Source organism: Peptacetobacter hominis (assembly GCF_006861675.1).
Classification (GTDB): Bacteria; Bacillota; Clostridia; order Peptostreptococcales; family Peptostreptococcaceae; genus Peptacetobacter; species Peptacetobacter hominis.
In genome coordinates this window covers 1-54,034 of sequence record NZ_SGJB01000020.1, presented here as the reverse complement: position 1 = coordinate 54,034, position 54,034 = coordinate 1, and the positions used below count along the sequence as shown (strand labels likewise).

The 54,034-nt window shown below is 29.5% G+C and carries 44 protein-coding genes, 3 pseudogenes and 1 other annotated feature; of the genes and pseudogenes, 19 read left to right on the top strand and 28 right to left on the bottom strand.

The window, feature by feature from the left end:
• Nucleotides 1-496: 496 nt before the first annotated feature.
• Complete coding sequence (gene nrdD / locus EXD82_RS09505; RefSeq protein ID WP_142536684.1) at nucleotides 497-2,617, top strand: anaerobic ribonucleoside-triphosphate reductase; 2,121 nt, start codon at nucleotides 497-499, stop codon at nucleotides 2,615-2,617.
• Nucleotides 2,618-2,632: 15 nt separating this feature from the next.
• Nucleotides 2,633-3,145, top strand: coding sequence for an anaerobic ribonucleoside-triphosphate reductase activating protein (nrdG, locus tag EXD82_RS09500; RefSeq protein WP_142536683.1), 513 nt, complete (start codon nucleotides 2,633-2,635; stop codon nucleotides 3,143-3,145).
• A 49-nt stretch (nucleotides 3,146-3,194) separates the two neighbouring features.
• Here nrdG and EXD82_RS09495 read toward each other — a convergent pair whose 3' ends face one another.
• Nucleotides 3,195-4,964, bottom strand: a complete 1,770-nt coding sequence (locus tag EXD82_RS09495) for an ABC transporter ATP-binding protein (RefSeq protein ID WP_142536682.1) — start codon at nucleotides 4,962-4,964, stop codon at nucleotides 3,195-3,197.
• Nucleotides 4,954-6,684 carry an ABC transporter ATP-binding protein gene (locus EXD82_RS09490; protein ID WP_142536681.1) on the bottom strand — a complete coding sequence of 577 codons (1,731 nt, stop codon included), beginning with the start codon at nucleotides 6,682-6,684 and terminating at the stop codon, nucleotides 4,954-4,956. The genes EXD82_RS09495 and EXD82_RS09490 overlap by 11 nt, the downstream gene beginning before the upstream one ends.
• Nucleotides 6,685-6,849: 165 nt before the next feature.
• Between EXD82_RS09490 and EXD82_RS09485 the strand changes: the two genes are divergently transcribed.
• The 5 genes from EXD82_RS09485 to lexA all read left to right on the top strand — a co-directional run bounded on the left by EXD82_RS09485 (nucleotide 6,850) and on the right by lexA (nucleotide 12,671).
• Nucleotides 6,850-7,677 (top strand): MerR family transcriptional regulator, encoded by an 828-nt coding sequence (locus EXD82_RS09485; protein WP_174919222.1) that lies wholly within the window; start codon nucleotides 6,850-6,852, stop codon nucleotides 7,675-7,677.
• Between the two features lie 320 nt (nucleotides 7,678-7,997).
• Nucleotides 7,998-8,561, top strand: coding sequence for a tyrosine-type recombinase/integrase (locus EXD82_RS09480; RefSeq protein WP_142536679.1), 564 nt, complete (start codon nucleotides 7,998-8,000; stop codon nucleotides 8,559-8,561).
• A 115-nt stretch (nucleotides 8,562-8,676) separates the two neighbouring features.
• On the top strand, nucleotides 8,677-9,867 hold the full coding sequence (locus tag EXD82_RS09475) for a metallophosphoesterase (RefSeq protein ID WP_142536678.1): 1,191 nt from the start codon (nucleotides 8,677-8,679) through the stop codon (nucleotides 9,865-9,867).
• A 943-nt stretch (nucleotides 9,868-10,810) separates the two neighbouring features.
• On the top strand, nucleotides 10,811-11,953 hold the full coding sequence (locus tag EXD82_RS09470) for a tyrosine-type recombinase/integrase (RefSeq protein WP_142536677.1): 1,143 nt from the start codon (nucleotides 10,811-10,813) through the stop codon (nucleotides 11,951-11,953).
• Between the two features lie 73 nt (nucleotides 11,954-12,026).
• The gene (gene lexA, locus EXD82_RS09465; protein WP_142536676.1) at nucleotides 12,027-12,671 is read left to right on the top strand and encodes a transcriptional repressor LexA; all 645 of its coding nucleotides are present in this window, start codon (nucleotides 12,027-12,029) and stop codon (nucleotides 12,669-12,671) included.
• A gap of 40 nt (nucleotides 12,672-12,711) precedes the next feature.
• On the opposite strand, the gene EXD82_RS09460 is transcribed toward lexA, so the two are convergent.
• Complete coding sequence (locus EXD82_RS09460) at nucleotides 12,712-13,812, bottom strand: ComEC/Rec2 family competence protein (RefSeq protein WP_142536675.1); 1,101 nt, start codon at nucleotides 13,810-13,812, stop codon at nucleotides 12,712-12,714.
• Nucleotides 13,813-14,006: 194 nt separating this feature from the next.
• Between EXD82_RS09460 and EXD82_RS09455 the strand changes: the two genes are divergently transcribed.
• Complete coding sequence (locus EXD82_RS09455; RefSeq protein WP_142536674.1) at nucleotides 14,007-14,873, top strand: YitT family protein; 867 nt, start codon at nucleotides 14,007-14,009, stop codon at nucleotides 14,871-14,873.
• A 77-nt stretch (nucleotides 14,874-14,950) separates the two neighbouring features.
• Here the strand turns inward: EXD82_RS09455 and EXD82_RS09450 are convergent, their stop codons facing one another.
• The 6 genes from EXD82_RS09450 to EXD82_RS09425 form a co-directional block, all read right to left on the bottom strand.
• Nucleotides 14,951-16,141, bottom strand: coding sequence for an iron-containing alcohol dehydrogenase (locus EXD82_RS09450; RefSeq protein WP_142536673.1), 1,191 nt, complete (start codon nucleotides 16,139-16,141; stop codon nucleotides 14,951-14,953).
• Nucleotides 16,142-16,379: 238 nt separating this feature from the next.
• Complete coding sequence (locus tag EXD82_RS09445; protein WP_142536672.1) at nucleotides 16,380-17,618, bottom strand: metal-dependent hydrolase family protein; 1,239 nt, start codon at nucleotides 17,616-17,618, stop codon at nucleotides 16,380-16,382.
• A gap of 186 nt (nucleotides 17,619-17,804) precedes the next feature.
• Nucleotides 17,805-19,124, bottom strand: coding sequence for a sarcosine reductase complex component B subunit beta (gene grdF / locus EXD82_RS09440; protein ID WP_142536671.1), 1,320 nt, complete (start codon nucleotides 19,122-19,124; stop codon nucleotides 17,805-17,807).
• Between the two features lie 18 nt (nucleotides 19,125-19,142).
• Nucleotides 19,143-20,432, bottom strand: a complete 1,290-nt coding sequence (gene grdG / locus EXD82_RS09435; RefSeq protein WP_142536670.1) for a sarcosine reductase complex component B subunit alpha — start codon at nucleotides 20,430-20,432, stop codon at nucleotides 19,143-19,145.
• A gap of 285 nt (nucleotides 20,433-20,717) precedes the next feature.
• Nucleotides 20,718-21,107 (bottom strand): GrdX family protein, encoded by a 390-nt coding sequence (locus EXD82_RS09430; RefSeq protein ID WP_142536669.1) that lies wholly within the window; start codon nucleotides 21,105-21,107, stop codon nucleotides 20,718-20,720.
• A 63-nt stretch (nucleotides 21,108-21,170) separates the two neighbouring features.
• On the bottom strand, nucleotides 21,171-21,896 hold the full coding sequence (locus EXD82_RS09425) for a TetR/AcrR family transcriptional regulator (RefSeq protein ID WP_142536668.1): 726 nt from the start codon (nucleotides 21,894-21,896) through the stop codon (nucleotides 21,171-21,173).
• 595 nt (nucleotides 21,897-22,491) lie between these two features.
• Between EXD82_RS09425 and EXD82_RS10340 the strand changes: the two genes are divergently transcribed.
• The 4 genes and pseudogenes from EXD82_RS10340 (at nucleotide 22,492) to EXD82_RS09410 (ending at nucleotide 25,434) form a co-directional block, all read left to right on the top strand.
• The gene (locus EXD82_RS10340) at nucleotides 22,492-23,361 is read left to right on the top strand and encodes a sensor histidine kinase (RefSeq protein WP_246082047.1); all 870 of its coding nucleotides are present in this window, start codon (nucleotides 22,492-22,494) and stop codon (nucleotides 23,359-23,361) included.
• 106 nt (nucleotides 23,362-23,467) lie between these two features.
• Nucleotides 23,468-23,683 (top strand): annotated as a pseudogene (locus EXD82_RS10540) (response regulator); the annotation flags it as partial.
• Entirely contained in the window at nucleotides 23,663-24,202 is a 540-nt protein-coding gene (locus EXD82_RS10535; RefSeq protein WP_330573804.1) for a DNA-binding domain-containing protein, read from the top strand. The pseudogene EXD82_RS10540 and the gene EXD82_RS10535, both read left to right, overlap by 21 nt.
• A 188-nt stretch (nucleotides 24,203-24,390) precedes the next feature.
• Nucleotides 24,391-25,434 (top strand): PTS sugar transporter subunit IIC, encoded by a 1,044-nt coding sequence (locus EXD82_RS09410; RefSeq protein WP_142536666.1) that lies wholly within the window; start codon nucleotides 24,391-24,393, stop codon nucleotides 25,432-25,434.
• Nucleotides 25,435-25,545: 111 nt separating this feature from the next.
• On the opposite strand, the gene EXD82_RS09405 is transcribed toward EXD82_RS09410, so the two are convergent.
• The 17 genes and pseudogenes from EXD82_RS09405 to EXD82_RS10445 all read right to left on the bottom strand — a co-directional run.
• Entirely contained in the window at nucleotides 25,546-26,895 is a 1,350-nt protein-coding gene (locus tag EXD82_RS09405) for an MATE family efflux transporter (protein ID WP_142536665.1), read from the bottom strand.
• A 76-nt stretch (nucleotides 26,896-26,971) separates the two neighbouring features.
• The gene (locus tag EXD82_RS09400) at nucleotides 26,972-27,784 is read right to left on the bottom strand and encodes a MerR family transcriptional regulator (RefSeq protein ID WP_142536664.1); all 813 of its coding nucleotides are present in this window, start codon (nucleotides 27,782-27,784) and stop codon (nucleotides 26,972-26,974) included.
• Nucleotides 27,785-27,804: 20 nt separating this feature from the next.
• Nucleotides 27,805-28,860, bottom strand: a complete 1,056-nt coding sequence (locus EXD82_RS09395) for an ABC transporter permease family protein (RefSeq protein ID WP_174919221.1) — start codon at nucleotides 28,858-28,860, stop codon at nucleotides 27,805-27,807.
• Nucleotides 28,861-28,927: 67 nt separating this feature from the next.
• Nucleotides 28,928-29,779 carry an FtsX-like permease family protein gene (locus EXD82_RS09390; protein WP_142536662.1) on the bottom strand — a complete coding sequence of 284 codons (852 nt, stop codon included), beginning with the start codon at nucleotides 29,777-29,779 and terminating at the stop codon, nucleotides 28,928-28,930.
• Nucleotides 29,776-30,465: an ABC transporter ATP-binding protein gene (locus EXD82_RS09385; protein ID WP_142536661.1), complete on the bottom strand. Its 690-nt coding sequence runs from the start codon at nucleotides 30,463-30,465 to the stop codon at nucleotides 29,776-29,778. Before EXD82_RS09385 ends, EXD82_RS09390 begins: the two co-directional genes overlap by 4 nt.
• 5 nt (nucleotides 30,466-30,470) lie before the next feature.
• Complete coding sequence (locus EXD82_RS09380; protein ID WP_174919220.1) at nucleotides 30,471-31,775, bottom strand: sensor histidine kinase; 1,305 nt, start codon at nucleotides 31,773-31,775, stop codon at nucleotides 30,471-30,473.
• Nucleotides 31,772-32,482 carry a response regulator transcription factor gene (locus EXD82_RS09375; RefSeq protein WP_142536659.1) on the bottom strand — a complete coding sequence of 237 codons (711 nt, stop codon included), beginning with the start codon at nucleotides 32,480-32,482 and terminating at the stop codon, nucleotides 31,772-31,774. Before EXD82_RS09375 ends, EXD82_RS09380 begins: the two co-directional genes overlap by 4 nt.
• A gap of 90 nt (nucleotides 32,483-32,572) precedes the next feature.
• Nucleotides 32,573-34,672 carry an FtsX-like permease family protein gene (locus EXD82_RS09370; protein WP_142536658.1) on the bottom strand — a complete coding sequence of 700 codons (2,100 nt, stop codon included), beginning with the start codon at nucleotides 34,670-34,672 and terminating at the stop codon, nucleotides 32,573-32,575.
• Complete coding sequence (locus EXD82_RS09365; protein ID WP_142536657.1) at nucleotides 34,659-35,414, bottom strand: ABC transporter ATP-binding protein; 756 nt, start codon at nucleotides 35,412-35,414, stop codon at nucleotides 34,659-34,661. Before EXD82_RS09365 ends, EXD82_RS09370 begins: the two co-directional genes overlap by 14 nt.
• Nucleotides 35,415-35,558: 144 nt before the next feature.
• Nucleotides 35,559-36,281: an ABC transporter ATP-binding protein gene (locus EXD82_RS09360; protein WP_142536656.1), complete on the bottom strand. Its 723-nt coding sequence runs from the start codon at nucleotides 36,279-36,281 to the stop codon at nucleotides 35,559-35,561.
• Nucleotides 36,282-36,291: 10 nt separating this feature from the next.
• Nucleotides 36,292-37,293, bottom strand: a complete 1,002-nt coding sequence (locus EXD82_RS09355; protein ID WP_142536655.1) for an ABC transporter substrate-binding protein — start codon at nucleotides 37,291-37,293, stop codon at nucleotides 36,292-36,294.
• A gap of 67 nt (nucleotides 37,294-37,360) precedes the next feature.
• Entirely contained in the window at nucleotides 37,361-38,626 is a 1,266-nt protein-coding gene (locus EXD82_RS09350) for a sensor histidine kinase (protein ID WP_142536654.1), read from the bottom strand.
• Nucleotides 38,610-39,278 carry a response regulator transcription factor gene (locus EXD82_RS09345; protein WP_142536653.1) on the bottom strand — a complete coding sequence of 223 codons (669 nt, stop codon included), beginning with the start codon at nucleotides 39,276-39,278 and terminating at the stop codon, nucleotides 38,610-38,612. The genes EXD82_RS09350 and EXD82_RS09345 overlap by 17 nt, the downstream gene beginning before the upstream one ends.
• Before the next feature lie 189 nt (nucleotides 39,279-39,467).
• Nucleotides 39,468-39,851: a rhodanese-like domain-containing protein gene (locus EXD82_RS09340; protein WP_142536652.1), complete on the bottom strand. Its 384-nt coding sequence runs from the start codon at nucleotides 39,849-39,851 to the stop codon at nucleotides 39,468-39,470.
• A gap of 77 nt (nucleotides 39,852-39,928) precedes the next feature.
• Nucleotides 39,929-41,755 (bottom strand): copper-translocating P-type ATPase, encoded by a 1,827-nt coding sequence (locus EXD82_RS09335; RefSeq protein ID WP_281282232.1) that lies wholly within the window; start codon nucleotides 41,753-41,755, stop codon nucleotides 39,929-39,931.
• 258 nt (nucleotides 41,756-42,013) lie between these two features.
• A pseudogene (locus tag EXD82_RS10615) lies at nucleotides 42,014-42,454 on the bottom strand (cation transporter); the annotation flags it as partial.
• A gap of 12 nt (nucleotides 42,455-42,466) precedes the next feature.
• Nucleotides 42,467-42,673 (bottom strand): annotated as a pseudogene (locus tag EXD82_RS10445) (heavy-metal-associated domain-containing protein); the annotation flags it as partial.
• Nucleotides 42,674-42,870: 197 nt separating this feature from the next.
• Between EXD82_RS10445 and EXD82_RS09330 the strand changes: the two are divergent.
• The 5 genes from EXD82_RS09330 to EXD82_RS09310 all read left to right on the top strand — a co-directional run bounded on the left by EXD82_RS09330 (nucleotide 42,871) and on the right by EXD82_RS09310 (nucleotide 49,985).
• A complete protein-coding gene (locus EXD82_RS09330) occupies nucleotides 42,871-43,665 on the top strand; it encodes a Cof-type HAD-IIB family hydrolase (RefSeq protein ID WP_142536651.1) in 795 nt (264 codons plus the stop codon).
• A gap of 121 nt (nucleotides 43,666-43,786) precedes the next feature.
• Nucleotides 43,787-45,628 (top strand): translational GTPase TypA, encoded by a 1,842-nt coding sequence (gene typA / locus EXD82_RS09325; protein WP_142536650.1) that lies wholly within the window; start codon nucleotides 43,787-43,789, stop codon nucleotides 45,626-45,628.
• Nucleotides 45,629-46,167: 539 nt separating this feature from the next.
• Nucleotides 46,168-46,391, top strand: a binding site (T-box leader).
• Between the two features lie 43 nt (nucleotides 46,392-46,434).
• Nucleotides 46,435-47,934, top strand: coding sequence for a threonine synthase (thrC, locus tag EXD82_RS09320; RefSeq protein WP_142536649.1), 1,500 nt, complete (start codon nucleotides 46,435-46,437; stop codon nucleotides 47,932-47,934).
• The gene (gene thrB / locus EXD82_RS09315) at nucleotides 47,931-48,830 is read left to right on the top strand and encodes a homoserine kinase (RefSeq protein ID WP_142536648.1); all 900 of its coding nucleotides are present in this window, start codon (nucleotides 47,931-47,933) and stop codon (nucleotides 48,828-48,830) included. The genes thrC and thrB overlap by 4 nt, the downstream gene beginning before the upstream one ends.
• A 96-nt stretch (nucleotides 48,831-48,926) precedes the next feature.
• The gene (locus tag EXD82_RS09310; protein WP_334295909.1) at nucleotides 48,927-49,985 is read left to right on the top strand and encodes an NAD(P)H-dependent flavin oxidoreductase; all 1,059 of its coding nucleotides are present in this window, start codon (nucleotides 48,927-48,929) and stop codon (nucleotides 49,983-49,985) included.
• A gap of 101 nt (nucleotides 49,986-50,086) precedes the next feature.
• On the opposite strand, the gene EXD82_RS09305 is transcribed toward EXD82_RS09310, so the two are convergent.
• Nucleotides 50,087-50,320: a thioredoxin family protein gene (locus EXD82_RS09305; RefSeq protein WP_142536647.1), complete on the bottom strand. Its 234-nt coding sequence runs from the start codon at nucleotides 50,318-50,320 to the stop codon at nucleotides 50,087-50,089.
• Between the two features lie 13 nt (nucleotides 50,321-50,333).
• Entirely contained in the window at nucleotides 50,334-51,275 is a 942-nt protein-coding gene (locus EXD82_RS09300) for a CobW family GTP-binding protein (RefSeq protein WP_142536646.1), read from the bottom strand.
• A 377-nt stretch (nucleotides 51,276-51,652) separates the two neighbouring features.
• Between EXD82_RS09300 and EXD82_RS09295 the strand changes: the two genes are divergently transcribed.
• On the top strand, nucleotides 51,653-53,032 hold the full coding sequence (locus EXD82_RS09295) for an MATE family efflux transporter (RefSeq protein ID WP_142536645.1): 1,380 nt from the start codon (nucleotides 51,653-51,655) through the stop codon (nucleotides 53,030-53,032).
• A gap of 134 nt (nucleotides 53,033-53,166) precedes the next feature.
• Entirely contained in the window at nucleotides 53,167-53,949 is a 783-nt protein-coding gene (locus EXD82_RS09290; protein ID WP_142536644.1) for a TraX family protein, read from the top strand.
• Nucleotides 53,950-54,034 lie beyond the last annotated feature (85 nt).

The following is a 54,034-nucleotide window of genomic DNA, read 5'->3' as shown; positions in this document are numbered from 1 at the left end:
CAATTTTTTAGAATAGATGCTTCTATATTATATTTTTTAGAAAGAATTCTATATCCAATGTTAGAGTTAATATATTCTTCAACTATTTTTAATTTTAATTCTTTACTATATTTACTCATAAAAAATCCCCCTTTGTTTAAACTTATGTCTAACAAAAGGGGTTAACTACATTTTACTGGGGGGTTCCTTTTTTGTATATAGCCTCACAGTTTTAATGTGAGGATTTTTAAAAAAATATAAAAAAATTTTTTTAAAAATTATTTTGGGCATATGTTGAAAATACAAACTTCTAGAAGTAATATAGTAAATATATACTTTTGTACGATGATTAACAGATATTTATTCGGGTATTAGTTATATTAAATCCTTGTATGTGTATTTTATATTATTATTTGATAAGTGCAATAATAAAATTTCATAACATCTCTAAACGTATTTTTGTTATAATAGTAGATGTACGCCAAAAAGGATTATTAAATGAACCGGAGGGAATAGAATGGATATTATTAAAAGAGACGGTAGTGTAGTACCTTTTGATAAAACAAAAATAGAAATTGCCATTTTAAAAGCTATGAAAAATGGTAGTGGAATATATAAACCAGATATAGCTTTAAAGATATCAGATGATGCTACTGATTATTTTAGAAAACAGGATAAAACGCCTACAATACATCAAATTGAGGTTTATGTATATAATAGGCTTATACATTATGATCAGAGCGAAACTGCAAGAGCTTATGAAGGATATAGAGCAGTACAGTCATTTAAAAGACAGACGAATACAACTGATGATAATATACTTGGACTTATCGCCAAAACAAATGAGGATATTCTTAAAGAGAATTCAAATAAAAACTCTATTATAGCTTCTACTCAGAGAGATCTTATTGCCGGGGAAGTGTCAAGGGATATTGCAAGGAGAAAACTTATACCACCACATATTGTTCAGGCACATGATGAAGGTATTATCCATTGGCATGATATGGACTATACTCTTCAATCTATATTTAACTGCTGCTTGATAAATATACAGGATATGCTTGATAATGGTACAGTTATAAATGAAAAAATGGTCGAATCACCAAAATCATTTTCTACTGCGTGTACTGTAACAACTCAGATAATGGCTCAGGTAGCAAGTAATCAGTATGGTGGTCAGAGTATAACTATAAAACATCTGGCTCCATATCTTAGAAGAACTTATAATAAATTTTATAATATGTACATTGAGAAATATAAAAATGAAGAACTTGCAAAAGATATTGCAAATGACATGATGCTTAAAGATCTTAAAGACGGTGTTCAAACAATAAGATATCAGCTTTCTACTCTAATGACAACAAACGGACAGGCACCTTTTGCTACTATTTACCTTGAGATAGAAGAGGGTAGTGAATACGAAAAGGAAATGGCTCTTATATGCGAAGAAATGATAAAACAGAGACTTGAAGGTATGAAAAACTATAAAGGTCAGCCTATTGGTGAAGCATTTCCTAAACTGGTATATCTTCTTGATGAACACAACTGCCTTGAAGGCGGAAAATATGATTATATAACAAAACTTGCAGCTGAGTGTACAGCAAAAAGACTAGTTCCAGATTATCAGAGTGCTAAAATAATGAGAAGCAACTATGAGGGAAATACATTTCCTCCTATGGGATGCAGAAGTCATCTTTCTCCATATAAAGATGAAAATGGAAATTATAAATGGTATGGAAGATTTAATCAGGGAGTTATATCTCTTAATCTTCCTCAGATAGGGATAATTGCTAAAAAAGATATGGATCTTTTCTGGCACATTCTTGATCAGAGACTTGATCTCTGCAAGGAAGCTCTACTTGTAAGACACAATATGCTTAAAGGAACATTATCAGATGTTTCACCAATACATTGGCAGCATGGTGCGATAGCAAGACTTGGAAAAGGTGAAACTATAGATAAACTACTTGAAAATGGATATTCATCTTTAAGCCTTGGATATGTTGGTATATATGAAATGGTTCAGGCTATGATGGGTGTTAGCCATACAACTCCTGAAGGAGAAAAATTTGCACTTGATGTAATGAAACATATGAGAGATAAGTGTGAAGAATGGAAAGCTGAAACTGGACTTGGATTCAGTTTATATGGGACTCCAGCTGAAAATCTAGTATATAGATTCTGCAGACTTGATAAACAGAAATTTGGAGAAATACCAAATGTTACTGATAAACTTTATTATACAAACAGTTATCATGTTAATGTCTGTGAAGAAATAGATGCTTTTAGTAAGCTTAAATTTGAATCACAGTTCCATGGAATAAGTCTTGGTGGATGTATATCATATATAGAGGTTCCTGATATGTCCAGAAACCTTGAAGCTGTTGAACAGGTTATAAATTATATATATCATAACATACAGTACGCTGAGATAAATACAAAACCTGATGTCTGTTATAAATGTGGATATACAGGAGAAATTAAACTTGATGAAAATCTTGAATGGTACTGTCCATCTTGCGGAAATAGAGATGAATCTGATATGCAGGTAATGAGAAGAACTTGTGGGTACATAGGTACAAATTTCTGGAATAAAGGTCGTACTCAGGAAATAGGAGACAGAGTTCTTCATCTTTAATATGGATGTGATTTTATGAGATATGAAAAAATAAGAAAATTCGATGTTTCAAATGCTCCTGGAGTAAGAACCACTATATTTGTAACAGGATGTACGCACAACTGCAAAGGATGTTTTAATAAAGAACTTCAGGATTTTAATGCCGGTAAAATATGGACAAAATCTGATGAGGATATGTTTATAGAATATACTAAAAATGAAAATGTCGTTGGAGTTAATATTCTTGGTGGAGAACCAATGCAGCAGACAATGGATAGAGCTCTTTTAAATCTACTTAGAAGAATAAATACTGAAACAGGAAAAAATATATGGCTTTGGTCTGGTTATACATTTGAAGAAATTATAAAAGATAAAGACAGGAAGGAACTCCTTGAATGTGTTGACGTTCTTGTAGATGGACGTTTTAATATTGAAAAGAGAAATATAAATCTTAAATATCGCGGTTCTGAAAATCAGAGAGTTATAGATGTTAAAGAAACTTTAAAAAATAATTCTATTATATTATATGAGTTTGAAGAAAATATATAAATAAAAAATCACCTAGGATAGAATCCCTAGGTGATTTTTTATTTTATCATTACAGAGATGAAAACTGTGCGTTGTATAAATCCGCATAAAACCCTTTTTTATCTAATAGTTCATCATGATTACCAGATTCTATAATATTTCCATCTTTTAAGACAATTATTTTATCAGCATTTTTTATCGTAGAAAGTCTGTGAGCTATTATGAAACTTGTTCTTCCATTCATAAGATGATCCATTGCACCTTGTATATTTTTTTCAGTCTTTGTATCAATTGAGCTTGTTGCTTCATCCAATATAAGAATATCCGGATTTTTTAATATAGCTCTTGCTATTGTAAGAAGCTGTTTTTCTCCCTGTGATATATTATCAGCTTCTTCATCAATTTTTGTATCATATCCATGTGGAAGAGAAGATATGAACTCTTCTAGATTGGCAAGCTTACATGCCTTTTTTAACTCTGTTTCTGATGCGTTTGGATTTGAAAACAATATATTATCTTTTATACTACCTGAGAATAGCCATGTATCCTGTAATACCATACCAAATCTCTCTCTTAATTTTTCCCTATTTATACTTTTTATATCTATACCATCTATTTCAATTTTCCCCTTTTGAGAATCATAGAATCTCATAAGCAAATTCACTATTGTAGTTTTTCCAGATCCTGTTGCTCCTACTATAGCAACAGTCTCTCCTTTATTTACTTCAAAAGAAATTCCCTTTAATACTTTTTTATCACCGTATCCAAATTCAACATTTTCAAAAGATATGCATCTATTTATAGATATATCTCTCTTTTCTACATCATATTCATTATTATATTCTAAAAATTCATGTATTCTGCTCATTGCGGAAAGAGATGATTGTATCTGTGATGAAAGTTGAGATACCTGTGAAAGAGGTTCATTTACCTGCCATATAAATCTTATAAAAGCCTGCAGCTGACCTACACTTATTGTCCCGTTTATACAGTAAAAACCCCCTATTACAGAAATCAGTCCTATAGATATATATGTTATAAAAGAAAGAGCAGGCGACATAAAATATGATAAAAATTGCGCCTTAAATGCTGTTAATTTGAGCTCACTGTTTATTTTTTCAAACTTTTTTTCATATTCGTCTTGCTTACCATATAATATGATTTCATTATATCCTGTAAAACTTTCTGTTATATTTGCACTTAGATCTCCAAGAGATTTTTGTTGCATATCGAAACTTTTTTGGGATATAGATGCTATTTTTCTTATTATAAAATATGAAATAGGTATAAATAATATAACGCATAATGTCATCAATAGATTTACTCTAAACATCATTATAAAAGCAAATGTAACAGTCATAATACCGCTTATAATATTTACAAATGTCTGCTGCATGGCTGTTGATATAGTATCAACATCATTTGTTATTCTACTTAATATATCTCCTTTTGGATGAGAATCTATTGTTTTCACTGAAAGAGAATTTATTTTTTTTATACAATCATTTCTTAAATCTCTCATAGTGTTTTGTATAGATTCGGTTATAAAAAACATTCCAAACATTTGAGAGAATGTTTTTATAATATATATTATTAGAAGAAAAGAGATTATACTAATAATTTTTTCTATTTGAATATGCGCTCCTGGTATAGAAGAAGCTATATTTTTTAAGTCTTTTATAATTGCATTGGTAACCATTCCCTCTATGTTAGGAGCTAGGACCATTGCAAAATTTGAAATAATTATCATTAATATAGATGCAAAGAATGTTTTCTTATATGGAGATATGTATTTGAATAATGTTTTTAGTGAATATGGAATTTTTATTTTATTCTTCATATAACATTTCCTCCAATCCTATTTGTGAATCTACTATGTCTTTATAAATTTTACAGTTATCTAATAATTCATTATGTTTTCCTGAAGATATTATTTCTCCATGATTCATGACAAGTATTTTATCAGCATCTTTTATTGTAGAAATTCTCTGTGCTACTATGAATGTAATTGCATTACCTGTTATGGATTTTAAAGCAGCTCTTACCTTTGCATCTGTTTTAAAGTCAAGAGCGGAAAATGCATCGTCAAAAATATAAATATCAGGTTTTCTTACAATAGCTCTTGCAATCGAAAGTCTTTGCTTTTGTCCTCCAGATAGATTTGCTGCGTTTTCTTCAATTTCGTCGTTAAAACCAGATTTCCTTGTAGATATAAAATCCATCGCCTGTGCTATTTCTGCAGCTTCTATTATATCCTTTTCAGCAGCATTTGCATTTCCGAAACATATATTATCTCTTATACTTCCTTTAAATAAAAATGCCTTTTGTGCCACAAAACCTATTTTATTTCTCCAATTATTTATATCAATATATTTTATATTTTTATCATTAAATCTTATCTCTCCTTCAGAAGGATCTGATAATCTTGGTATAAGTCTTACAAGACTACTTTTACCTGAACCAGTAGCTCCTACTATTGCAATTGTTTCACCTTTTTTAGCAGTAAAATTTATATTATTAAGTATAGTTTTTCCATCTTTGATATATTTTACATTTCTAAATTCAATAAAACTATTTTCTTCATCTTCTAACTTTTCGGTTGAAAGGTTTTTTATTGATATATCGCTGTCAAAAACTTCCTGTATTCTTTTTGCACTTACATTTGCTCTTGGGTACATCATAAATATCATACAAAATAACATCATAGATATCATAGCGTGGAATAGGTAGTCAAGAAAAGCAACAAGTTTACCTATTTCTAGGGAACCATCACTTATAAGAATCGCTCCAACATAATAAATCCGACATACAGCAATATTCATAAGCAGAAAGAATATAGGCTGTGTTGACTGCATTATTTTAAACATAAGTTTTGAATTATGAGCAAATTCTTCATTGGTTTTAGAAAATCTTATTTCTTCAGACTTTTGTCTATTAAAAGATCTTATTACTCTGAGTCCAGTAAGATTTTCTCTTGATATTCTATTTATATCGTCTAATCCTCTTTGCTGCTTTTCAGATATTGGGCCTGTAACTTTTGCAACAATTATAACTCCCAAAATTATAAAAGGTATCGTTGCAAATATTACCCAGAATAAATCAGAACTTGATCTGTATGTAAGGATAAGACTACCTATGAGCATTACTGGTGTTAAAACAGCCATTCTAAGTATTGTATTTACAAATAACTGTATTTGAAAAGCATCATTATTAGTTCTTGTAATAAGTCCGGCAATCTTAAATTCACTGAATTCATTATGTGAAAATTTCTGTATTTTTTTATATAAATCCAATCTTATATCATGTGTTATTCCTGTTGATATTTTTGCACAACAATAACCCATAATAATGGTACCCATAACCCCAACAACTGATACAAATAGAATTTTTAATCCCCCATTTATTATATATGTTCTATTATTTCCCGAAATACCATAGTCTATTATATCAGCTACTATTGTAGGTATACCTAATTCTACAAGTGCGAATCCTAATGCTGAAACAGCATTTAAAATAAATAATAGTTTATATCTTTTCAGATATTTTATTATAAGTTTCATATATAGGTTTCTCCTTTCTATTCTATTCTCAATAATATGTTAAAGTATAATGTTACTTTATAGTCAATACTTATATTTTAATATTTCTATTTATTTATAAAATTCATAAGTATTTACATATATGATATAATTCTTTTGTAAACTTATATATTTATGGAGGATTATATGACGAAGAAAAAACTTCTTTCTACAGGAGAATTTGCTAAGCTTTGCAATATACCCAAACATGTTTTAATTTATTATGATGAAATAGGACTCTTTAAACCTGATAAATATGGTAAAAATGGATATAGATATTATTCATACTTTCAATATGATACATTTGTCATGATCTCAGCGCTAAAAAAATTAGGAATGTCGCTTGATAATATCAAAGAATATATGAATAATAGAAACCCAAAAATCTTCCTTGATTTATTATCAGAAAAAGAGAGCGAACTTGATAAAAGTATTGAGCAATTAAAACAAATAAAAAGATATATATCTCATTTAAAAGAATCTACAAAAGAAGGTATGATTTATGATAAAAGCTGTGTATTTGAAACAAATATACAAAATGATGAGTATCTGCTTTTAAGTGATGATTTTGATAAAAACAAAGCTGCAGAAATTCTTACTGATAATTTTATAGAAAAATATTCTGATTTTATAAACAATAACAGGCTTGATTCTCTTGAAAAAATTGGCCTTATGATAAGAACTGATAGAATAGATGTATATACCGATACTTTTATGGATTATGACTATTTTTTTATTCCTACAGATAAAGCATACAGTTCTAATATATATGTCAGAAAAAAAGGAATGTATCTAATAGGTATACATGTTGGAGATTATGAACGTATCTCTGAAACATATAAACAGATGATGATATATTCAGAAAAAAAATCCATGATACTTGGAGAATATGCTTTCGAAGAATACATATTAAATGATCTTACTCAAGGTAATAGTAAAACATACGTTACAAAAATACTTATACCTATAATTTAATATTTTTATATGTAGTCACCTTTTCAGGTGACTTTTTAAATTTATACATTTTTATTTGACCCTCTATTTTCGTCTATAAGCATATATAAGGTACTAATACACCAATATAATTTTTAAACGCCTTAAAATCGATTTTACTAGGTGTGTAAAAACTGCGTATAATCTATAAAATGCGCAGTTAAATATATAAGCATTGGAATTACTGGGTTTTAGGATTTATATAATTATCCCTTAAAATAAATACGCAGTTTATTTTAATAAAATACGCAGTTATGTTATAATATAATATGCATAAAATTATACGATTTAGAGGTGATATTATGAGACCACTTGAGGTTTATGAATATAGTCAAATAATGGATCTTTTAGATACCGGTTTTCAATATAGAGATATTGGAAATAAAAAAAGAATTTTTAGGCCTAACTCAAAAGTAAAAATGGCTCTTTTCCTGGAAGCAAATCTTGGTCTTAGAATTTCTGATATAAAAAGACTTAAAATAAAAAATTTTAAAGGAAGTAAACTTGAAATAACTGAAAAAAAGACAGGAAAACTTCAATACAGAGAAATAAATCCAGAAATAGTAGATATAGTGAAAGATTATGCAATAGAAAATGGACTTAGGCTCAATGATTATCTTCTTGATATCGGAATAAGAAATGTTCAGCAGCAGCTTAAAATAATAACAAATTATTTAGGATTGGAAAATATAAGTACACATAGTTTCAGAAAATTATATGCTACACTTCAGTACGAGAAAAGTAACGGGAATATAGAACTCATAAAAGAGTTGTTGAATCATACAAGCATCGCTACTACACAAAAGTATATAAGAGTTAGCCAACAGGAAATAGATAAAGCCAGCAGAGAATTTTTATTAAAATAGCATTATTGCACTTCATACCGTTTTTAATACCATTCAGTCAATCTTTATTGAAATAGAGTAAAATAAATGATATCTTTGGGTTAGAATCATATATATCATAAAAGGAGTGATTTTTATGAAAAGAAAGAGGATTATAGTAATATCTGTGCTTGCATGTGCAGCAGCTATTACTACTGCCGGCATATTTTATAATAGCAGAACAACTGATATAAATATTCTGGCAACTACCGATATACACGGTTCTACTTCGAGATCTATGGTATCGTATGTAAAAAATTATAAAAAAGAAGGAAAAGCAGATTTAGTTGTGGATTCAGGAGATTTCTGGGGAAGTGGTACAAATGAAATGCTAGAATGGATTAGTGGAAAGAAACCATTGTTTGATGAAAGCGGAAGAGTTGAATTCTATGGAGAGGATACGGATGGAGACGGATTTCCTGACAAAAACGGAGATATTGATGGAGATGGTGTTGGACCAGACATGAAATATGAAAAAGTAAGAGAGCCTTGGAGTGGAGAAGCTCCTATTTTAAGAGATATGAAAAAAATGGAAGTAGATTCTGTAACTTTAGGAAATCATGAATTTGTAGAATCAGATATAAATAATCTTAACAATATTATTTCTATGTTTGATAAAGCTGGCATATCTGTTCTATCAGCTAATATTTATAACTCTTCTGATGACAAAAACTTTGTAAAACCATATATAATAAAAGAAATAGAAAAAGAAAATAGTTCTATAAAAGTTGCAGTTTTAGGGCTTACTCTTCCCGAAATAGCTGAACCATATGAATTGAATAAATCGACTGGAGAATATGAATATAGTGGTAACTATAATATATCATCATTAGAACAGTATGAAAATAAATTATATTTGAATGACCTTGTTGAAGAGGCTACTAAATGGAGTAAATATATTGAGAAACATGAAAAACCAGATATAGTTGTACTTACAGTTCATTCCGGAGAAGAGCCTAAAAAACCTAAACATCCTGGGAATAGAGTAAAAGAGATTGCTCATAAAGTTCCTGGAATAGATATTATTGTTGCAGGGCATACACACGCAACAATTCAGGAACATAATTACAAAAATAATGTAACAGGAGACAATGTTCTTGTTACACAACCTTCATCAAATGGAAGAGGTATTTCTAATATAAATATCAAATTAAAAAAAGAAAATAATAACTGGAAAATAATAGATATAAGTTCTAAAGTAGATAAATTGAATATAGTAGATATGTCAAAATTCGATTACAGCAAATATACTGCTGAAGAAGCCTATAATATAGGTTATAGATTGTAAATATAATAACAGCCTGACTTTCATAACTCAAACAGAGTAGAGAAGTCAGGCTATTTTCGATTTAAGTATTCCATTTTTTCTTCCTTTTCTTTTTATGTTATAGTTTTAATAATTATACAGCTTTTGCCATTAAATATATAGCTGGGAATATTATTAAAGCAGAGCATATAACCTGTGCAACATTTATTATCATATCTTTCACCTCTTTTTATAATCCTTATTTCTTAATACAATATAAGTATATCATTTATTATTATATTTTGCAAGATTTATATATTGTTTTTTCATTTATTATTATATTTGCAAATATTCATATTTTTATAGTTTATTTGTTATTTACAATTTTTATATGGCAAGTTCCTTTATTTTCAATGGTTACAGCTGTATAACATATGATTAGCCCTAAAAATATACATTTGTATACATAATACGTTATTTTCTTTAATAATATGATTTATGAAAGATTATTAATAATGTGCATTAAAAATTTCTATTAAGCCAAATATCATCCATGATTTTGTAAAATGTCTATATTTGAATAAAATTTATAACTCCTTGCATAAAACTAAAACGTCTGATTTATATTATGTATGATCTAATTATGTATGATCTAAATTCAAGTTGGAGTTTAGGTTCATAAATAAAATTGTTATTTTATTTGTGGAATAAAGATAAATAGTAACAATCAAATATACGATAAAAATCATGTATAAATTACAGAAAAGAGAATTCGATATAACTATTCGTTAAATGTATATTTTCGGAATAGTTATTAAAAACTATAAATAATAGTAACAATTATACGTATTTTAACATATAATCATATAATAATAACATCTTTAAATTTTATTTATGTTTCATTAATATATTTATTTACCTCTGTTTTATTTTTATAATTTGATATATAATTATTTTATTATTTGTATATTTTATGGAGGTAATTATGTCAGATAATATAAAAATACATAACAAGTCATCAAGACCTGATAATATTGTAATTAGAGATAATCATAAAATAGAAAAATGTATAGAAATACAAAATAAACTCCCTTCTTTTATGAAGGATTATTTTATATATCTTAAAGGATCTGTTTCTGTATCCAGTAGACTTGCTTATCTTGAAGATATATTATTCTTTTGTCAATATCTTGTAGAAACACATGAACACACAAATGTAAATGATACCTCTGAAATCACACTTTCAGACTTTTCATCTATCAAAGCTAGAGATATTAACTTATTTTTAGGAGAATATTGCAGCAGATACTATAAAAAAATAGGAAATAATACGATGATTTTTGAAAATAATAATAGAGCCCTTGCCAGAAAAAAATCCTCCTTATCTACTCTATTTAAATTTCTATATCGCAATGAACAGCTACATGAAAATATAACAGACGGATTTAACCCTATTAAATTGCCAAAACCGCAACCTGATGCTATAAAAAGACTTGATATAGATGAGGTTGCTATAATGCTTGATGCTGTAGAAAGCGGAAATGGACTTACCGAAAGAGAAAAAATATACTGGAAAAAAACAAAGTTAAGAGACAAGGCTATTCTTGCATTATTTGTAACATACGGATTAAGATTAAATGAACTTAGGGAATTAAATATTTCATCATTCAACTTCTCTAGAGGAGAATTTACCATATTCAGAAAAAGAGGTAAGGAGGTTTTAATGCCTATAAATAAAACTTGTGAATATGTTGTAAAAGATTATATAGAAAACGAAAGACCAAATAGCGAGGAAATTCCAGAAGAACATAGAGATGCATTATTTTTATCTCTTCAGAAAAAAAGAATTACAGAAAGGGCCATAACATCTCTTGTAAAAAAATACTCGTCTATTTCAATGTGTACATCCAGAGATAAAGGATACAGTCCTCACAAGCTTAGAGCTACAGCAGCTACATCACTTATTCAAAATGGCTTTACCATTTATGATGTACAAAATCTGTTGGATCATGATAATGTAACAACTACACAGCTTTATGCTGCACACAAAAAAAATGTAAAAAGAGATATAGTAAAAAATTTCGAGTGGCTTGCTGAAAAAAATACAGATGATGATTCTATCGAATAAATGTTTGTATGATATATATAAATATGTTATCATATAATTAAATTAATATTAGATATGAAATGAGGGGATAAATATGTATCCGGATCTTAGCGATAGACAGTCAGCAGTTTTAGACTTTATAAAATCAGAAATAGCTTCAAAAGGATATCCACCTGCTGTTAGAGAAATATGTAAAGCTGTTGGTGTAAGTTCAACATCTACAGTTCATTCGCACCTTAATAAACTTGAAAAACTTGGGTATATAAGAAGAGACCCTACTAAACCAAGAGCAATTCTTGTTACTGATAAATCTAAAGATAAAGATGAAGCTATTGGATTAAATCAGGAAATCATTAATCTTCCTCTTGTTGGGGAAATAACTGCTGGACAACCTATTTTAGCTGAACAAAATATACAGGAATATATACCGCTGCCTTCATCATTTGTGAAGGGTAAAAATACTTTTATGCTTAAAGTAAAAGGAGAAAGTATGATAAATGCAGGAATTCTTGACGGAGATTATGTAATAATAGATAAACAGGAAACTGCAGAAAATAATCAGATTATTGCTGCTCTTGTTGACTCAGATACAGCTACAGTAAAAAGATTCTTTAAAGAAACTGATAGAATAAGGCTACAGCCTGAAAATGAATTTATGGAACCTATGTATTTCGAATTAAATCAAGTTAAAATTATAGGTGTTGTTACAGGAGTCTTTAGAGTTTATAGAAACATTTAATATTCTTAAATAAAAAAGAGATGGTATTACCATCTCTTTTTTATTTATTTTTCTCACATATTTTGCATAGCCTTTCTTTTCCACTATCTTCTATTGTTCCAGAATTTATAGACTTACTATTCTTAAGTCCATCACAATTTTTGTTACTGTGATATACTTTTCCATTCTTAGTCCAATAAACGATAGAGCCAGAATTGCTTGTATTACTTTCAGTTTCATCTTTATTACCTGTTAAGTAATCTCCTGGAATCGAATCTGTTTGTATACCATCTTCATTTATATAAAAAACTATATTTCCACACTCATCTGTTCTGTATGGTTTTAAATTTCGTTTTTTTAATTTTTCTATCGTCTCTTTATGTGGATGCCCATAATCGTTATTTTTGCCGCATAAAATTACAGTGTATTCAGGATTCACCTTATCCAAAAATGCTTCTGTTGTACTTGTTGAAGATCCATGATGTCCTAATTTTAATATATCAACATCAGGCATTTTATTTATTATTTCATATTCAACCTCTTTTTCAGCATCTCCCATCAAAAGTGTTTTACTATTTCCACATGTATAAAGTATTACCAAAGATTCATTATTCGTATCACTTCCACCATTAGTATTGAATACCTCAAAGTATGATTTCCCAAGGTAAAATTTTTTATTTTCAAGAGGTACTGACGGATCAAGATTTTTTTCTGCCATAGCATTTACAAAATCTCTGTATGTTTTTGTTTCTGAATCACCATTTGATATGAAAACTCGATCTACTTTTATATTTTCAATAACGGAATCAAGACCTCCGATATGATCTGCATGTGCATGCGTAGCTATTACATACTTAAGCTCTTCTACACCATTATTATTGAGATAATCTACTATACGATCCTCATCATCATTATCTCCTGCATCAATAAGCATTGCATCGCTCCCCTCTTTTATAAGGATTGCATCACTGTTGCCTGTATCAATAAAGTGAATTTCTGCTTTGCCTGTTTCTGAATCATTAATTTTATCTGAAGTAGTACTATATGAACTATCCAATTTATCATAATCTGATAAATCTTCCTTATCAGAAGAGCATCCTGATAAGAGCAAAGTAATTGATAATAAACTTGTTAATAATATTTTTATAGAATTTTTAATCATTTTTTCCTCCTTATGAATATCATCTCTACATTATATCATAGATAATTTTAATATCATAATTTTTTTAAAATATAAATTTATTTTGTACTGTTGAATAACTCTTATCTTGAGTATATAATATAAAATAGTGATTTTAATGTAACTTATATTAGACATTATTATTTTTAAACTAAAACTTAATACGGAGGTATATAATGAAAGAAAATTTATCAAAAAATATACTTTTTAATATTGTAGCTATCCTTTTCGGTAATGCTCTTTATGCACTGGCTGTTGTACTGTTTATTGTACCTAATGGACTTATTACTGGTGGTACAACCGGTCTTTCTCTTCTATTTTTTAACCAGTTTGGTTTTCCGATAGCTATATTTAATTATCTATTTAATACAGCGATGTTTATAATAGGCTTTATTGTACTTGGTAAAAGATTCGCTCTTACAACACTTATAAGTACTTTCTTTTATCCTACAGCATTTGCTTTTTTCGAAAAAACTATTGGATATGCAGGTATGACAGAAAACACTCTTCTTGCTGTTATATGTGCGGGTATAATGATAGGTGTTGCTATCGGAATAGTAATAAAGTGTGGTGCTTCTACAGGAGGAATGGATATACCCCCACTTGTTCTTAATAAGAAATTTGGTATTCCTGTTGCTGTAGCAATGTATGGATTTGATTTTATGATACTTTTATCTCAGATGATTTTTTCAAATAAGGAAATGGTTCTTTATGGGCTTTTACTTGTCCTTACGTACACTACTGTACTAAATAATGTATTAATGTTTGGAAAATCTCAGACACAGGTAAAAATTGTGTCAAAAGAATATGAAAAGATAAATAATATGGTTATCACAGAGTTAGATAGAGGAACTACTCTTATAAAGGCAGAAACAGGATATCTAAAAAATGAATATCCTATGGTTCTGACTGTTGTTTCAAACAGAGAACTTGCTGCATTAAATCAAAAGGTTCTGGATATAGATTCCAATGCATTTATGATTATCAGTAAAGTCAATGAAGTTCATGGAAGAGGATTTACACTAAAAAAAGAATTTCTTTAATATAATAAAAATACAGCAGGGAAAATATAATCCCTGCTGTATTTATTTATAGAAGATTATTGTGAAAAAGCTATTTATTAAAAATCAACCTCTTCATCATAGAAACATGCTTTTAATAATTTTGCCATCTGTTCAGGATTTATTTCTCTTGGGTTTGATCCTGTACATGCGTCACCAACTGCAAGTTCAGCTACCTGTGGAAGTTTATCCATGAATTCTTTTTCATCTATTATTCCACCTTCATAATCTTTTATACATGTAGCTATATTAAGTTCTTTGTTCATTTCTTTTATTCTATTTATTAAAGCTTCTGTAAGTTCTTCTGCTGTATTTCCTTCTAATTTAAGATGTCTTGCTATCTGTGCATATCTTTCAGCAGCTTCTTCATTTTTGGCATTAAATTTTATAACTTTTGGAAGATACATTGCATTTGCAGCACCATGAACTATATGTCCTCCTGAATAAGCAGCTCCTGTTTTATGGGCCATAGAATGAACTATTCCTAAAAGTGCATTAGAGAATGCCATTCCAGCAAGACACTGAGCATCATGCATTATAGCTCTTGCTTTCATATCTCCATTATAAGAAGATACAAGATTTTCACTTATAAGTTTTATAGCATGTAGTGCTAATGGATCAGTATATTCACAATGTAATGTAGAAACATATGCTTCTATAGCATGAGTCATTGCGTCCATACCAGTATTTGCTGTTAATTTTGGAGGCATTTTTTCTGCTATTTCTGGGTCTACAATAGCAATATCTGGAGTAATATTAAAATCTGCAAGAGGATATTTGATTCCTTTTTCATAGTCAGTTATTACTGAAAATGCAGTAACTTCTGTTGCTGTACCTGATGTAGATGGTATTGCACAGAAATGAGCTTTTGTTCTTAATGTAGGGAAGTTAAAAGGAACACATAAATCCTCAAAAGTAACATCTGGGTATTCATAGAATGCCCACATTGCTTTTGCAGCATCTATAGGAGATCCTCCACCTATTGAAACTATCCAATCTGGTTCAAATTCCTGCATAACTGCAGCACCTTTCATTACTGTTTCCACAGATGGATCCGGTTCAACACCTTCAAATAATTTTACTTCTAATCCTGCTTCTTCAAGGTAAGAAACAACTTTATCAAGGAATCCGAATCTTTTCATAGATCCTCCCCCGACAACTACTACTGCTTTTTTACCTTTTATTGTCTTAAGTGCTTCTAAAGCGCCTTCTCCATGATATAAGTCACGTGGTAAAGTAAATCTGTACATATTAAATGTCATCTCCTTAAAAATACTATTTAAATTATGTTAATTATCTAACAATATTATATTAACACTTATTTTTATTTTTTGCAATAGATACAACTAAGTTTTATAATTAAATATTTCTATTTTTAAATAGTAATTATAAAAGGAATTCTATGTATTTATTATTTATAATATTTTAATATATATTGATATTAATTTATCATATTTTTCTATGAATATTCACGCATATATATTTATTTTACATATTCATATTTTTAGTACCTACATATCTTACTCCATTCTCAAATACCTTTTTACCACCAAGCATTACATATTTTACATTATTTAAACATTTTATGTCTTCACTAAGATTTCCTTCTACAACTAATATATCTGCATCAAGTCCATCTTTTATAAGTCCTCTTTCATTTTCAACTCCAAGAACCTTTGCTGGATTTGAAGTTGCAGTCTGTATAGCCTGTACAGGTGTTATACCATATTCTACCATATATTGAAGTTCTCTATTTATTGGCATGAATGGTGAATTATACATTACCATATCAGTTCCTGCTATAACAGTTACTCCTGTATCATAAAACTTTTTAAAGTTATCTCTATATGCTTTATACGCAGGTTCAAAATATTCATAATCTTTCATTTCCTTCTGCATTACAGGATCATTTACAGGAGCCCCCGCATTCTTTTCAATATTTTCTTTACATATATCATATAACAGTGTATATGCCATAATTGTAGGTGTCCATGCTATGCCTTTTTCAGCCATTTGTTTTGCATGATCTTCTGTCATAAATGTAGCATGCTCTATTGTATCGAAACCTGCATTTATACACATTTGAATATTTGGATTTGTTCCCGCATGAACTGCACATTTGATTCCTCTTCTGTGACATTCATCTACTGCTGCATTAAGTTCCTCCTGTGTAAATTCAGGTGTATGAGTTCTATGACTTGTAAGAACTTTTACCCACTCTGCACCATCCCTTACCTGCTTTCTTATCTCTTTTCTTACTTCCCATGGTCCATCAACCTGCTCAACTTCTTCCCATGCATGTCCACCTGTCATACATATACCTGTATCAGTATGAGTAAGTCTTGGAATAGTTATGAATCCCTTTTCTGCTGCTAATTTAAGATTCTTGCATACACCATGGGCAGAAGAAAGGTCTCTTATAGATGTTATACCTCTTTCAAATGCTGCCTGAGCATGCTGAAGAGCGTATAACATTATCAGCTGTTCTCCATAGTTAAAACTATCTGGCTGAGAATACCAATAACCAAGATGTACATGCATATCAAAAAGTCCTGGTAGTATTGTAGATTCTCCAAAATCCTTTACTTCTTCATCAGGAAATTCTTTTGAGACATTTTCTAAACTGCCAACCATTTTTATCTTTCCGTATTCATCCAATACAACTGCATTATTTTTCAAAACGGTTTTCCCATCACCAGTAATGATATATTTTGCTTTTAAAATCATTAAAATCACCTCTAAATAATATTTTCACATTATTATACTCTTTTAAATTTATATTTACTACAATTCATCAATCGTTTATTGTTTCATCTGTCATATTAGATTATAGATTTTTTCTAGAAAAAAGAGCCTATGTATTATATAGGCTCTTTTTTAATATTATTAAATATTTATTTTCAAGAAAATTTATTAAAAATTATCATCTTCAAATACAGTCTGACCATCAACTGGTGTCTGAAGAACTCTTAATGCTCTTTTAACCATATTTCTTCTTATTTTTTTAGAATCTGCCTCACCCTGAGTAGGATCACCTATTGGATAAGGAATACCTACACCTGGTATAATTCTGTTAGCTCCTATTGTAAGTGAAATTGGAACTACTGTAGCCATATGAACTACTGGTATACCATATTTTTCTATACCTTTTACCATTGTTGCACCGCAACGAGTACAAGTACCTCATGTAGAAACAAGTATAACACCATCTACACCATCTGCTATAAGTTTTTTACCTATCTCATCACCAAATTTTGCAGCACTTCCTGTTGCTGTACCAGTTCCTGTAGTTGTAAAGAAAGAGTTATAAAGTTTTCCAAATTCACCTTCTGATTCAAGTTCTCTAAGTACATCAAGAGGAACTACAAGGTTTGGATTTTCCATAACAAACTGTCTGTCATATCCACCATGTATTGTTGTAAATTCTTCAGCAAGCATTTTTTCTTTACCTGCTATGCTGTATTCCCCAAATTTAGTTGCATTTGAAGATTCAATATGATCAGGATTTCCTGTAGGAACAATTCCGCCAGAAGTAACTATTGCTATAGTAGCATTTTTTATATCTTTTATAGGTTCAGCTGGCTCTACTCTATCAAATACAGGCATTTCATATTCTGTCTGATATTCTTCACCATTAAGTTTTTTAAGTAGCATATCTATAGCTCTTTCAGAACCTCTTTTTTCTGCAAAGTAATTTACTCTTATTCCTCTTTCTATATAACCTTCTTCTTTAGGTCCTAATATTTCCTCTTCTTCAGCTAGTTTTTTAACTATTTTAGCCATTTTAGGAAGAACTTTTCTCATTCCTACTGCTGAGTCTGGAGTTTCTACTATTATAAGATCTTTTCTGAACATATCTACACCTGGATTTTCCACATACATACCTGTAACTGTAGGTATATTTAATCTTTCTTCTACAGCTTTGCATACAGTACCACATGCAACCCCATATCTACCAGCGTTAAATGCAGGACCAGCAACTACAACATCCGGAGCAAATTTTTCTACCATTCCTATAACTGTATCTGTTGCTTCATCAAGATTCTCACCAAAATAGTTATCACCACATATTATTGTTGCAACAACTTCATAATCTTCTCCTAGAGTCTCCTGTAGTTTTGCACCAGGGCCCACTGCACCTTCTCTAAGCTCAGGTTTGTAATCTGCCATATCTTCTCCACCTATACCGGCAAAGAACTGATTTATATAATGAACTATCTTATATTTTGCCATAATAAATGCATCCCCTTTCTAATAACCTTTTGCTGCTAACTTATTGAATCCATTTGCTATTGTTGAAGCTATTATTATCTGAAGCTCAGCATCGAAGCTTCCATCAGGATTCATACATCCAGCCCATCCACCTATCTGGCTTTCTATGTAATCTGTCATACCGATTACTTTATCCATAGCTGGGAAATGAAGAACTGCGTTACCCTGTCCACAAGATACCATTGCATCTGCTTCTTCGCATGTATCAGCAAGAGACTGAGACTTACCATCTTTACCAGGGAATTCATCAGTTATTATTGCCACTTTTACTCCTTTGTTGGCTACTTTTTTACAGTTCATCATAAGGTCTGTATCAGGATTTCCGTATCCCTCTTCAGTTATTAGAAGTCCATCTAATCCCATCCACTCTGCAAGTTTTGCAACCATATCAGAGTGTCTTTCTTTATCTGCAAGGAATACATTTTCGTTAGTAAGGATAACACCCATGAAGTTTAAATCTTTTCCATGACGTTTGAATAAATCTTCTATTACCGGGTTATGGAAATGATGATATGTAGTAACCTTGTCACAAGGAGCAACACAGTTACCAGATACTATTGCTCCATCCATTATTTCCTCAGGATACATAAATGTAGGAACAATCTGTTTAGCGTCCACTCCATAGTAGAATGTATCATGAAGAAGTCCCTGAGACTGAAGCATATGTACATATCCTACTTTTGGAAGGTCCGGATATTCTTTCGCCTGCTCAAATATAGGTTTTGTTTCAAAAGTTTCCACTGTGTCAGGTTCTACATCTTTTCCTGCTTTTCCAAGATATGAAGCAACTTTAAGACCAGCTAGTCTTGCTGCTTTTTCATAAACATGAGTTTCTATATTCTCTTTAGGTTCTACTATTACACATAAGTTATTTGTCTTTGAAAAAGGAGTATAATCAGCTGCAGGTCCACTCATGTCTATTACACCTTCCTGGAAACCTACAATTTTACCTACAGTAACAACACATGCTCCTTCAAGCGCATGAGTTCTACCGCTTCCTACTGGAGGAGTTACTTTTCCTATTACACCTGGGAATATTTCTCCACCACCGCTAACTTTTACTCTAGGCTCTATTACATCTTTTACCGGTGTTATTCTTACTGATTCTCCCGGTTTTGCTATATCAACCTTGCAATCGATAAGTTTGTCATCTTCAAGTACAAGATCGATTACTTCCTGTTTGTTGACATAAAGAGTATGGTCTTTTACAACTGTTTCATCACCAAACTGAATGTCATCAATAAATATTTTGCCTAATTCTAGTTTCATGTAGCTACCCCCTTTAAAATAGTTATCGTGATAACATAAAGTTAAAATTTAAATTTGCCCTATTTTACTTTTATAAAATCAGACAAATTTTAAAATAGATTTGCTATAGATTATTTCTATATCTTGATAATATCATATAAGAAAACGATTGTCTACCATTTAACTATTAAATTTTAACCATTTAACTAAAAATAGATTCCTCTAAATATATAATTAGAGGAATCTATTTTTATCTGATTTAAAATTGGTTAAATTCAAAAGATGTTTATTCGTATTAAATGATTGTTAGACTATTCTTGAAATAACATTATCTATAATTGATAAATCGATTTTTTTATAATCATTCTGTATATTTTCAGGATATTCAGGGGTAACTCTTATTTCATTAAACTTATTAAACGTATCAATTGCCTTTTCTATAAGCATAACAGAATCGACATTTTCCTTATTATCAGAAGTAGGATATAATATTACACTTCTATACGGAGTTTGATTGGGCTTTAAACTTCCGGCTTGTGGATGAGTTAATAATTTATGCTTATTATAAATATAATCCCTTGCCTGTATAAGAACATCTTTATAGCTTTTCACATACTCAATCTTCATTAAGCTAGAATACTTATCAACTACAAGAGTATTATTTGTCATAATAATACAGTCTTCTATTTTAAACATATTATTATACCTCCAATACAATTGAATATTATTTATGTTTATAATAATACATTATTATATTTTTTACAAACGTTCTTTTTCAGATGATCCAAATAATTTTTCCGTATATTTAAAATCATCTGCATACATTTCTGCAATATCTTTTACATCTTCGACAAAACATTTTACCCTGTTTTCTATATCACATTCTTTTATTCCATTTAATAATATATCTTTTAAATATCCCATATATAGAGTACATTCCATATGATTCATTCTTTTTGCATTATATTCACTTATTTTTCCAGCTTTTACACATTGAATACACATTTCATAGTCTCTTTCATAAAAATCCGGATTTTCAAGCATGATTCTTAGATGATTATTAAATACACTTATATTTTCTGGAAACATATTATAATATTCCTTTACCGCAGTTCCAAGTTTTTTACTATTTTCATGAAAAAACAACATATCAAAGGCTTCCGGATATTTAAACGCTGCTCTCGTATAACATTCCCAGACACCTAAATGTTGATCCCAGACATTCTTCCATGTTTTTTCTGCTCTATTCAAATCTATAAGATAACTATTCAAAAAACCCATATTTGCATAAAAAAGAAGTTCATCCAAATTTTTAAAATATCTATATAGACATGTTGAGCTACAACCCATTTCCTTTGCAAGCCTTCTTATAGATATTCCCTTCGTTCCCTCATCTTTAATTATTTCAAATGCCTTTTGTATATAATCCCTTCTATTTAAATCTTTAAAGTATCTATTTTCTATATTTGTTGTATTATCAGTCATAAAATCACCCCGAAATTATATTTATAAAATAATTATATCACAATTAAACATAATATTTACTTTACAAATCTTTTAATAGTAGGTAATGCATGTTAAAATATTATTGATATATTGAATTAATATATACCATTATATATTTTTCCTATATAATTATTTATAAAAATGAAAGGAATTGCTTATGAGAAAAAATATCAACTCCGATATATTTACTCGATTAAAGACAATAATTATATTTAGTCTTATTGTTATATTCTTGGCTCAGTTTAGTATGAACCTGTTTATGAGTAGTTTCAAAATATCAATTGGTATAATAATTTTGCCGGTATTTATATTTCTACTTAATGATTTTCCGCTTTTACCTGTCTCTTTTTGTTCAGGAATTGGTGTATTTATAAGTCGTTTTTTATCAGATTGGCTAAAATACGGCGTTAAGGAAAACATTATTTCTAACTATATGCCGGAAATGTTCTTTTATATAATGTATGGACTATTGCTGAATATATATATTACCAAGAGAAAGAGTATATTTAAAAATGACTACGATATATTATATTTTGTAATGATGGACTATGCTGCAAACCTCACAGAGATTCTTTTGAGATTTGATATTGCTTCTTTATCTGCAACAACTCAAATCAGTCTGATAATTGTAGCTGTTTTTAGATCATTTGTTATTTGGGCAATTATAACAGTTCTAAAAAAATATCATTTATCTTTTATGAAAGAAGAACATTCAAATAGATATAAAAGACTTATGATTCTGATATCTAAATTAAATGATGAAATCATATGGATGAAAAAAAATACCTTTCTCATTGAAGAAACTATGAATTCATCATATAAATTATTTAATGATTTAAGAAAAAATAATGCGGATGAGCTTCTTTCAAAAGATGCCTTAAAAGTTGCAAATGATATACATGAAATAAAAAAAGAATACCAGATTATTTTAAGAGGTATATCTGAAGCTATGCAGCTTAACTTAGATAATGACGGTATGTATTTAGAAGATATTATAAAGGTAACTGAATCAGCTATAAAATATGATGCAAGTCTGGTTAACAAGGAAATTATATTCAAAAGTGAGCATCCTTCCGGAATATATACTGATAAGCACTATTTTATTATGTCTATTTTCAGAAATATATTTACAAATTCATTGGAAGCAAGTAATACAAAAGATGTTTGTATATATCTCAAAGTATATAATGAAAACAATTCTTATATATTTTCAATAATGGATGATGGCCCAGGTATATCTGAAGAAAACATACATGAAATTTTCGAGCCTGGTTTTTCCACAAAAATAAATTATGATACTGGAGAAATAAACAGAGGACTAGGACTTAATCTTGTAAAAGATATTGTTGAAAAACAGTTCAACGGAAGTATTTGCGTTGAATCTGTTTCTGGAAGTACAACTTTTTTTATAAAAATACCAGAAGAGGAGTTAAGGGTGAAATAATATGAAATTTTATTTAATAGACGACGATAGAAACATAAGAAAAATATTAAAACTTATAATAACAGATAGAAAATTAGGCGAAGTATGAGGTTCCTGTGGAAATGCAGAGGATGCATTGGAGGATTTAAAACTTGTAAAACCGGATATTATATTAGTTGATCTTCTTATGCCAGAGATGGATGGTATAACCTTCATTAAAAAATCAAAAGAAATAGATCCTGATTTTCATTTTGTCATGATTTCTCAAGTGTCATCTAAAGATATGATCTCTGAAGCATACGAGTGTGGTGTTGAGTTTTATATTCAAAAACCTATAAATAGTATAGAAGTTGAGTCTGTTCTTAAAAATATCAGTCAATCACTGATTCTTAAAAGAACAGTAGAAAAAGTACAGTCTCTATTCAATACAAATCTATCTTTTAATTCTTCACCTGTACAGGATGAAAAATACTGGCTTCCTAAATTAAAAACAATTCTACAAAAGTTAGGAATAATCGGAGAAATTGGAAGTAAAGATATTATAACTATTATAAACTATATGATGGAAAATGGAGAAACACTTGAAAATTCTACTCTTAACGAATTGTGCTCCAAATTTACTGACAACCCAAAATCTATGGAACAAAGAATGAGAAGAGCTGCAAATACAGGTATGATAAATCTTGCAAACCTTGGTCTTGAAGACTATTCCAATGATGTATTTACAGAATATTCTACCAATCTATATAATTTCGAACAGGTAAGAAAAGAAATGGATTATATAAGAGGAAAAAGCTGCAAACATGGAAATGTTAAAATCAAAAACTTTTTGAACTCTATAATGTTATATATACAGGATTAAAAAGATAAAAAATATTTGTTCTACATAAATATTTTTATGGTCATAAATTTCGCACAAAAAATTTGTTAAATTTTATGCAGCTTTTTTTGAAACTTTCTGAAACTTTTTAAAACCTATATTATATATTAATATCAACGATAAGAAAGCCTTTTCTTATCAGTTTAATCTATAGTATGAGGTGGAAGCGTATGATGACAATTTTATCTGGAATCGGTCTGCTATTACTTACTTTAGCAGGATTCTCTCTATTCAGTTTTAAAATGCCTAAAGGTTCAGTTGCTATGGGTGGTATGGCGAATGCAGCAGTTGCTACATTTCTAGTTGAAGCCATTCATAAATATATAACAGGAGATTTTCTTGGAATTTCTTTCCTTGCAGAAGTAGGTGCTACTTCTGGTGGAATGGGTGGCGTTGCTTCAGCAATCGCAGTTCCAATAGCTATGGGAGCAAACCCTGTTTTATCAATAGTTGCAGGTGTTGCTTGTGGAGGATACGGTATTCTTCCTGGATTTGTAGCTGGTTATATAATAGGTTTCATAATTCCTTTAATAGAAAAATATCTTCCTGAGGGACTTGACCTTATATTAGGAACTTTACTTATAGCTCCTCTTGCAAGATTTATCGCTATGGCTGTAGATCCTGTTGTAAACTCTACTCTACTTAGAATAGGTGCAACTATATCTGCTGCTGCAGAGCAGTCTCCTCTTGTAATGGGACTTCTACTTGGTGGAATAATGAAAATAATATGTACATCTCCTCTAAGTTCAATGGCTCTTACTGCTATGATAGGACTTGATGGTCTTGCCATGGGTATAGCTGCTATCGCATGTTTTGGAGGATCTTTCACAAATGGATTTATATTCCATGAATTAAAACTAGGAGATAAAAGTAACGTTATAGCTGTTATGCTTGAACCTCTTACTCAGGCACCTCTGGTTACCGCCAATCCAATACCTATATTCTGTTCAAACTTCTTTGGAGGAGGTTTAGCTGGTATGGGTGCTGCATACCTTCATATAATAAATAATGCACCTGGTACTGCATCTCCAATACCTGGTATGCTTGCTCCATTCGCATTTAATGAACCTTCAAAAGTTTTAATGGCACTTGCTATAGCTGCTGCCGGAGGATCTCTTGCAGGATTTATAGGTGGTAAGATAGTATTCAAAAATTATAAAGTTACTAGAAAAGCTGATCTGGAAAGAAGAGCTGGAGTTATAACAGAAGCATAGTCTCTGCTTTTCTTCCTTTCTTAATAAACCACAATTCAAAAAAGATGCTATATATAAATATATTATATATAGCATCTTTTTATATTGTTTATATACATTATTGTTTTCTTTTTATATACTTTCAGTTGATATTTCTCTTTTATACTCTATATTAGGACTCTTAAACACAAGGCTTAATACAGATAATAAAATCTGTATTGCTGGATATGCCATCCATACACCTGTAAGGCCAAATAATTCTGTAAATACAATAAGCATCATAGGAGCAATTACAATAGGTTCTATATATATCAGTATATTACTGAATTTAGTTTTATTTGTTGCATAAAAATATGCACTTGTTACTCTTGTAACTCCAAAGAATGCATATGCAAATGATGTTGTTTTTAGTGCTAAAACTGTTTCACTCATAAGAGCCTGTGATATATTGAAATACTCTGCAAGTTTAGTGCTGAATACTACAGTCATAAGCATTAAAAATATTGAAAATACGGCACAAAGTAAAAAGGCTTTATTATATACATATTCAAGTTCTCTATCTTTTTTTGCTCCGTAGTAGTAACTTAAAAGAGGCTGAACTCCATCTCCTATACCCTGTATAAGCAACTGTGCACATGCTAATACATAACTTATCACAGAATATATTGCCGCAGCTCCATCTCCACCATATTCTAAGCATTTCCAGTTTGTAAGAATTATTATTATAGAAGGAACAAGTGTCTGTCCAAATGGAGATACAGCTATCTTTAATATTCTTTTAATTTTTTCTATATCTGGTTTTAAGAAAGATATATCAAAAGTTTTTCTATTTAATTTTATTACATATATTATATTTAAAGATGCAACAACACCCTGAGCAGTAATTGTAGCCCGCGCTGCTCCAAACATTCCTAAATTCATTTTATATATAAAAACATAATCAAGTATTATATTTGTAACAAGACCAGCAACCATATTTCTAGTAGCTACTATTGGTTTTCCCTGATTTCTTACTATTGGGTTAAGTCCGTTTCCTAAGACAGGAAGCATTCCACCTATAAGTATTGTAGTTATATAATCATTTGCTCCGTCAAATATTGCTCCCTTTGCTCCAAGAAAATCAAGCAGAACATCTTTTGTAGCAAGGAAAAATAAAGGTAATATTATACCGAATAAAAGAAGCATACCTATAGTAAGTATTGCACTGTGGTTCATTTCCTTCTCATTTTCTTCACCTTTGTATATTGAAACCAGTACAGAACCCCCTATTCCAATACCGATGGCAGTTGCATTCAGAACTACCTGAATCGGATAAACGATATTTATAGCTGCAAGTCCTGCATCACCAATGCTATTTCCAACAAATAGTCCATCTACTATAGAATAAAATCCACTGAAAAGCATTGCTATCATTGACGGTATTACATAATGTCTAAATTGTTTATTTATTCTTTTTTTATCTATTGTCATCTCATTTAACATATTAAAACCTCCTCATCGATTAATCACAAAGAAGATTCTAAACTATGGTCTTAGACAATAGTCAACATATTTTTAATTATTTTTTTATTTTTATATAAATTTCTGAGTAGTGATGATCCTTATCTGAATATGTTGTAGTATTAATTTCATGAGCTATTATAAAATTATCCAACCTTATATTATTTTTATCCGCATATTCATATATTTTATTTACTGCATTTATGTCAAGCTTACCATTTTTAAGAGGTGAAACTATACTTAATGCTTCGAACTCCTCAATAAATGTATTATCAGAGCTAAAATCTTCTTTATCAATTCCATCAGAAAGATCCTCCAGTATTGATTCTTCAATTGTATAGAATATCTTCTGTTCATTCATACTTTTGTCATACGACTTTATGACTGCTCCCAAAACAAACTCTTCTCTTGTTATCTTAGGAAGATTGTTTACTACTGTATTAGATGCACTTTTGCCAAATTCATCATATTCAAACAATATATATGACTTTTCAAATTTCTTTCTTTTAACCTCAAATTCATTTGATATAGCCGGTTTTAATACAGAGCACAAATAATCAAGCTTTTTTATCAATTGTTGCTCATACTTGATTCTTATTTTTGTTTCTGCACTTTTTTTCTCCAAAAGAGATAAAATCATTTTTTCGTCATTTTCATTCATTATTGAATACATATCAGACACCGATAAATCAAGATTTCTATAAAATATAATATCCAATATTTCAAGTATATTGCCTAAATCATATTCTCTATATCTATTATTAGGGTTTATAGTTGGATGTATCATATTCTTTTTCTCATAAAATCTTATTGTATCTATTGTTATATTAAGCATTTTTGATACTTCTGAAATTGAATAGGTCTTTTTCATTTTTACCTCCTTATATATTTTTAATGAAGAAAATAATCATTTGAATATTTTATTATAGTTTTATGGATTTCTTTTGAAGTAATTATAGAGATCAAATATATAATAGACATTGTTATAAAAAATAATATCCATGGAATTTTGAAGTCTATATAATATCCACCTTTGATTCTAATAATGGTACATATTAAATATGAAACAGGTACTCCTAGCAAAAATCCTATTATAGCTGGATAAGTAAATGATCTTTTAGATTCCAACTGAATAATTCTTCTAATCTGGTCTTCTGTGGCTCCAATGTAGAATAATATCATAAAATCTCTTCCTCTATTAATTATATTATCCGCGGATTTACTAATTGAAATTGATGTTGTTATAAATCCAGATAAAATTATGATTAGTATAAATATAAAAAATATAATATTTATAAATGCTCTATTATTAGAATCTATATCATTTATATTATATACTCCCATTATATCAGGATAGTTTGATTGTATTTTCAAAATAGAATCTTCTACACTTTTATAATACGATTTATTGGTTGTTACTTCTATATCATTTATTAATGCATCAAATTTATAATTATCAAAAACATCACAATATATAAATCCAAAATCAGGACTGGACCGTGTAAGCTCTAATACTTTAAAATTTACATATCTATAATTTTTATCTGATAGATATCTTAATCTTATTGTATCTCCTTTTTTTATATTGTATTCTTTAGCATATTCTCTATGAATACATATATAATAACCATTTTTAAATTTTTCAGTATCCATTTCTTTATCAAATAAAGTTTTTTCAAGTTTTTTTACATCATTATTTTCTACTTTATTTATATACTGTATGTCTCTTTTTTCTCCATCAACTATAATTTCTACAGGAACAGTATAATATTTATATATTCTTTTGATTCCTTCTATTTCATGTAACTGTGATTCAATCTTTTGTATGATTGGTTCATATTTATAAAATTCTTCCAGATTGTTTTTCTCTTCTATTTCAGAAAAAAATAGTTTAAAATCAGTATTTTCTCCAGTAGCAATAGATATATTTTTATTCGTGCTAGACATAATTATAATCATAGTAGATATAATGATAAATACTATAGATATATAAATCCTACTCTTTTTTAATCTTTTAGAAAAGATTTTTCCGGATTTTTTTAGACAAATCTGGAATGGATTTGATAATCTGGAATATATCGATTCTTTTGATACTATAGAGATATTTTTTCTGCAGTAATATAAATACAATGTATATACTAAATATAGATATAATAATACATATAATAAAGGTATAACCTTTACTGCTATCAATATATGAATTATATTTCAATTCACTTATTATAAAACTATTTATCATAGATTTTAATACTAATACAATTAAATACGATATAAAAAAAGAAATAACTGCAATATAAAAACCTTGACTATATAAAATATATTTAATTTGCCTTTCTGTTCCACCAACTGTTTGAAAAATAGCTATATCTTTTATTGATTTATTTATATGAGACTCTACTGTAATTTTTATTATGATACAGGATAACAGTATAAATAGAACCAATATTATAATATATGTTCCTACATTCTCACAAATAACCATTTTGGAATACTCAAAACTATCATTTATAACTACTTTTTTATGATTAATATTGGTATCTTCTAAAAATTTATCCAGCATTTTATTTAATTTCATAAAATTCCATTTATTTAGATCTTTAAATTCTATATACATTCTTTTATCTTTATTAGATATGTAACTCTCTCTGACAAAGGCATGATTTTTTAATTTATAATATGTATTCATATCTGGATTATTTATGTATATGCTATAATTTTTAAAGTTGGATTCAATAAAATTTTTTTCATCCAATATATTATAAATAAGTATTGTTGATAATATCGATAGTATTATAATTATTGATGAAAAAATAAGGAATATATTTACAAATCTATTCTTGTTTTTTAATATATCTTTAAGTATCATATCTTACTTTTAAAAGTCTCCTCTCTGACAATTTTTCCATCTTTTATTTTTATAATTCTATCTGCAAATTGAGCTATACTCTCATCGTGAGTTACCATAATTATTGTTTGAGAATATTTTTCAGACATTATTTTTATCATGTTCATAACATCCTTAGACATAGATGAATCCAGATTTCCTGTAGGTTCATCTGCTAGTATTATCGACGGTTTTATTGCCATCGCTCTGGCTATAGCAACCCTTTGTTTTTCACCACCAGAAAGACTATGAGGCATAAAATCTGCTTTTTCTTCTATAGAAAGAAATCTCATTATTTCCGATACAAAATTCATATCAGGCTTTCTTTTGTCCAGATAAAATGGCAATATTATATTATCTTTTACAGATAGCGTTGATACAAGATTATAAGATTGAAATACTATACCAATCTCTCTTCTTCTGAAGATAGCTTTCTCATCCATACTCATAGATGAAATATTTTTTCCACTTATAATTACACTTCCTGTATCTGGTTTTTCTATTCCAGATAATAAATTCAGAAAAGTAGTTTTCCCTGATCCTGATTTTCCAACTATAGCTATAAATTCATTTTCTTTTATACTTAAATCTATTCCATCAACGGCTTTTACTGTTATATCACCATTTATATAGTACTTTTTTAAATCTTTTATTTTGATTATATCCATATACTTTATTCTCCTTTCTTTTGAAAATAAATACTGAATTTACTTCCAGACATACTATTTGAAGATACAATTATATTTCCGTTCTGTATATTCATGATTTTTCTTGCAAGATAAAGACCAACACCGCATCCGTTTTCTTTTTGTATTCTCTTATCTGATGATCTATAAAACCTTTTAAATATCTTGTTCATTTCAGTTTTGTTTATACCAAGACCCTCATCATTAATATCCAAAATTACATAATTTACTGTTTCATTTGCACTTATTATTACTTTTTTATCATTACCAGAATATTTAACCGCATTATCCAGAATATTAAATATTACTTCCTCAGTCCATTTAACATCAATATCCAATATATATTTTTTATCTAATTGGTTAATTATATCAATATTTCTTTTTGCTGCAGATGTTTTTATAGAGGCAATTGCTCTGCATAAACAATTATTTAGCTCCGCTCTAGCTGTTTTTATATTTATCATACCTGCCTCAAGCCTAGAAATATTAATAAGAGAAGATATCAGAGAATCAAGCTTATCAATTACCTGTCTTTCTGTATATAGAAAATCTTTCCTTTCTGTTTCATTTAGTTCCTCATCTATTAGAATAGTATTATATAATTTTAAATTTGATAAAGGTGTTTTCAACTGATGAGATATGTCTGTTACCAATGCTTTTATATTTTCTTTTTCCTGGTTTATTTTCAGCATATGTATTCTCATATTTCGATTTGCTTTGTCTGAGATCATATTTATTCTACACATTATTCCTTCGTTGTAATGTTCTTCTAAATTCATATTTTCTGATTTATATTCATTTATAGAATTTATATCATCAGAGAAATTAAATATCTTTTCTATTTTTTTATAAAAGATCTCTAAATTTTTTATTGTATATTTCATAACCATAAATATTATAAATAATACTAATACATTAAAAAATAATATTATTATTGCTAATATACACATATATTTTTTATATAATGAGTTAATATTATCAATATTGTATTGTTTTAAATATTCCCCTTCATATCCATAGTTCGAAAGTATTTTTTTCCCTTCTGATTTATAATTATCATCAGGATTCATAATACATCCAATTATAATATCTTTATTATCCGGCATTTTATCTATTATTTCAGCAATTGAAGATGCTTGTTTATCAAAATATGAAGTACTTATTTTTTCCATAATATAATTATTTAAAACTAAATATAAAATAAAAAATACGAGGGATATCAGAAATGATATCACCAAGTATCTTCTAAAAAATTTATCTTTCATAATCTCTGAAAATACTCTTATCATCATATTCTGATACACCTCGCATTCCATTTATATCCTATTCCTTTTATATTTTTTATGTATTGTGGTGAAGATGGATTCTTTTCTATTTTCTTTCTTAATCTACTCATATATACGGCAACAGTGTTATCATCGATAAAATCTTTATCTATGTCCCATAAAAGTTCAGCTATCTGTTCTTTTGAGATAACATTATATGCATTTTCCATAAGATAAGTTAGAATTTTTACTTCCGTCATCGTAAGCTGTACTTTTTCATTACATCCGATGTTTATACTATAGTCATTGTAGTTAAATTCTATATCACCAGAAATAATTTTTTCTTTCTTCTGTAAATTATTGCTACAGGAAGCTCTTTTCATAAACACTTTTACCTTTGAAACTAGTATAGATAAACTAAAAGGTTTTGTTATATAGTCATCTGCTCCCATTTCATATCCCATAACTGCATTTATTTCATCATCAAGCGCTGTAAGCATAACTATGTATACATCACTTATCTTTCTGATTTCTTCACACAATTCAAATCCGGTTTTATCAGGAAGACATATATCACTTATTATGAGATCTATTTGATTTTTACTATCAAAAAATATTTTTTCTGCATCTTCTGCATATGCCACACTTTCAACATCAAAGCCTTCTTTTTTCAGTTTAAAACTTATTCCTTTTGCCAAAATTTCATCATCTTCAACAAGTAAAATTTTACCCATTCCAACACCTCATTTATGATTGCAAGTTTGTTTATTTATAATGCATAAAAATATTATATCATAAATGAAATATCATATTCTTCATATTCTTCAAATTTCGATAATCCTTTTAGCCTTTGAAAAAGAAAATTTATAGACTAGCATCATATACATGAAAACAGTAATTGATATGATGGTATTTATTTTAATAGCCATTATCTCTGCTCCGGATATCTTATTGTCATTAAATATAAACATTATTATATTTATTCCTGCACCAATAATTATCCCAAGTATTGATGACACAGTAAATAATTTTAAAATTTGTTGCTTTAAACATTGATTTATATACTTTCTATTTGCGCCAATTTTCCTCAAATCATCAAATACATATTTATTTCTGGAAGCTATTGAAATAGATCTAGAATATAGAATTATACCTGATGATGCCATACATATTACTGCTATAAACGAAAACACAAGGAAAAATACTGCTACACTTTGCGCAAAATTTTTTTCATTATATATTTTAAATACTGGTTGCCATTTCCAATAATCCATAAGTTCAGGATTATCTGGACTAAGTTCTATATAATTTTCTTTCATATATTTATCTCTGTTTCCTGACTTTTCCGCATCAATATCATTGTACATAGTGCTCACAGCCATTTCCCTATCAGCTTTATCTAAAAACTTTCTATATAAATCACTCGAAAATTCATAGCTTTTATCAGATTTATCTATATTGAATATAATCTGTTTTATTTTCATATTTTTCGTAGAATTTGAATAAAGTTTACTATAATCAGAATCATCTAATATATATCTGTTTGTATCATTTCTACTTATAAAATAATTCTCCTCTGTTCCTCCATAAACTAAAGGGACTGATTCATTGGTATATATATTTGTAACATTATCCATATCATCAAACCTTTCAAAAAAGTTTTCTGATTCATCCGGAGTTATTACTTTCAAATATTTTCCTGCTGATATATCTATATTCTTTCCAGTTACTCTATTATATTCACTCTCAGATATAAAATCTGAGGTAGCAAATAATTTTTCATATTTTTCTATAGCTTTACCATTTTGTTCATCATCATAGTCTCTATAATATCCACTTGCAGTAAGCTGTATAAGTTCTATCTCATCGTAATCCTTTATTCTTATATCATACTTTTCTGCAGTTTTATCTATATCATTTCTATCAACTTCATCCTTATCTTTTGGATAATTCAATATAAATTCATACGGTGTATTATTTCCAGAATAAATCACTGATGAAGATGCATTAGATATATATGAACATGAAAAAATACCTATTCCTAAAAGAAAGGCCACTATAAATATATTCCTTACATTTTGTTTTCCTTCAAATCTCGTCATACCGTATGAAACTAAATTTTTATAATATTTTTTAGGATTTCTACCTTTCTTTCTGTATACAACCATAAATTCTACTATGATATATATACCTATGGCTGTAAAAAGTATAAATATATTAGTATATGCAGGTGCAAGTCTACCTAAAACATATACAAAAAATGATGGTGTTCCAAACTGAAGTAGAAGACCGATAACTGACATGCTAATACCAATAATCAATTTTTTTATACTTACCTTTTTTATTTCTTCTTTCCTTCTTTGAGAATTTATTATATCTATGATATTACTTTTTCTGATATTCATATATGACATCGTTATAATTATTGTCATTATAAATACACCAAATATAAATCCCCCGACTATTCCAATTGGAGATATGGCAAATACTGTAAAATCTTTATTTACAATATATTGTGAGAATACAGTCCATATTAGATACGTTATTATTTCTCCTGCAATAATTCCTATAAATATGCATTTCAAAATAATCATTATAAATTCTTTTTTTAACCGTTTTGCAATATCTTTTTTTAAAGCACCAAGTGCCAACATTACACCGATTTCCTTATTCTTATATCTTAAAAATAACATTCCAGCATATATACAGAATATTGTACATCCTATTAAAGATATTATAAATATAAGATAAAGCTGTTTTCTTGAGTCCCCACCTTCTGGAAATACTGATTGTACAACCGGCATCTGTGTGATAGCCAAAAATGAAGTTATCATCGAAACAGCAAATGATATACAAAACGCTAACTGTAAATAATATGATTTATTGTTATTTCTAAGTTTATTCATAATATTATTCATTGTCATTATTATCACCACCAAGATCTTTTAATATATTTAGTAGCTTATCCAGAAATTCTTTTCTATTTCCATTATTTATTATTTCTTTGAATACTCTTCCGTCCTTCATGACAATGACCCTATCACAATAGCTGGCGGCTATACTATCGTGAGTAACCATAAATACTGTTACTCCTAATCTTTTTTTGACTTCTATAAATGATTTTATTACTGATTCACTCGATTTACTATCCAGATTCCCTGTTGGCTCATCTGCAAGAATAATATTAGGTTCGTTTATTAATGCCCTAGCTACTGCAGTTCTCTGCTTTTGTCCTCCAGATATTTCCACAGGAAATTTATCTGAAATCTCTGATATATTAAATATTTCCAGTAGTTTGTTTGCCTCTTTTTCCATTTTTCTCCAATCACCATTTTGTATAATTCTAGGCATACATATATTTTCAAATACTGTTAATCCATCAAGCAGCATAAAATCCTGAAATACAAAACCCAGATTTTCATTTCTTACTACTGATATTTCCTCTTCAGATAAATCTTTTAATCTTTTACCATTTAAAATTATTTCTCCTTTTTCATAAGATATAAAACCTGATATACAATTCAACAAAGTGGTTTTTCCACTTCCTGATGCACCCATTATAGATACAAACTCTCCATCATTTATACTTATATTCACATCATGAAGAACAGGATATATCTTACTACCTGTTTTGTATGATTTATAAAGATTTCTGACCTCTAGCATATTAATCCCCTCTCCCTAATATATTTTGTGTAAATATAGTATATATCTTCAATCTTACATTATTATTTAATAATTCTTACAAAAAAGTAAGTAAGCATAAAATAAAAAGGCTACTACACAAATCAGTGTAATAGCCTTTCTGTTTTATACATTTAATATATCCAATATTTTTCTTTTCACTCCAAAAATATACTCTGGATTATCTTTATTATTAGAATCTACTTTTATTTCACATTTTATATAAGCTGGTTTATCTGAAACTATATATATCCTATCAGAAAGATATATCGCTTCTTCTATATCATGTGTTATTAAAAGTATAGTAGATTTTACAATCTTTCTAAGACCAAGGAGCCATTTTTGCATAGATTCTCTTGTAATAGAATCAAGAGCACCAAATGGTTCATCAAGAAGCATTATATCATTTGAATTTATATATGTTCTCATAAAGTTTGCTCTCTGTCTCATACCACCAGACATTTCAAACGGATATTTGTTTTCATATCCTTCAAGTCCAAACATCCTGAAATATTCTTTTACTGAATTTCTTGCATCATCTCTTTTTTCTTTTTTTAAAATAAGAGGAAGGGATACATTATCAATTACTGTTTTATGTGGTAAAAGCAAGTCTTTTTGATACATATAACTCAACTCACCATTTATTTTTACACTACCAACATCTGGTTTTATAAGTCCTGATATAATATTGAACAATGTACTTTTTCCACAGCCACTTGGTCCAAGTACTGACACAAATTCACCCTTATAAACTTTTATAGTCATATCTTTTATTATCTCAGAATTATCAAATGATTTTTTTATGTTTACTGCTTCTATTTTTAACTCAGATTTTTCAGATTCTTTCATCTAGACCTCCTTACTGCGGAAGAAATTCATTTGTATAAGCATCTTCAGGTAAAAGATCCTTGTCTATAAGTTTATATTCTTTTAGAAATTCTGTATAGTTATTCCATACCTCATCCTTCATTTCACCCCATCTTGGAGCATCATCTATATATTTATCTGCTAGATATTTCTGACTTTCAACAGCAAGTTTTTCATCTATTTCAGGTGCATTTTTCACAAGTATTTTTGCTGCTTCCTCTGGATTTTCTATAGCATACTCATATCCCTGAGCCGTAGCTTTAAGGAATTTTTTTACCATTTCTGGATTTTCATCAAGAAGAGTTTCATTTGAAATTAATAATGGAGTATAGTAGTCAAGTCTTTCATCAAGATCTCTTACTGGTATAAAGTTTATATCAAAATTTTTAAGTTTAGCCTGAACAACATCCCAGCCCTCATATATCCATGTGAAATCTACATTTGTAGTTGTTGCTGTAAAGAAGTCATCCTGACCTATATCTGCAACTGTAAGTTTACTGAAATCTGCACCAGCATTTTCCATAGCTGCTTTAAGAGCTGCACTTTCTGATTCAGCACCCCATCCACCGTAGATTTTTCCTTCAAAATCCTTAGGTGTTTTTATATTTTTTTCTTTTGGAGATGCAAAACCAGAAGTATTATGCTGTATAAGCGCTGCAACGGCTTTTATTGGAAGTGGCTCATCACTTGTTTTTGCATAGGTAACTTCTTCCTGATAAGATACCCCAAAATCTGCTTTCCCAGATGCTACAAGGCTTGCAGCACCACCTTCAGGCGGCTGAATTATTTCAACATTCAGTCCCTGTTCTTTATAATATCCATTTTCAAGAGCCACATAAAGTCCTGTATGGTTTGTATTTGGAGTCCAATCTAAAACAACTGTTACATCGGCATCACCGTTTTCAGATGTTTCTTTACTTTTAGAACATCCAGACATAAGAGATAAAGCTAGAATACTAGCTGTGAAAACTGATAATATCTTTTTTGCTTTCATTTAACATCCTCCTAAAATATAGTATATGTTTTATTATACTACAAAAGAGAAGTTTATATGAATATTATTATTTATGAGATTTTATCCCTTTCATCTCAATTATGAATGCTACAGCATTTTCTCTATTTATCATCTTATATTCAAATCCATGTTTTTTAAGAATTTGTGCTGTAAGATATAATCCCAATCCACTTCCACCAGTTTTTCTCGATCTTGATTTTTCTCCTCTGTAAAAAGGTGTAAAAACGCCTTTTATCTCGGTTTCATCTATTGTTACACCTGTATTTTCTATATCTAATATTGATGCTCTAAAACCTCTTTCAATTAATTTTATATTTATATTTTCTCCTTCTGGACTATATTTTATAGCATTATTTATTATATTATATAAGGCTTTACCGAATTTATCTTCATCAGCAAATACAAATGCTCTTTTATTAACGGTTATACTTACATTAAGTTTTTTTTCTTCAAGCAGAAATTCCTGTCTGTCTATTATATCTTTTATAATATCGTACAGTCTTACTTCTTTAAAATCAAAAGAACTTGATATAACATCACTTTTAGAAATCTGTACCATCTCATTTACTAATTTTCTAAGTTCGTGTGTTGTTTCATATGATTTTCTCAGATACAATTCTCTATCCTTATATTTTCCTATATTGTACATCATCCCCTCAAGTTGACCACTTATAATTGTTATCGGAGTTTTAAGTTCATGGGATATAGTAGCAATAAATTCCTTTCTATTTTCTTCTTCCTGCCTTTCCTTTTCTATAATACTTATCAGGGGTTTTGTTATAACATTAGAGTATATAAATGCACCGATTATTCCTATAATAACTGCAAATATAAGTGTAAATGGAACCATTCTTCTGATTACTATGTTTGCCTCATCAACAGGCTGCAGAGGCATAAGTATATCAAGGGTATATACATTATCTGTGTCAGCGGTTTTTATTTCTGTCTCTATTCTATACTCGTTATTTATACTATTTAATATATACTTACCGTATCTCAGGAATATAACTTCGTTTTTTCCATAGATTACATTTCCATCCTGGTCTCTAAGCAATATAGCCAGGTTCTGCTCTTTGGCCATATTATATAATGTTTCTTCAAGATTACTAAGCGTGTTATTCTTTGCTGTATTTACAACTTCATTAACACTTTTTTCAAGCTCTTCTATCTTATATTCATGATAATATTTGGGAAGAAAGAAATATATCATTCCATATATACCAAGTGCCAAGGCTACAAGAAGAGCTGTTGTTATAGAAAATAATTTATATTTTATATTGAGATTTTCCCATTTTTTATATATTTTTATCAAGAGTATATCCTATCCCTTTCACTGTTTTTATATATGGTATTGTTATTTTTTTTCTTATATTTTTGATATGTGCATCGACTATTCTGGTATCTCCATAATAATCATATCCCCATATACTATCTAAAAGACTTTCTCTTGTTATAACCTGAGGATATTTTTCAATAAGCTCTTTAAGAATATTGAATTCTTTCAGAGTCAACTCTATTGTTTCACCCTCTATTTCAGCTGAATATGTATCAAGATTTAATTTCAGTTTTTCAAATACAATAAAATTGTCTCCTATTGTTCTACTACTTCTTCTAAGTATAGCTTCAACTCTTTTAACAAGAAGATTGAATGAAAAAGGTTTAGTTATATAATCATCACACTCTATTTCGAATCCTTTTACCTGATCTATTTCCTGATCAAGTGCTGTCAGGAAAATAATTGGTACACTAGATGTCTGCCTTATCATCTTGCATACACCATATCCATCAAGATTTGGCATCATTATATCAAGTATTATAAGATCATAATGATTTTCTTTAAATTTCTGTATTCCCTCTACTCCATCATTTGCAGAGTCAACATCATATCCCTCTGCTGTTAAAAATTCTATTATTAATTCCTGTATATTCGAATCATCTTCCACAACAAGTATTGAAGAATTCATAAATATCTCTCCTCTCAAAATAAGCTTTTATTTTACATTATTATATTATCACTAAAATCTTAACTCAAACTTAAGTTTATTGAAATTATTGTACTATAAAATCAAAAATATATAAATAATCTATGAAGAACTGTTTTAGATTTATACGCATCAACATAATAAGCGCTCAGTAAAACTGAACGCTTATTATTATTCTAATATATTATTCTTTTGTGAAGAAGTTTTAAAAAATCTTTTTATTCCTTTACTTAGAACAACTGATTCAACACCAATATATCTTGCATATAAACACATTATCGGACTTCTTAGTCTTCCTCTGGAACATCCAAATACAACCTTCTTTTCTCCTTGTACTGAATACTCCAATATTTTTTTTCTTATAGAATCCTTATTTTTTATAAGAGAAAATAAAATAACAAATAATGCACATGGATAAAATCTCTTTATCATATTGTGTGTTTTTTTATCTATTATAGGTATATTTTTATCAAATAGAGGCATTTCCGCAAATTCTTCTTTGGTTCTGCAATCTATAAGAACCTCATCAGAGATATCTTCAAATTTAATGAACATATTTACTTCACCTCTATCTCTTCATATATTTAATTTATTATATCACATAGAATATATTATTGTAATTAGTTTGATTTTTATAGTTTTATTCTTCTAAGTCTTAATGCATTACTTACAACTGATATAGAACTTAAGCTCATTGCAGCTGCAGCTATCATTGGATTTAAAAGTGGTCCACCGAATAAATATAATAGACCAGCAGCTACAGGAATTCCTATTGTATTATATCCAAAAGCCCAAAATAGATTCTGTTTTATATTTTTTATGGTTTCTCTGCTGAGTTTTATAGCCTTCGGAACATCCATTATAGAATTTTTTATAAGCACTATGTCAGCTGATTCTATAGCTATATCTGTACCATTTCCAATAGCTATACCTATATCAGCTTTTACAAGGGCTGGAGCATCATTTATTCCATCTCCAACCATAGCTACGAATCTACCTTCATTCTGAAGTTTTTCTACAACAGCTGCTTTTTCATCTGGAAGAACTTCTGATATTACATCGTCTATTCCAACTGATTTTGCTATTGCATCTGCCGTTCTTTTATTATCCCCTGTAAGCATAACTGTTTTTATATTCATACTATGTAGATACTCTACAGCTTTTTTACTGCTCTCTTTTACTACATCAGCCACACCTATTATAGCTGAAAGACTGTTGTCTATAGCTATATATACAGGAGTTTTTCCCTGAGATGAAATTTTTGCCTCTTCATCTGACATATCAGATATATTTATATTTTCAAGGTCCATAAGTTTTTTATTTCCTATAACCATATGTTTATTCTCTATTACTACTTTTATACCCTTACCTGGTATATTTTCAAATTTTTCCGTAGATGCAAATCCGAGTTCTTTTTTTTCTGCAAACTCAACTATAGCGCTTCCCAGAGGATGCTCTGATCCCTTTTCTGCTGATGCAGCAAAACGCATTATATCATTTTCGTTAAAGTCAGAACCACTAGAAACACATATATCTGTAACAGTAGGCTTTCCTTCTGTTATAGTTCCTGTTTTGTCGAATACAACTGTATCTATTTTATGCGCAGACTCAAGAGAATCTCCACCTTTTATAAGTATTCCATTCTCTGCTCCTTTTCCTGTTCCTGCCATTATCGCTGTCGGAGTTGCAAGACCTAAAGCACATGGACATGCTATAACTAGAACTGCTATAAATATTGTTAGAGAGAAAACTATGTCTTTGTTTCCCACAAAATACCAAAGAATTGAAGAAACTACAGCAACTGATATTACTGCTGGAACAAAGTATCCTGCAACAGTATCTGCAAGTTTTGCAATAGGAGCTTTTCTTGACTGAGCATCTTCCACAAGTCTTATTATATTGGCAAGAACTGTATTTTCTCCGGTATGCTGAACTTTTACTTTTACCATACCGTTTCCATTTACAGAAGCACCTGTTACTAAATCCCCAGATTTTTTTTCGATAGGTATGCTCTCTCCTGTAAGCATAGACTCATCTACAAATGTATTTCCGAATATCACTTCTCCATCTGCTGGTATTTTATCTCCAGGTTTTACAATTACTATATCTCCAACTTTTAAGTCATCTATTTCTATTTCTTTTTCTCCATTTTCTGTTTCGATAGTGGCAGTATTAGGCTGAAGACCTATAAGTTTTTTTATAGCCTCAGAAGTTTTTCCTTTTGATTTTGCTTCAAAATATTTTCCAAGTGATATAAGTGCTATTATTATACCTGCACTTTCAAAATAAAGTTGGTGATGATGTGAATGTACAATTGTACCCGCTGCTATTTCGTATGTAGTATATGTACTATATACAAATGCTGCAAGTGTTCCTATTGCAACAAGAGTATCCATATTTGGACTTCCTGTGAATATTGCCTTAAATCCGTTTATATAGAAATGTCTGCCCACAATCATTATAGGTATTACAAGAATCATCTGAATAACCGCATAATTTAAGAGATTCGCATCTGGGCTTATTATGCTCGGTACTGGAAGTGGACCTATAGGTGCCGGAACCATCGGACCCATAGCTATATAGAAAAGTGGTATTGCAAAACACATTGTAATTATAAATTTTATAAACATATTGTGCATTTCAATTTCCTTTTCTTCAACCGGATCGTAACTTTTTATCTTTTTATCATCCTCTATTATAACTGCTTCAAAGCCTTTGCTACTTACAGCTTCTCTGAAATTTTCAACATCAACTACATCTGTATAGTATTTTACATATGCTTTTTCAGTTGCTATATTTACATTTGCCTCTATTACACCGTCCATAGCTTTTATAGCTTTTTCTGCTCCCTGCGCACATGCTGCACAGTGCATTCCTTTTATTGGAAATCTTATTTCTTTTATTTCACCGTCATATACTTTTACTTTTTTATCTGCTGTATCATCAATTTCATTTATTTCATTATTTTCCTCTAAAATCTCTTTTTCAAAAGTGTCTTTATCAAATATCGCTTCGAGATTCTTTTCCTCAAGTGCTTTTTTCATATCTTCTTTACTTGCTATATCCTTGTCGTATACTACAACTGCTCTTTTTTCTGAAAGTGATACATCTGCACTTTCTATTCCTTCAACGCTTTCCAAAGCGTTTTTTGCCTTATTGGCACAACTTCCTCAGTTCATTCCCTCTACTGTGAATTCTATTGTCTCCAATTTTTTATCATCAAATATAGCCTCAAGATTCTTTTCCTCAAGTGCTTTTTTCATATCTTCTTTACTTGCTATATCCTTGTCGTATACTACAACTGCTCTTTTTTCTGAAAGTGATACATCTGCACTTTCTATTCCTTCAACACTTTCCAAAGCGTTTTTTGCCTTATTGGCACAACTTCCTCAGTTCATTCCTTCTATTGTGAATTCTATTTTATCTAAACTTTTCATATCTTTTCGTCCTTTCATAAAATTGATTACATTTTTATTATACCCCCTACGGGTATATAGTCAACCATTTTATTTTAATAAATTTTTATCATATGTGTTATAATATTATAAAAATTTACTATATTGGAGGTATCATAATGACAAAAATAGTTTTCAGCGATGTAGATGGAACACTTTTAGATTCAAATAGACATATAACACCGCTAACTTTAGATGCAATAAAAAAACTTGAAAAAAATAATATACCTTTTGTTATAACTTCTGGTAGAGGACCTACTGGCATATACCCTATTCTTGATGAATATGGATTCAATTGCCCCATAATAGCTTATGGTGGTGCTCTTATAATGGATAAAAACAGGAAAATACTTTTTAATACAGGTTTTTCAAAATCTGATGCTTTAGAAATAGTTTCTTTTTTAAATAATGAAAATCTTGATCTTTCATGGGGAGTATATTCCCTTAATCAATGGATCGTAAAAGATAAGTCAGACCCAAGGATAATAAATGAAGAACGTATAATAAATGCTCAATCTTCTGAGGGAGATATAAATTCTGTAGAATCCGATATAGTTAACAAAATTCTATGCATATGCGATTCATCTGATATAGATGAATTTGTAACTATTCTCAGAAATAGGTTCTCTGAACATTCAATTGTAAAATCTTCTGACACACTTATTGAAGTTATGAAAAAAGGTATAACAAAAGCAACAGCAATAGACAAACTATGCTCTATTTGGAACATAAAAAAAGAAAATACAATTGCATTTGGTGATAACTATAACGATATTGAAATGCTTGAATATGTAGAAAAACCGTTTCTTATGTCAAATGCTCCAGATGGAATGAAAAAAATAATTACTTCATATACTGAAGATAATGATCATGATGGTATTCATCATGCCCTAAAGAGATTAAAACTTATTTAACATATAATTATAATTTATAAATTTTTAAGCAGGAAAGCAATTGCCGCAATCCTGCTTTTCTTGTACTCTTAAAATCATTGTGATATAATTTATAAGTTAGAAAAATGAAGGGAGATTATTTATGTCAAATAAACATAAAATTATTAATATCGCGGTTATCGCACACGTCGATGCCGGAAAATCTACACTTGTAGATGCGTTTCTTTCTCAGAGCGGAATATTCAGAGCAAACGAAACAGTAAGAGAACGTGTAATGGATAGTAACGACCTTGAACAGGAAAGAGGAATAACAATATATTCTAAAAACTGTGCCATAAACTATGGTGATTACAAAATAAACATAGTTGATACACCTGGGCACTCAGACTTCTCTTCTGAAGTTGAGCGTGTAATGAAAACTGTTGATACAGTTATACTTCTTGTCGATGCAAGTGAAGGGCCAATGCCTCAGACAAGATTTGTTCTTCAGAAATCTCTTGAATGTGGACTTAAACCTATTCTGTTCATAAATAAAATAGATAAAAAAGACCAGAGAGCTGAAGAAGTTGTAGATGAAGTATTCGATTTATTCGTGGATCTTAATGCAACTGATGAGCAGTGCGAATTCCCTATAATATATGGTATCGCTAAGCAGGGTATAGCCAAACTTGATATGGATGAAGAAAGTGAGGACCTTTCTCCTCTATTTAAAACTATAGTTGAACATGTTGAAGCTTATCCTGACTATGATGATGAACCTTTACAGCTTCAGATATCTTCTCTTGCATATGACGATTATATAGGTAGACTTGGTATAGGTAGAGTATATAAAGGAACAGTTAAACCTGGTCAGAATATCTGTATATGCGGTGAATCAGATGAACCTAGAAAAGGAAGAATAGGAAAACTTACTGTTTATGAAGGACTTAAACAGGTTGAAGTTGATGAGGCTGGAAGTGGAGAAATAGTTGTTATATCTGGTATACCAGATATATCTATAGGAGAAACTGTATGTCTTGCTGACAATCCTCAGCCTATGGAGATGATAAAAATAGAAGAACCTACTCTATCTATGAACTTCCTTGTTAATGATTCTCCTTTTGCAGGAAAAAGTGGAAAATTTGTTACAACAAGACATCTTAAAGAAAGACTTGAAAAAGAACTTGAAGTAAACGTAGGACTTAGAGTTGAGCCTTTAGATACTACTGATGGTTATAAAGTTTCTGGACGTGGAGAACTTCATCTTTCTATACTTATAGAGAATATGAGACGTGAAGGTTATGAACTTGGAGTATCAAAACCAGAGGTTCTTATGCATAGAGATGAAAATGGAACTCTTCTTGAACCGATTGAAAGAGTTATCGTAAACTGCCCTGAAGTGTATTCTGGAACAGTTATAAATGAACTTAATATGAGAAAAGGTATGATGGAATCTATGGAGATGGAAGGAGACTATGTTAAAATAGAGTTCCTTGCACCTACAAGAGGTCTTCTTGGATATAGAAGTGAATTTATAAACGTAACAAGAGGAGAAGGAACTCTTGTTAGATCATTTGAAAAATTTGAAGAATTTAAAGGTGAAATACCTTCAAGAGGAAATGGAGTTCTTATATCTCAGGGACCTGGTACAACTATGGGGTATGCACTTAATGCACTAAGTGAAAGAGCGACTATGTTTGTAGATCCAGGTGTAGATGTATACGAAGGTATGATAATAGGTATGAACTCAAGAAAAGAAGATATGACAGTTAACCCTTGTAAGAACAAGAAAATGTCAAACGTTCGTGCTTCAGGATCAGATGATGCAATAAAACTTGCACCACCTAGAATATTTACTCTTGAAGAAGCTCTTGAATTTATAGAAGAAGATGAACTTGTGGAAATAACACCTGACGCTATAAGATTAAGAAAGAAATTTCTGAATGAACATGAGAGACTTCAGTACAATAAAGCAAGACAAGCAGCAAAAATGCAAAATAAATAATAAAGAAAAAGAGCAGTAAAATCCAGTATACTGCTCTTTTTCTTATAGTAATATAAATAAAATAGACTGAAGTATAAAACTCCAGTCTATTTTATTTATATTTTAATTTTATTCTATTTCATATCTTCAGCCATACTTGATACAATTGTAAGAGCACTTAACACAACAAGTACACTCCCAGCTATTCCTAATATAAGCATAATTTCTCGCCTTCTTTCTAATATTATGTCTTTTAGTATTATGTCTAATATAATTAATCCATTTAAGAATTTTTTATTATTATAACACTATTTTTATATTTATTCTAGTTTTTATTTTCAATTTTAACATTTTTGTATTATTTTTTAATATTTATTCACACTTAATTTAAATTATTTTATAAAATTTAACTCTTTTTCTTTATATGTACATATTACATACATACACACTACTCTACTATTATTATTCGACATGATATTATTCTTTTTATTCAATTTATTAAATTTTTAGAAAAAAATATTGACTTTATTTATATCCTCAATTATTATATATACAATATCAAAAAAGCTTTGATTGAGAGGAGTAAATTATATTCGATAAACAGAGATGGTTTGCCACCGGCTGAAAGCATTCCTTTATTAGAGTAATTGAAGACTGCTCATGAGCTTCTATCTGAAGTTATCTATAGATTTTAGTAAGATGTGACGTATAGCTGCGTTAAAGCTTTGAGTGGATTTCTAATCAATCTGGGTGGAACCGCGGGATTATTCATCTCGTCCCTTTTTAGGGACGGGATTTTTTTATTTTCTTGATTAGGAGGAATTGACATGAAGTATACAAGTACAAGAAATAATAAGATATCAATAAATGCATCAGAGGCTATTCTAAAAGGTCTTTCAGAGGATGGCGGATTATTTGTTCCTATAGAATATCCTGATATATATAACAGTCTTAATGATATAAAAGAAATGAATTATACAGATCTTTCCACTTTTATTTTAAAATATTTTATACCTGAATTTACAGAAACTGAAATACATAATTGTGCAATAAATGCATATAAAAATAATTTCAATTGCACAAATTGCGTTGAAGTCAGGAATTTTAATGATATATCATTTTTGGAATTATTTCATGGTCCAACACTTGCATTTAAGGATATGGCGCTTACTATTATGCCACATTTTATGAATCAATCAAAAGAAACATGTAAATTTTCATCTGATATAGCAATATTGACAGCCACTTCTGGTGACACTGGAAAAGCTGCTCTTGAAGGGTTTAAAAATATTGATGGAATAAAGATTGCCGTTTTTTTTCCGGAAAATGGAGTTAGCGAAATTCAAAAACTTCAGATGAGAACTCAGACAGGAAACAATGTTTATGTATCTGGTATATATGGTAACTTTGATGATGCTCAGAATGCAGTAAAAACTATCTTTTCTGATCGGAATTATAACAAATATCTTAATTCGTCAGGAACATATTTATCTTCGGCAAATTCAATAAATCTTGGAAGACTGCTTCCCCAGATTATCTATTATATTTATTCTTATGCTGAACTGCTTAGAAAAAATATTATAAATTGTGGAGAAAAAATAAATTTTGTTGTTCCTACAGGGAATTTCGGTGATATACTTGCAGGATACTATGCAAAGAAAATGGGACTTCCAATAAATAAACTTATTTGTGCTTCCAATGATAACAATGTATTGTATGATTTTTTTAATACAGGTATATATGATAAAAACAGAGACCTTATACTTACAGAATCTCCTTCCATGGATATTCTTATATCAAGCAATCTCGAAAGGCTTCTATTTGATATATATGATGGAGATAGTGAAAAAGTATCTGATTTAATCAATAGTTTATACTCTAATGGTAAATATAGTATTCCTGAATATATACAAAAGAAACTTAATTGCTTTAAAGCTGAATACGCTGATAGTTCTGATGTAAAAAAATCCATTTATGATGTATATGCTAAATATGGATATGTTATAGATACACATACTGCTGTTGCTTATAGCTGTTATCAGAAGTATATAAAAAATTCAAACGATGATACAAAAGCTATAATTTTAAGTACTGCAAGTCCATATAAATTTGCATCCAGTGTAGTTTCAGCTCTTGGATATAATCCTTCTAAAAATGAATTTGATGATATAGATTTAATTTCAAAAATATCTAATTCTGAAATTCCTGAATCTATACAGAAACTTAAAACTGCAGACATCATACATAAAGATATTTATTCAAAACATAATATAAAAGATGCGGTTTCTAAATTCTTAGATATTCGAAATGGTGGTGATCTAATATGATAAAAATAGTGGTTCCGGCAACAAGTGCAAATGTAGGACCAGGATTTGACTGCCTTGGAGTGGCTCTTTCACTTTATAATACTTTTTATATTGAAGAAATAGAAGAAGGTTTTGAATTTGAAGGTTGTGAAGATAAATTTAAAAATGATAAAAACCTGGTTGCGAAATCAATGGCATACTTTTTTAAAAATGAAGCTCCAGATTTTGTTCCGTCTGGATACAGGATTAAATTTGAATCTGATATTCCTGTCTCAAGAGGTTTAGGAAGCAGTGCTGCATGTATAGTAGCTGGTATTATTGCAGCCAATCATTTTTCAGGTATTGGTCTTAAAAAAGATGCACTTTTGAGAATTGCAACTGAAATAGAGGGACATCCCGATAATGTTGCCCCTGCTCTATTTGGTAATATGACTATTGCTCTATGTAACAATATTGGAGAACTTTCTATGGACATAGTAGATATTTCTGAAGATATAAAATTCTGTGCCTTGATTCCAGATTTTAGATTATCCACTGAAAAAGCACGTTCTGTTCTTCCTGATTCAATCAGTTATAAAGATGCTGTATTTAATATATCAAGAGCCGCCATGCTGATTTCGTCTTTATCTTCCGGAAATACTGAACTTCTAAAATATGCCTGTGACGATAGGCTTCATCAACCTTATAGAAGTACACTGATTCCTGAATTTGAAACAGTTGTTGATATTGCATATTCTTATGGAGCTCATGGAGTATTTTTAAGTGGAGCAGGACCTACAGTTATGACTGTTATTTCTGGTAGTTTAAATAATTTCATTGATGATATTGAGCCAAACTTAGTAAATCTACAATATAAATGGCATGCAAAAGTGTTACAGTGTGATAAAAAAGGAGCTCAATTAAATATTTTAGAATAGTCTATTATTTAATAGAAATTTATAGTATAATATTAGGACCAGGTATTATTTTATTTTTTATCTGGTCCTATTTTTTAGTACTGGAGAGTGATTACTATCAAAAATTTAAAAATATCTAATTTAATAGCTGAAAAACCTATCATACAAGGTGGTATGGGTGTAGGAATATCAAGATCTTCACTTGCGGGATATGTTGCTTTAAACGGTGGAGTCGGGGTTATATCCGGGGTCCAGATCGGATACGATGAGCCGGACTTTGAAACAAATACTCTTGAAGCAAATCTTAGAGCTGTAGAAAAACATATAAAAAAGGCAAAGGAAATAGCTTCAGGAAATGGTGTAATAGGTATAAATTACATGGTTGCCATGAATAATTATGATATATTCGTAAAAAAGGCAGTAGAAAGTGGTGTTGATCTTATAATTTCAGGGGCTGGACTTCCTACAAAACTTCCTTCTCTTGTTAAGGGTTCAGATGTGAAAATAGCTCCTATTGTTTCAACAGTAAAAGCTGCCAAAGTTATTCTAAAAATGTGGGCACGAAAAGATAAAAGGACTGCTGATATGATTGTTGTCGAAGGTCCTAAAGCCGGTGGACATCTCGGTTTCTCAGAAGAAAAGGCAAAGAATGCTGATAGTTTTGATTATGATAAAGAGTTTAAAGGAATTATAGAAGTTGCCAAAGAATATGGAGAAAATTTCGGTGTGGAAATACCTGTTATAGCTGCGGGAGGTATATCAGATGCTGAAACTGTTAAAAAATATATGGATATGGGAGCTTCAGGTGTACAGATAGGAAGCAGATTTGTTGCAACTGAAGAATGTGATGCACATATAAACTTTAAAAATATGTATGTAAATTCGTCAAAAGACGATATAGATATAGTTGTAAGTCCAGTAGGAATGCCTGGTAGAGCTATACAGAACGATTTTATAAAATCAGTTAAAGCAAAAAGACCGGAAATAAAAAAATGTTACAACTGTTTAATACCATGTAACCCAGCTGAGACTCCTTATTGTATATCTCAGGCACTTATAAATGCTGTAAAGGGCGATGTTGACAATGCACTTATATTCTGTGGTGCCGATACATATAAAATAGACAGAATATCTACTGTCAAAGAAGTTATGGATGAACTTACTTCTCTTTTATAGTTCTTTTTATTTTTACCCTTTGTCGGTCGGTTGTCCGACATATAATACAAATAAAAAGCGACCACTGAAAATAATATTTCCAAGTGGCCGTTTTTTATTTATTACTTACTGAGAATTTTTTTTAGTTCATCTTTTTTGGCAACTCTACCAGATGCAACAAGTTTACCATCTATCATAAGAGATGGTGATGACATTACACCAAGCTTAACTATTTCTACCAGGTCCTCAACTTTTTCCACTTCAGCATCCATATCAAGCTCATTAAGGACTATTAAGACATTTTCATAAAGAGTATCACACTTATCGCATCCAGTTCCGATAACTTTTATATTCATAATATGCTTCCTCCTAATTTTTAAGTTTCATTTTCTTTCCTATATGTTTTTCCCATGCACTAAATAAAGATTTTATAACTGCAGGTCCTACCTTTGATATAAATACTACCTTAGATTCTTTATTGTCCCGTGAAGATTTTATATCTATTTTCTCCCCCACTACATCAAGCTGACAAAGGCCTTTTCCCTCTATTTCGATAAAACCTTTGACTCTATATAACTCTGGAATTACATCTTTTAGAAATTCTATAAGTTTTTCTTCTTCAACAGCATAATCCACTTCCATAAATAAAGTTTTTGGCTTTGTCTCTTCTGAATTTGTGGTATCTTCACTTTCTGCCCATTGGTACTCCATTAGATCTTCTTTTAGAAAAGAATAATCAAATATTCCCATGTTGCTTAGTTCTATTTTACAAATAGGATTTATTTTTCGTATTTCATTTTTTAAATTTTCTACTCTTTCTTTATTCACAAGATCTGATTTAGTTATAACAGCTAAATGACAATGTTTAAGCTGTCTATTTACTGTTTCAAGATCATTCAATTGTTCTATAAAATTAATTGCATCCACAAGGCATACTACTCCACTGAATTCATATTTATCACCTGCTATAGCTTCAACAGCCTTCATTATCTCATCTACATTTGATGGGTCTCCAAGTCCTGAACTTTCAACAAAAAGATAATCGAAATCTTTTTTTGACATTTCTGCAAGAGCCTGTACAAAAGAAAGTTTTAAGCAGGAACAGAATATAGAACCTCTATTTATTTCCATCATTTCAATATCATCATTCTTTAGAATAGCACCATCTATTCCAAGCTTTCCAAATTCATTCTGTATAACTCCGATTCTTTTTCCACTAAGTTTTTTTATAAGCTCAAGAAGAACTGTGGTTTTTCCCGAACCCAGAAATCCTGTAAGTACATAAAGTTTTGTCTTTTTGCATTCTTCCATGAATATATCCTCTTTTCATATCAAATTTTTTCGATGTGTAGTACAAATAAAAACAGACTAATTTACTGTTTTATAGAATATATTAGACTGCTCTATTAAATACTTTACTTGCATATATCATATCAAATATTTTTGATATATTAATATGATAAATCATTTTCCTGTTGCTGTCAATTATATAACTTAGTATAATATATATTATTTTTATAAATTACTTGACTTAAGAAATATATTATTATAGAATATTTAAGGTGATTTCAAAATAATAATATATTTGCCGTTTAGGGCTATAGATTTTTCTGTTTCTGAGAATAAACAGACTAAAATCTATAGCCTTTATTTTTTATCTTAATATTATAGAATTATGGAGGTATTTAATGGAAAACAACAGTACAATTACTTTAAACAAAAGTGTAACAAATGAAACTATATCAGATTTTAATCCTATGACAGATAGAAAAATTGTCCCACTTCTATTATCTATGGCATTACCGCCGATGATATCAATGCTTATACAATCTCTTTATAATATTGTAGACAGTATATTCGTTGCCCAGATAAGTCAGGATGCTCTTACTGCTGTTAGTATAGCATTTCCTCTTCAGAATTTATCTCTTGCATTTTCTGTTGGACTTGGTGTTGCTGTAAATGCAAATATAGCTATGAATATGGGATCTGGAAATATGGAAAAAGCAGATTATTATGCCGGACAGGGTGTTATTCTTACAATATGCCATGCTTTAATATTCGTCCTTCTTGGAACTTTTGGGCTTAGACCTTTTTTCTCTATATTTACCAATGATCCACAGGTTATGAATTATGCAGTTCAATATGGATCTATAGTTATAACACTTACTTTTGGTTCGCTTTTTCATGTTCTATGTGAAAAAATATTCCAATCTAACGGCAACATGGTAATTCCTATGTTTCTTCAGGGATTTGGTGCAATTATAAATATTATTCTCGATCCAATACTTATATTCGGTCTTTTCGGCATGCCGAAGCTTGGAGTTTCTGGAGCTGCCATAGCAACTATTATAGGTCAGTTTTCAGCAGCAACACTTGCTGTAACACTTTTTATAAAAAAATCTCCTATAAAAATACACAAAAGACATCTTAAACCTAATTTAAAACTTATTACAGATTTATACAAAATTGCGATACCTTCAGGAATGATGATTTGTATGCCATCAATTCTTGTATCTGTAATGAATAGAATCCTTGCATCTGTATCAACTGCAGGAATAGCTTTCTTCGGTATATATTACAAACTACAGACTTTTGTAAATATGCCTGTAACAGGTATGATACAGGGAATGAGACCTATTGTAAGTTATAATTATGGTGCAGATTTACATGATAGAGTTGTAGGAACTATAAAGGCATCACTTGTATTCTCTGCAATAATACTTATTGGAGGAACTATTCTTTTCTGTGCAATTCCTGAAACTCTTCTTTCTATGTTCAATGCATCTGAAGAACTTCTTGGATTTGGTGTATCAGGGCTTAGAATACTATCTCTTGGGTTTGCATTCTCTTTCATTGGAATAACTATGTGTGGCGTTTTTGAAGCTTTAGGTAAAGGTATGTATTCACTGTCAATATCTATCACAAGACAGCTTATCGTAATAGTTGTTCTTTCATTAATATTTGTTAGATTTATGGGACTTAATGGAATATGGATTACATTCCCTATTGCAGAATTAATTGCAGCTTTTATATCTGTAATACTATATAAAAAAATAATTAAAAGATAATATAAAATAGAAATCCTATCATAATTTTGATAGGATTTTATTTATCTTTAATATATCTTTAGATTTATCCCCCCTGTTTTTTTATTTTATGTAACTATAATTAGACTGTATTAAATTGAAATAGGAGGATTTTTATGAATAAAGTTTTTTCATATGGAGCAGATGCTTTTTCTCTAAAAATGCTTGCTCTTATTTTTATGGTTATTGACCATATACATACTTATTTAAATTTAGGCCCGGAGTGGATTTCTATTTTGCCTAGATTTGTTGCTCCACTGTTTGTCTTTTTTATTGTAGAAGGATTCTTTAATACCAGAAATATTAACGCTTATTTTCAAAGAATTCTTTTATTTGCTGTAATTATGCTTACTGGTAATATAGCTATAAATCTTATATTCAATAACACTGATATTTTAACTGGAAAACTCACTTTTTATTCTATAGTATCTGGAAATAATATTTTCCTTACTTTAGCTGTTTTCCTATACATACTTATATGCATAGATAAAATCAGACGAGAAAAAGTTGCATCAAAGAAAATTTTTATGATAATATTTACTGCAATATTTATGTTTCTTTCACTATTCTGTGAAGGTGGAATATATCTCCTTCCTTTATTAATTATATTCTATGTATTCCATGGCAATAAAAAATACATATCTGTTGGTGTAATCATATGGTCAGTATTTATATTTATTAAAGCAATTTTTAATTATTTTTCAGGTGCAACCGGATTAGATTTATTTTCTACACTATGTTTTAACAGCGAATGGGCTATGATATTTGCATTATTTCCTATACTACTTTATAATGGAAAAAGAGGCCGAAATGATGCTTTTGCAAAATGGATTTTTTATTTCGTATATCCTATACATTTGTGGATATTAAGAAGTATATATTTAATCTTTATAAAATAAATCAAAAAGGTGCTGTCGCATTAACGTTTTTTATAACGTTTTGCGACAGCATTTTTTCTTGTTATCAGTAAATAGTGGTTGTAAA

What these genes read in the sequence shown, in the direction of transcription:
- nrdD (WP_142536684.1), top strand. Translation starts at nt 497, where the DNA reads ATGGATATTATTAAAAGAGACGGTAGTGTAGTACCTTTTGATAAAACA.
- nrdG (WP_142536683.1), top strand. Translation starts at nt 2,633, where the DNA reads ATGAGATATGAAAAAATAAGAAAATTCGATGTTTCAAATGCTCCTGGA.
- EXD82_RS09495 (WP_142536682.1), bottom strand. Translation starts at nt 4,964, where the DNA reads ATGAAGAATAAAATAAAAATTCCATATTCACTAAAAACATTATTCAAA.
- EXD82_RS09490 (WP_142536681.1), bottom strand. Translation starts at nt 6,684, where the DNA reads ATGAAACTTATAATAAAATATCTGAAAAGATATAAACTATTATTTATT.
- EXD82_RS09485 (WP_174919222.1), top strand. Translation starts at nt 6,850, where the DNA reads ATGACGAAGAAAAAACTTCTTTCTACAGGAGAATTTGCTAAGCTTTGC.
- EXD82_RS09480 (WP_142536679.1), top strand. Translation starts at nt 7,998, where the DNA reads ATGAGACCACTTGAGGTTTATGAATATAGTCAAATAATGGATCTTTTA.
- EXD82_RS09475 (WP_142536678.1), top strand. Translation starts at nt 8,677, where the DNA reads ATGAAAAGAAAGAGGATTATAGTAATATCTGTGCTTGCATGTGCAGCA.
- EXD82_RS09470 (WP_142536677.1), top strand. Translation starts at nt 10,811, where the DNA reads ATGTCAGATAATATAAAAATACATAACAAGTCATCAAGACCTGATAAT.
- lexA (WP_142536676.1), top strand. Translation starts at nt 12,027, where the DNA reads ATGTATCCGGATCTTAGCGATAGACAGTCAGCAGTTTTAGACTTTATA.
- EXD82_RS09460 (WP_142536675.1), bottom strand. Translation starts at nt 13,812, where the DNA reads ATGATTAAAAATTCTATAAAAATATTATTAACAAGTTTATTATCAATT.
- EXD82_RS09455 (WP_142536674.1), top strand. Translation starts at nt 14,007, where the DNA reads ATGAAAGAAAATTTATCAAAAAATATACTTTTTAATATTGTAGCTATC.
- EXD82_RS09450 (WP_142536673.1), bottom strand. Translation starts at nt 16,141, where the DNA reads ATGTACAGATTTACTTTACCACGTGACTTATATCATGGAGAAGGCGCT.
- EXD82_RS09445 (WP_142536672.1), bottom strand. Translation starts at nt 17,618, where the DNA reads ATGATTTTAAAAGCAAAATATATCATTACTGGTGATGGGAAAACCGTT.
- grdG (WP_142536670.1), bottom strand. Translation starts at nt 20,432, where the DNA reads ATGAAACTAGAATTAGGCAAAATATTTATTGATGACATTCAGTTTGGT.
- EXD82_RS09430 (WP_142536669.1), bottom strand. Translation starts at nt 21,107, where the DNA reads ATGTTTAAAATAGAAGACTGTATTATTATGACAAATAATACTCTTGTA.
- EXD82_RS09425 (WP_142536668.1), bottom strand. Translation starts at nt 21,896, where the DNA reads ATGACTGATAATACAACAAATATAGAAAATAGATACTTTAAAGATTTA.
- EXD82_RS09410 (WP_142536666.1), top strand. Translation starts at nt 24,391, where the DNA reads ATGATGACAATTTTATCTGGAATCGGTCTGCTATTACTTACTTTAGCA.
- EXD82_RS09405 (WP_142536665.1), bottom strand. Translation starts at nt 26,895, where the DNA reads ATGTTAAATGAGATGACAATAGATAAAAAAAGAATAAATAAACAATTT.
- EXD82_RS09400 (WP_142536664.1), bottom strand. Translation starts at nt 27,784, where the DNA reads ATGAAAAAGACCTATTCAATTTCAGAAGTATCAAAAATGCTTAATATA.
- EXD82_RS09395 (WP_174919221.1), bottom strand. Translation starts at nt 28,860, where the DNA reads ATGTCTAGCACGAATAAAAATATATCTATTGCTACTGGAGAAAATACT.
- EXD82_RS09390 (WP_142536662.1), bottom strand. Translation starts at nt 29,779, where the DNA reads ATGATACTTAAAGATATATTAAAAAACAAGAATAGATTTGTAAATATA.
- EXD82_RS09385 (WP_142536661.1), bottom strand. Translation starts at nt 30,465, where the DNA reads ATGGATATAATCAAAATAAAAGATTTAAAAAAGTACTATATAAATGGT.
- EXD82_RS09380 (WP_174919220.1), bottom strand. Translation starts at nt 31,775, where the DNA reads ATGATGATAAGAGTATTTTCAGAGATTATGAAAGATAAATTTTTTAGA.
- EXD82_RS09375 (WP_142536659.1), bottom strand. Translation starts at nt 32,482, where the DNA reads ATGGGTAAAATTTTACTTGTTGAAGATGATGAAATTTTGGCAAAAGGA.
- EXD82_RS09370 (WP_142536658.1), bottom strand. Translation starts at nt 34,672, where the DNA reads ATGACAATGAATAATATTATGAATAAACTTAGAAATAACAATAAATCA.
- EXD82_RS09365 (WP_142536657.1), bottom strand. Translation starts at nt 35,414, where the DNA reads ATGCTAGAGGTCAGAAATCTTTATAAATCATACAAAACAGGTAGTAAG.
- EXD82_RS09360 (WP_142536656.1), bottom strand. Translation starts at nt 36,281, where the DNA reads ATGAAAGAATCTGAAAAATCTGAGTTAAAAATAGAAGCAGTAAACATA.
- EXD82_RS09355 (WP_142536655.1), bottom strand. Translation starts at nt 37,293, where the DNA reads ATGAAAGCAAAAAAGATATTATCAGTTTTCACAGCTAGTATTCTAGCT.
- EXD82_RS09345 (WP_142536653.1), bottom strand. Translation starts at nt 39,278, where the DNA reads ATGAATTCTTCAATACTTGTTGTGGAAGATGATTCGAATATACAGGAA.
- EXD82_RS09340 (WP_142536652.1), bottom strand. Translation starts at nt 39,851, where the DNA reads ATGTTCATTAAATTTGAAGATATCTCTGATGAGGTTCTTATAGATTGC.
- EXD82_RS09335 (WP_281282232.1), bottom strand. Translation starts at nt 41,755, where the DNA reads ATGATTGTGGGCAGACATTTCTATATAAACGGATTTAAGGCAATATTC.
- EXD82_RS09330 (WP_142536651.1), top strand. Translation starts at nt 42,871, where the DNA reads ATGACAAAAATAGTTTTCAGCGATGTAGATGGAACACTTTTAGATTCA.
- typA (WP_142536650.1), top strand. Translation starts at nt 43,787, where the DNA reads ATGTCAAATAAACATAAAATTATTAATATCGCGGTTATCGCACACGTC.
- thrC (WP_142536649.1), top strand. Translation starts at nt 46,435, where the DNA reads ATGAAGTATACAAGTACAAGAAATAATAAGATATCAATAAATGCATCA.
- thrB (WP_142536648.1), top strand. Translation starts at nt 47,931, where the DNA reads ATGATAAAAATAGTGGTTCCGGCAACAAGTGCAAATGTAGGACCAGGA.
- EXD82_RS09305 (WP_142536647.1), bottom strand. Translation starts at nt 50,320, where the DNA reads ATGAATATAAAAGTTATCGGAACTGGATGCGATAAGTGTGATACTCTT.
- EXD82_RS09300 (WP_142536646.1), bottom strand. Translation starts at nt 51,275, where the DNA reads ATGGAAGAATGCAAAAAGACAAAACTTTATGTACTTACAGGATTTCTG.
- EXD82_RS09295 (WP_142536645.1), top strand. Translation starts at nt 51,653, where the DNA reads ATGGAAAACAACAGTACAATTACTTTAAACAAAAGTGTAACAAATGAA.
- EXD82_RS09290 (WP_142536644.1), top strand. Translation starts at nt 53,167, where the DNA reads ATGAATAAAGTTTTTTCATATGGAGCAGATGCTTTTTCTCTAAAAATG.